The sequence below is a fragment of the Marinobacter daepoensis DSM 16072 genome (assembly GCF_000421165.1).
In the GTDB taxonomy this organism is placed as follows: Bacteria; Pseudomonadota; Gammaproteobacteria; order Pseudomonadales; family Oleiphilaceae; genus Marinobacter; species Marinobacter daepoensis.
Window position 1 is genome coordinate 1 of the sequence record NZ_ATWI01000008.1, and the last position, 57671, is coordinate 57671.

The following is a 57671-nucleotide window of genomic DNA, read 5'->3' on the forward strand; positions in this document are numbered from 1 at the left end:
ACAATCGAAAAAACAGGAATCCAGAAACGAAAAAAGCCCCTGAAATCAGGGGCTTTTCTCTTGCAAGGTGGTGGAGACGGCGGGAATTGAACCCGCGTCCGCCAGCACTAGGCCTTGAGGTCTACATGCTTAGTGTCCTTCTATTGATTTAACCTCAAGCGACCCGAAGGTCAGGGTGCAGGAGGCGAGCTCTTTAATCTTAGCCGGACACCAGTGAGCGCTAGTGAGCGGAGCATCCTATAAGCGATGACGTCCTGGGATGTTGCTACTGAGTTATAGGCGCCTCAGCCAGGACGACTGGAACGGCTTACGCCGCCAGTGCGTAGTTTTCGTCGTTTGCGACTATTACGTTGCAGCTTTGGATTTACGAGATTCGCTGCCATCTCGGCATGCACCCAAGGGTTCGTCACCGGCGTCGAAGCCAAGTCGTCCCCTTGTAGGTTCAGTATATGTGGCCGGATTGTCAGACTTCAAGGGTTCTTTTTGTAACTGCGTTATGAATTGTACCTACCGTGGCTGTTTTGGTGGTCACGAGGCGCGGCGGTAAGCGACGTCTGGAGCGTGGGCAAGTGCTGCCTGGTGCAGGGCCTCGAAGCTTTCCCGAAAATACGCCATCACAGCGTCGGGGTTGGCTTGTATCCCTTTGTCCACCGTCATGCCGAACTGGACCGTACCTGCGTAGCTGAAAATGCTCATGCCAATGCCGATGCTGCCGCTCTGGGGCACCCAGAACATGGGCTGAACCAGTTTGCTGCCTGCCAGGTAAACCGCATGGCGGGGGCCTGGTACGTTGGTGAGTACCGCTGAGGCCTTTCGGCTCAGCATGTCTAAAGCACGTCTTTCAAGAATGTCGGGGCCCCGCCCGAACAGGTCCAGCAGGCTGTAGGTTACCTGGGCCTGGTAGGAGCGTTTGAGCCGGTTCATGTTCTCCTGAATCTGGCGAAAGCACATGATTGGGTCGCGGACTTCAATGGGCAAGCACACCAGCACCAGTCCGAACTGGTTACCCAGAGTTTCAATGGGCTGGTCCAGGGGGCGGAGATTAAAGGGCACCGCCACCCGGATGCCGCAGTCCGGAATGGGTTGGTCCCGCTCGGTGAAGTGGCGGCTCAGGGCGCCGGTGGCGGCGCAAAGCAAGACGTCGTTGACGGTGCCCCCCAGTAATCGGGCACACTGTTTTACGGCATCCAGCGCCAGCGGTTCTGCCCAGGCCACTTGTTTTCGGCCTTGCAGAGGGCCTTTCAGGCTGGTTTTCGGTTCAAAAGGAGCCAGCCCGAGTTTCGCCAGGTCCATTATGATGCCGCCTGCGGTGCTGACCAGCTTGAGCGGGTAATCCGGCTCTTTGCGAATGGAGTCTATGAACAGGTTGGCCTGTTCCCAGGCTGCATGTGTGCTGTCTGTCAGGCGATTCAGGAAACGGCTGGCCACGCCCTTTTCGGTATTTTTGACGGCTTTGGGCTGGGAGATTCGGTTGAGTTTAGGTTCCGGTGTTCTGTCGGTCAGGGAAAGCAGTACCCGGACCAGGGAAATGCCATCCGCAATACAGTGGTGGATCCGGATCAGCAGGGCGCAACCACCCTCGTAATTGTCGATGTAGTGGATTTGCCAAAGTGGCCGCCGAAAGTCGAGGGCGGTGCTGTTGAAATCGCTGGTCAGTGCCTGGAGTTCTGCTTTATCGGCGCTTCCTGGCAGGGCGATGGTGTGCAGGTGGTTGTCGAGATCGAAAAGCGGGTCGTCCTCCCAGTAAACGCGGTCGCCGGTGTCGACAACGCGTTGCCGAAAGCGCCGAAACCTGAGAAAACGCTCCTCCAGGGTGCGTTGGAGCCGCGTCAGGGGGATGGGGTTCTCGAAAACCAGCACCGCGGAAATCATCATGGGGTTTTCCGCGGTATCCATACGTAACCAGGAGCGATCGACCGACGACATGGTCGTCCGTTTGGATGACATAAGCCCTCCCTTTGCTTGGTGCCAGAGTCCGGGCCTCAGGAACTGCCGTTGGGGCCAGTTAATGGGATGTCAAAGTATAGGAGTCTTTTCCTGAACCGCAAAGGGGAGGCTGATGCACTGGCGTGTTCCGGTCAGGTGTTCGCTTCGCGCATAATCCGCTGCTTTTGCCGGTTCCAGTCACGTTCTTTCTCGGTGGCTCGTTTGTCGAAGAGCTTCTTACCTTTCACCAGCGCAATCTCGCATTTCACCCGGTTCTTCTTCCAGTAAAGGGCGAGGGGGATGCACGTATAACCGGCCTGGTTTACCTGGCCGACAATTTTGGCGATCTCCTTGGCATGCAACAGGAGTTTTCGGGTGCGGGTGGGGTCCGCAATGACATGCGTCGACGCGGTGTTCAGCGGCGTGATGTGAGAACCCAGCAACCAGGCTTCGCCGTCTTTCAGGAGAACATAGGCATCAACCAACTGGGCCTTGCCGGCGCGCAGCGATTTCACTTCCCAGCCGAGCAGGGCAAGGCCGGCTTCAAAGCGCTCCTCGATATGATATTCGTGCTTCGCCTTTTTGTTCAGGGCGATGGTGTTGCTGGTTGGGGCGTTTGCTTTCTTCTTGCTCATGAATCCTGTCCGGGATCGGAAGAATGACGGAGCTGGCATCTTCACTTTGGCCAGCAAATCGCGCATTGTAGCGCAGGAGTGCAATAAGGGTCACGGATTCGCCACCCGTTGCTGGTTTTGAGTCGTTCCTGGCCTCCGGCATCGGCTACAATGGCGCGCTTATCACGGCCAGGGGACGTCATGCTGCGTAAGTACCAGACTTCAATAGGGTCCTTTACCCGAAAATCCACGTTTTTCTGGGCTTCTGTGGGCGCCACGGTCGGGCTTGCCAACCTGTGGCAGTTTCCCTATCTGGCGAGCAAGTACGGGGGGGGCTTGTTTATCCTGCTGTACCTGGCTTGTTTGCTTGTGGTCACTTTGCCGCTGATGGTGACAGAGGCCGTTATCGGGCGCCACGCCCGCCATGGGATCGTTCTGGCGATGGATGGCCTGGTCAAAAATGCCGGGTGTTCGCCATTCTGGCGGCTGGCAGGGCCTCTGAGTATCCTTGCCGCGTTTGCTGTGCTGTCTTTTACGGCCGTTTTTGGTGGTATCGTTCTGGCCTACATCTTTTTTGGTGCCGCCGATCGCTTTGCGGGGGCGTCAACGACGTCGGCTGCGGCCGTTCTCTCTGAGTTGGTTTCTGACCCGGGCCATTACCGGGAGTTTATGGCCTGGCATGTGTTTTTCCTGATTCTGGTGGTGGCGGTATCGGCCCGAGGGGTGGTGAAGGGGCTTGAGCGTTCTATGCGGCTTGTGGTGCCCTGCACCTTGCTGCTGATGTTGCTGTTATTTGTGTTTTCGGCAATGCGGGGCAGCTTGCAGTCGGGCATTGAGCATGTATTGGTCATGCGCCCCGGGCAGGTCACGGGCGATAGCCTCAAGGCCGCTTTCTTCCACGCGTTCTATACCTTGGGGCTAGGGATGGGCGTGTGGGCGATCTTTGGGGCTTACTCCACGGGCCATACCCGGTTGAAACGCTCGATTCTGGCCGTTGTGTTGATGGATACGCTGGTGGCTATTGTCGCTGGTCTGATGATGTTCTCCATTGCGGCCGACGGCAACAGTCTGGACGGTGAGCGCGGCTTCAGTCTGCTGTTTGTGTCGCTGCCGGTTACTCTGTCGGGTTTGCCGTACAGCCAGGTGATCCTGGCGTCGGTTTTCCTTTTGGTGGTGTTGATTGTCTGGGCTACCGCTCTGTCTTTGCTGGAACCGGTTGTGGGCTGGTTCCGGGAGTGGACTGGGGCACCCCGGGCCTGGTCGGCCGTGATTGTGGGAGTAGCCGTCTGGTTTGCCGGGCTCGCCTCGCTGTTTTCCTTCAATGTGTGGGCGGATTATCGGCTGGGCGGGGCAACGGTTTTTCGTTGGCTGGAGCTGGGGTCGGGCGGAGTGGTGATTCCGGTTGTCGCTATCCTGATCGCAACCTTTGCGGGTTGGTGTGTGACTCGTCGGTATGCGGCGATGCTCCTTGGGAATGCCCCGGCGCTGTTCCGGAAAATCTGGTTCTGGGTCATGCGGTTGGTGCTGCCGGTGGTGGCGGCCTGGATTGGCATCCAGTACACCCTGTTCTCGTTAGGTAACCTTTGTGATAATGGCAGCGCTGCCATCTGGTGTCAGGAAGCGCCGGTGGTTGAGGTCCCACCTGCCGAAGGGGGGAGCGAAGTGTTTGGTGAGGGGGCGAATGATGAGATGCCCCTGGACGCTGCTGAGGACTTGGTGGTGCCGGCCGGGCATGGGCTATTGGAGTCGGATGAAAAGGCCCCCAAACAGAGCGATATCCTTTATCATAGTGTCTGAACGGTCCGGCAGGGCTGCAATGACGTCTGAAACGCAGGAATCCCGCTTTACATGGCACATCAGATCGATAAGACCGCGTTGGTCATGCACTCGGCGGAGCGTATGTTCCACCTGGTCAACGATATCGCCCGCTATCCCGAGTTTCTGCCCTGGTGTACCGGGGCGGAAGTGCACGAACAGAACGATGCCGAGATCATGGCATCACTGGATATTGCCAAAGGCGGTGTCCGTCACAGGTTGACCACGCGAAATCAGCTGTTGATGCCGGAAAGCATCGAGATGAAGCTGGTTGATGGCCCGCTCCGGAATCTGACCGGGCGCTGGCATTTCCGGGCACTGGACGCAAACGCCTGCAAAGTCATACTGACTCTTGAATTCGAGTTTTCCGGTTCGCTGTCCAGAATCACCTTTGGCCCGGTGTTCAACCAAGCGGCCAACACCATGGTTGATGCCTTCTGTCGACGGGCGGACCAGGTGTATCAGGGAGGGTTGGTGTAATGGAAGTCGAGGTGGCATATGCCCGCCCTGATAAACAGCAGATTGTGACTGTCGTTGTGCCGGAGGGAACGACGGCGCTCGAGGCTGTCAGGCTTTCGACGATCAGTGAAATCTTCCCGGAGGTCGACCCCGAAAACATTGATATGGGTGTGTTCGGGAAGGTGGTGAAGCGCCCGGCGGAACATGTGCTTCGGGATGGGGATCGGGTAGAGCTCTATCGCCCGCTCAAGATTGATCCCAAGCAGGCGAGGCTGAACCGGGCCAAGAAAAAAGGCTGAAGGTCAGTAGGCGGGAGTCTCTTCCAGCAACTGAGCCTCGTAGTGGCTCAGCCGGTCATTCTCGTAGTAGACAACGATACGTTGTTCTTCAATGTCGTTGCCGCGACGCTGAAAGGTGAAGATGTAGTATTCCCTGGACGGGTCAACCGGGTTCAGCAGCAACGGTGTGCCAAGGAGCGCGTGCACCTGGTTTCTGGGCATGCCTTCCGACAGCTCCTTCAGTTCCTCATCCGTCACGATGTTGCCTTGCTGGACGTTGATTTTGTAGACGCCCGGGAATGTGCAGCCGGACAACGATAAAATGCTAATAAGAACGATAGCGGGGAGCTTTTGCATCGCCGGGGGAAATCCTCTATCTTGAATTCGCCTGCATCAAGCAGGTGTGAAACGGGTCATCCGTCGTACTGCGGCTTCATCATACCGGAAGCCGTGAGGCACACCAAAGAGCGAATGGTAACATGTCATCTGAAAACGCCGAATTACGAAAAGTCGGTCTGAAGGTTACCCTGCCAAGGGTCAAGATCTTCAATATCCTGGAAAACGCCAAAGAGCATCATCTGAGTGCCGAAGACGTTTATAAGAAACTGCTGGATCAAGGCGATGACGTGGGGCTGGCAACCGTGTATCGGGTTCTGACTCAGTTCGAAACGGCAGGCCTGGTGTTACGTCACAATTTCGAAGGCGGTCATGCGGTTTTTGAGATGGCCGGAGACGATCATCACGATCATATGGTCTGCACGCAGACGGGTGAAGTCGTTGAATTTGTAGACGAAGTCATCGAGGAGCGTCAGAAGAAAATTGCCGCAGAACACGGTTACGAGATTGTTGATCACAGCCTGATCCTCTACGTGAAACCGTTGAAGTCCGACAAGAAGTAAAAAAAGGGCCAGCGATGCGCTGGCCCAACAGCTCTCTGAAGCGAGAGGGGGTTAGTGGTGTGTTGCCTGGCCCTTAACAAACATTTCGCGGGCATGCGCTATGGTCTGTTCTGTCATATCGACGCCGCCAAGCATCCTCGCGACCTCGCTGATCCGGCCCTGATCGTCCAGTCGTTCAATGCGTGAATAGGTTGAATCCTTTTCTGTAAATTTGCTGACAAACAGGTGCTGATGGCACTGGGCTGCGACCTGAGGCAGGTGTGTCACGCACAGAACCTGTCCGTTTTCTCCCAGAGACCGAAGCAGGCGCCCAACCACTTCCGCAGTCCCCCCGCCAATCCCGACATCGACTTCGTCGAAGACCAGTGTTGGTGTTGTTGAGGTCTGCGCCACAACCACCTGTATGGCAAGGCTGATGCGTGACAATTCGCCTCCGGAAGCCACTTTTGCGAGTGATCGGGCGGGTTGCCCCGGGTTGGCGCTCACCAGAAACTCCACCTCTTCCAGGCCATGGGGGGAGGGAGTCTCGTCGTGGTTGCGGCTCAGGTGGCTGACAAATTGCACTGAAGGCATGTTCAGTTGCGTCAGCTCGCGGGCAATTCGCTGGTCCAGCTCCACCGCAGCTGTCCGGCGTTTCTCGGACAGGTCATTCGCCAGCGTATTAAACGTCGCCCGGTGGCTTTCCAGTTCGGCTTCCAGTTGTTCGAGGCTGCCTTCTCCTCCGTCCAGGTCTGCCAGCTCCTGGCTCAGGTGTCGGTGCAGTTCAAACAGCTCTTCGGGGGGGATGCGGTGCTTTCTCGCCATCTGGTAGATGGCGCTGAGTCGTTCTTCGACCTCCGTCAGCCTGGCTGGGTCGGCTTCATAGTCGTCCACAAAACGACGCAGGTTGTCTCCGGCTTCTGAAACCTGTATCTGCGCTTCGTTCAGCATCTGGATTGTGTCGGCCAGCGCCGGCACCTCTGATGGCAGCTGCTCCAGTTGCTGTAAGGCCTGACGGATCAGGTCGACAGCAGATGCATCGTTTTCCGTGCACAGCAGGGCGGCCTGGTGGCTGTTGTGTAAAATAGCATCGGCCTGGCTGAGCTGGGCCTGTTCTGCTTCCAGGCTTTCCTGCTCATCTTCGGCCAGCGCCAGTCTGTCGAGTTCTTCAACCTGATATCGTAAGAGCTGCAGCCGGGCTTCGGTTTCGTCAGCGTTTTGCTGGCGCTGCCGGAGTTTATGTCGGGTGTCGTTCCAGGCTTTCCAGGCGGAGCGTGTTTCTTCCGCCAGGGTTTCGGCGCCAGCGAATTCGTCCAGCAATTTTCGGTGAGTTTCCTTGCGAAGCAGCGACTGGTGCTGGTGCTGACTGTGGATGTCCATCAGTTGTGTGCCTAGCTCTTTCAGCTGAGACAGAGGGCAGGGCTGGCCGTTGATGAAAGCTTTGGATCGCCCGTCCTTGCTGATGGTTCGGCGCAGTATGCAGTCGTCCTTGTCGTCCAGCTCATGGTGTTCCAGCCAGGATTGGGCGTCTGGAATACGGGAAATGTCAAAGCTGGCTGTTATATCGGCACGCTTGGCTCCGTGGCGAACAGCGCCGGCATCCGCCCGGCCGCCCATCACCAGCCCCAGCGCATCCAGAACAATGGACTTGCCCGCGCCGGTTTCACCCGTCAGGGCGGTCATGCCCGGGCTGAATTGCAGTTCAACGCGTTCCGCAATGGCGTAGTTCGATACCGTGAGCTGTGTGAGCATGCCGCAACCTCCGCTCATTCATGAGCCTTTGAAATTCTGCACTGTGTTTTCATACAGGTGCTGTGAATATATACAGGGTTTTGGGTCTTTGCAAATTCGATTGGGGCAAATCGGTAAAGAATGTGTGGGTAATGGTTGAAACATGTGAAGCGAGCCCCATATCGGTTCGCAAAGTGATGTTTTCCTGCTTTCTGGACGAGTGGGAGTTGTCTTTTCTGCAGGCCCGTGCGGCCGTGAGAACGATATCAGGAGTGGTCATGAGTGCTGACGATAAGCGTAGTGAACAGGTAGAAGAACGCAACGAGGCGGCAGAGACTGCAGCAGAGCAGCAGGCTGGCGCGGCGGAGCAGGTCGCTGAAGAGGGTTCTGAGCTGGAGTCTCTGCAGCAGAAATTGCAGGAATATCAGGAGCAGGCCCTGCGAGCGCAGGCCGAGATGCAGAATGTGCGCCGGCGAGCCGAGATTGATGTTGAGAAGGCGCATAAATTTGCCCTTGAGAAGTTTGTGAAAGAGCTGTTGCCAGTGGCTGACAGTTTGGAAAAAGCGGTAGAAAGCACAGAAGGGCATGAGGAAGCTGGTGAGCTGGTTGCTTCCATTCGGGAAGGGGTGGAAATGACCCTTACTCTGTTCATGAACAGCCTGAAGAAGTTCAGCGTTGAGCAGGTCAATCCGGTGGGTGAGCCGTTCGATCCTCAGCAGCACGAGGCGATGTCCATGGTGCCGGCGCCCGGCGCAGAGCCGAACAGCGTGGTTGCGGTGGTGCAGAAAGGTTATTTGCTGAACGGACGGGTGGTCCGGCCGGCCATGGTTGTCGTGGCAAAAGCGGAAGATGCGCCAAAAATCGATGAGCAGGCTTGAAAATTCGAGCAAAGCGCCAATATAGCGATTAAACAGCAAAGGCCGGAGTAGTCCATTCTCCGGGACCGTATTCAGAAAGATTTGGAGTGAATCAATGAGCAAAATTATCGGTATTGACCTGGGAACCACCAACTCCTGTGTAGCTATCATGGATGGCGACAAGGTCAAAGTAATTGAGAATGCCGAAGGCGATCGCACCACGCCGTCCATCATTGCCTATACAGACGATGGCGAAACACTGGTTGGCCAGTCTGCCAAGCGTCAGGCGGTTACCAACCCGGAGAACACCCTTTACGCCATCAAGCGTTTGATCGGTCGTCGTTTCGAAGACGATGTCGTTCAGAAAGACATCAAGATGGTGCCTTATAAGATTGCCAAGGCAGATAACGGGGATGCCTGGGTTGAAGTGAAAGGACAGAAAATGGCAGCGCCGCAGGTGTCTGCCGAAGTCCTGAAGAAGATGAAGAAGACTGCGGAAGACTATCTGGGTGAAAAGGTAACCGAAGCGGTCATTACCGTCCCGGCTTACTTCAACGACAGCCAGCGTCAGGCGACCAAAGATGCGGGCCGGATTGCCGGTCTGGAAGTGAAGCGTATCATCAACGAGCCGACGGCAGCTGCCCTGGCCTATGGTCTGGACAAAAAGAGCGGTGATCGCACGGTGGCCGTTTATGACCTGGGTGGTGGTACTTTCGATCTGTCGATCATCGAGATCGCCGATGTGGACGGTGAGCACCAGTTCGAGGTTCTGGCTACCAACGGTGACACGTTCCTGGGTGGTGAAGACTTTGACCTGAAGGTGATTGAGTACCTAGCGGACCAGTTCAAGAAAGACAGTGGCATTGATCTGCGTGGCGATTCCCTGGCGATGCAGCGTCTGAAAGAAGCTGCCGAGAAAGCCAAGATCGAGCTGTCCAGCAGTCAGCAGACTGACGTAAACCTGCCGTACATCACGGCCGATGCGTCAGGCCCTAAGCACATGAACGTGAAACTGACCCGCGCCAAGCTGGAATCTCTGGTGGAAGGCCTGGTTCAGCGCAGCCTGGAACCCTGTAAGGTGGCGTTGCAGGATGCGGGCATGAGCGCTGGCGAGATTGATGAGGTAATCCTGGTTGGTGGTCAGACCCGTATGCCGCTGGTACAGGAGAAAGTTAAAGAATTCTTCGGTAAAGAGCCGCGTAAGGATGTGAACCCGGACGAAGCTGTCGCGATGGGTGCCGCTATTCAGGGTGCAGTTCTGTCCGGGGATGTTAAAGACGTATTGCTGCTGGATGTGACTCCGCTGACTCTTGGTATTGAGACCATGGGCGGTGTGGCCACGCCTTTGATTGAGAAGAACACCACCATCCCGACCAAGAAGTCGCAGACGTTCTCCACAGCAGAAGACAGTCAGACAGCGGTGACCATTCACGTGGTTCAGGGTGAGCGTAAACAGGCGGCGCAGAACAAGTCGCTGGGCCGTTTTGACCTGGCCGATATCCCGCCGGCGCCGCGTGGCGTGCCTCAGATCGAAGTAACCTTCGATATTGATGCCAACGGTATCCTGAATGTGTCTGCGAAAGACAAGGCAACGGGTAAAGAGCAGTCTATCGTGATCAAGGCCTCGTCTGGTCTGAACGATGACGAGATCGATAAGATGGTGCGTGATGCCGAGGCCAACGCCGAGGAAGATCGGAAGTTTGAAGAGTTGGTTCAGGCTCGTAACCAGGGCGATGCCATGGTGCATGCTGTGCGCAAAACTCTGAGTGAGGCCGGAGATAAGGTTTCTGAGGGTGAGAAGGAGTCTATTGAAGCGGCCATCAAGGATCTGGAGGCGGCGCTTGAGGGTTCCGATAAGGAGGCCATTGAGGCGAAGACTCAGAAGCTCACGGAAGTTTCGTCTGAGCTGGCTCAGAAGATGTATGCGGACCAGTCTGATCAGGCCCAGCAGGCGGGTGGTCAGGAAGAAGGTCAGGCCCGGAGTGCTGACGACGCCGTCGATGCTGAGTTTGAGGAAGTCAAAGACGACGACAAGAAGTAATTCCGAAGTACATCAAGTGGTTGGGAAAACGCGGGCAGTGCTCGCGTTTTCCTTGTTATAAAAACAGGGTTTTGAAGCATGGCCAAGCGCGATTATTACGAAGTACTCGGGGTCTCCCGGGATGCGGACGAGAAGGAAATAAAGCGGGCGTACCGAAAGCTCGCGATGAAGTACCATCCAGACCGTAACCCGGACGATAAGGATGCCGAGAACAAATTTAAAGAGGCCAGCGAGGCCTACGAAATCCTGGCGGATACCAGTAAGCGTGCGGCCTATGACCAGTTCGGTCATGCGGGTGTGGATGGTCAGGCCGGAGGCGGCTTTGGTGGTGGCGGGGCCAGCTTCTCCGATATTTTCGGTGATGTTTTCGGAGACATTTTCGGGGGCGGTGGTGGTCGCGGCCGCTCTACCCGGGGGGCCGACCTGCGCTACACTCTGGAGCTGGATCTTGAGGAAGCGGTAAAGGGTAAGACCGTCAAGATTAACATTCCGGGGCACAAAGAATGTGATGCCTGCGACGGCAGTGGGGCGGAAAAAGGTTCAAGCCCGGAGACCTGTGGAACCTGCCAGGGGATGGGGCAGGTTCGTATGCAGCAAGGGTTCTTCACCGTTCAGCAGGCATGCCCGACGTGCCGGGGCTCGGGGCAGATCATTAAGAATCCGTGTAAGGTCTGCCATGGTCAGGGGCGTGTGCGTCAGGAAAAAACGCTGTCGGTTAAGGTTCCGCCTGGGGTTGATACCGGTGATCGTATCCGTCTCTCTGGCGAGGGCGAGATGGGGGTCGATGGCGGGCCTCCGGGGGATCTGTATGTCCAGGTAGCCGTTCGGGAGCATTCCATCTTCACGCGTGACGGCCGGAACCTATACTGTGAGGTGCCCATTAGCATTGTCGATGCCGCATTGGGAGGCGAGCTGGAAGTGCCGACGCTGGATGGTCGGGTCAAGCTCAAGATTCCGCCTGAGACCCAGACTGGCAAGCTGTTCCGTTTGCGTAACAAAGGGGTCAGCCCGGTACGCGGTGGTCCGGCCGGTGATCTTCTGTGCCGGGTGACGGTGGAAACGCCGGTGAACCTTACCAAGCGCCAGAAAGAGCTGATGGAAGAGTTTCAGCAAACCCTGGATGGTAACAACGGAACTCATCATGCCCCCAAGAAAACCTCGTGGTTTGAGGGTGTGAAAAGCTTCTTCGACGAAATGAAATTCTGAGGGTTGAGCGGATGAGGGTAGCAATCATTGGCGCCGCCGGGCGTATGGGTAAAGTGCTGATCGAAGCAGTTGATGGTACGGAGGGGCTTGAGCTGGGCGCGGCGGTTGTTGAGCCGGATAGCACCCTGGTTGGAGCGGATGCCGGGGAAATGACGGGTATAGGCAAAACCGGCGTCAGGATGTCGGGTAGCCTGGAGGATGTGAAGGAAGCCTTCGACGTGCTCATCGACTTTACTTTTCCGGACCTCACGTTGGAGAACGCCCGCTTCTGCAGCGAGAATGGCAAGATGATTGTCATCGGCACCACTGGTATGAGTGATGCAGAAAAGCAGCAGCTCGCTCTGTTTGCCGAAAAAACCCCGGTGGTTTTTGCGCCGAATATGAGTGTGGGTGTTAACGTCGTGCTCAATCTCCTGCGTACCGCTGCAGCGGCTTTGGGAGATGACTACGATGTTGAAATCATTGAGGCTCACCATCGCCATAAAAAAGATGCGCCGTCTGGTACCGCTCTGCGTATGGGTGAGGTGGTCGCCGATGCTCTGGGGCGTGACCTGAAGGAATGCGCGGTCTATGGGCGGGAAGGTTTTACCGGTGAGCGCACTCGTAAGGAGATCGGCTTCGAAACCATTCGCGCCGGAGATGTGGTGGGGGATCATACGGTCCTGTTTGCCACCGAAGGTGAGCGTATTGAAGTTACCCATAAAGCGAGCAGTCGGATGACCTTCGCGAAAGGGGCTATGCGAGCGGCACTTTGGCTCGAGGGCAGGGGTGCCGGGCTATACGACATGCAGGACGTTCTGAGCCTGAAGGCCTGAGCGGCAGGTGGTGTCTCGCGATTCAGCTCGGGTTATGTAGCCAGGGCAATTCGGCGTGGACAAAAAGTGTCAAAATCGCTTACAATATGGCGATTTGACTGCACCAAGCGTACCTTTGAAAAGTTTATAAGAAAGCGGGACCGGGTTTTTACCCTGTCTCGCTTTTTTGCAACCTGAATATGCGCTTGCGTTCCTGTTCGTGACGAACTTACGCCACTCGATGAGGATACAAGCCTTGAGCACACCAGCAATCCTTGCACTCGCAGACGGAAGCCTCTTCTACGGCACCGCCATCGGCGCAGATGGAGAAACCAGCGGTGAGGTGGTGTTTAACACTGCCATGACCGGATATCAGGAAATCCTGACAGACCCGTCCTACTCCCGCCAGATCGTCACCTTGACGTATCCGCATATTGGCAACACCGGTGTTAATGAAGAAGACGTGGAATCTGACCGCATTCATGCTGCGGGTCTGATTATCCGGGACCTTCCCCTGCTCGCCAGCAGCTGGCGAAACAAGGGCAACCTCGACGATTACCTGCGAAGCAATAACATTGTTGGCATTGCTGACATCGATACCCGGCGCCTGACGCGGATTCTCCGGGATAAAGGCTCCCAGAATGGTGCCATCGTTGCAGGAGAGAACGCGACCGCTGAACGCGCGCTGGAACTCGCCAACGCCTTCCCTGGCCTTAAAGGCATGGATCTCGCCAAAGAGGTGACCTGTGATAAGGCCTATCCGTGGAGTCAGACCGAGTGGGATCTGGCCGGTGGGTATGGTGAGCGCACCGACGGTCGGTTCAAGGTTGTGGCCTGGGACTACGGCGTGAAGTACAACATTTTGCGCATGCTTGCGGCCCGTGGGTGTGACATCACAGTTGTGCCAGCGCAGACTCCGGCGGCTGACGTGCTGGCGATGAATCCGGATGGCATCTTCCTGTCGAATGGACCGGGCGATCCGGAACCCTGCGATTACGCGATCAAGGCCATTCAGGAGGTTTTGGAAACCGAAATCCCGGTGTTCGGTATTTGTCTGGGGCACCAGTTGCTGGCCCTGGCCAGCGGCGCCAAGACCGTGAAAATGGGGCACGGCCATCATGGTGCGAACCATCCGGTGCAGGATATCGCTGCCGGCACGGTGATGATCACCAGCCAGAACCACGGGTTTGCGGTTGACGAGTCAACTCTGCCGGCCAATGTGGAGGCCACCCATAAATCCCTGTTTGACGGCACGCTGCAAGGCATCCGCCGCACTGATAAGCCGGCCTACAGTTTCCAGGGGCACCCGGAAGCCAGTCCGGGGCCGCATGACGTGGTGCCGTTGTTCGACGAGTTCATCCGGTTGATGGAGGCTCGATCTGCCTGAGGGCAAGGCCATCTGAGATGACTCACTGGCGCTGGATACCGCGCTGAAAGAATTCAAAAGTTGCTGACAGGTTTACCGAGACATGCCAAAACGTACCGATATTAAAAGCATCCTGATCCTGGGCGCTGGTCCCATTGTGATCGGGCAGGCGTGCGAATTCGACTACTCCGGAGCTCAGGCCTGCAAGGCGCTGCGCGAAGAGGGTTACCGGGTCATCCTGGTGAACTCGAACCCGGCTACCATCATGACCGATCCCGCCATGGCTGATGCAACCTACATCGAGCCAATTACCTGGAAAACGGTCGAGAAAATCATCGAAAAGGAAAAGCCGGACGCTCTGTTGCCGACCATGGGTGGCCAGACGGCGCTGAACTGTGCGCTGGATTTGGAAAAACACGGCGTGCTGGAAAAGCACGGTGTTGAAATGATCGGCGCCAATGCCGATACCATCGACAAGGCCGAAGACCGTAACCGCTTCGACAAGGCGATGAAGAAAATTGGCCTGGAGTGCCCGCGGGCCGCGATCGCCCACACCATGGAAGAAGCCTGGAAAATTTCCGAAGATATCGGCTTTCCCTGCATCATTCGTCCGTCCTTCACCATGGGCGGCTCCGGAGGCGGTATTGCCTACAACCGGGACGAATTCGAGGAAATCTGTACCCGGGGGCTGGACCTCTCTCCCACCAATGAGTTGCTGATCGATGAATCCCTGATTGGCTGGAAAGAGTACGAGATGGAGGTTGTTCGCGACAAGAATGACAACTGCATCATCGTCTGTTCCATCGAGAACTTTGATGCCATGGGCGTGCACACGGGTGATTCAATCACCGTAGCTCCCGCCCAGACACTCACCGATAAGGAATACCAGATCATGCGGAACGCCTCGCTGGCGGTGCTGCGTGAGATCGGTGTGGAGACGGGTGGCTCAAACGTTCAGTTTGGTATTAATCCTGACACCGGGCGGATGGTTGTCATTGAGATGAACCCGCGGGTATCCCGTTCTTCCGCGCTGGCTTCCAAGGCAACTGGTTTCCCGATTGCCAAGGTGGCGGCCAAGCTGGCGGTGGGGTACACCCTTGATGAGCTGCATAATGAAATCACTGGTGGCGTGACGCCAGCTTCGTTCGAGCCAAGTATTGACTATGTGGTGACCAAGGTTCCCCGCTTTACCTTCGAGAAATTCCCGCAGGCTGATGCTCGTTTGACGACTCAGATGAAGTCAGTGGGCGAAGTGATGGCGATTGGCCGGACCTTCCAGGAGTCTGTGCAGAAAGCCCTCCGTGGTCTGGAGGTGGGCTCAGAAGGGTTTGATGAAAAGCTTGAGGAGCTGGATTCCGAGAACTCTCGCGAGACCCTGATTCAGGAACTGAACGTGCCGGGCGCTGAGCGCATCTGGTACATCGGGGATGCTTTCCGGGCTGGTATGAGTGTCGAGGAAGTGTTCCGGCATACCAAGGTTGACCCCTGGTATCTGGTGCAGATCGAAGATCTTGTCCGGGAAGAAGAGGCACTGAAGTCGTCTAGCAAAGCGGATATTAACCAGACATCGCTGTTTCGCCTCAAGCGTAAGGGCTTTTCGGATGCGCGCATTGCCAAGCTGCTGGGGATCTCTGAGGTCAGCCTGCGCAAGCTGCGTCATGACCTGGGTATTCGTCCCGTCTATAAGCGGGTAGATACTTGCGCGGCGGAGTTTGCGTCCGATACTGCCTATATGTACTCCACCTATGAGGAGGAGTGTGAGGCTGAACCGTCGGATCGCGAAAAAATCGTGGTGATTGGCGGCGGTCCGAACCGTATTGGTCAGGGTATTGAATTTGATTACTGCTGTGTGCACGCGGCCCTGGCCATGCGCGAAGATGGCTACGAAACCATCATGATCAACTGTAACCCAGAGACGGTGTCTACCGATTTCGACACCTCTGACCGGCTGTACTTTGAGTCGATCACTCTGGAAGATGTGCTGGAAATTATTCACCTTGAGAAGCCGAAGGGTGTCATTGTTCAGTACGGTGGTCAGACCCCGCTTAAGCTGGCTCGCGGCCTCGAAGCGGCGGGTGTGCCGATCATTGGGACCAGTCCTGATGCGATTGATCGCGCGGAGGACCGTGAGCGGTTCCAGCAGATGATTCAGCGTCTGGGCCTCAAGCAGCCTGAAAACGCAACGGTTCGCAGTCACGAGGAAGGTATTCTTGCGGCTCGTGAAATCGGTTATCCGCTGGTGGTGCGCCCCTCCTACGTGTTGGGTGGCCGGGCCATGGAGATTGTCTACGATGAGACCGAGCTGGTGCGTTACATGCGCAATGCCGTGTTGGTCTCAAACGACAGCCCGGTGCTGCTCGACCACTTCCTGAATGCTGCCATTGAGGTCGATATTGATGCCATTTGTGATGGTACCGATGTCGTTATTGGCGGAATCATGCAGCATATTGAGCAGGCTGGTGTTCACTCTGGCGATTCCGCCTGTTCACTGCCCCCTTACAGTCTGAGCAAAGACGTTCAGGATGGGATGCGAGAGGCTGTGAAGAAAATGGCCATCGAGCTCGAGGTGGTTGGCCTGATGAACGTGCAGCTGGCGTATCAGGACAACGAGATCTACGTGATCGAGGTGAATCCGCGTGCTTCTCGTACCGTGCCGTTTGTCTCCAAGGCCATTGGCATGTCCCTGGCGGCCGTTGCGGCCCGGGTTATGTCGGGCAAGAGTCTGAAAGAGCTGAATTTCACCCAGGAAATCGTGCCGACTTACTACGCGGTGAAAGAGTCTGTATTCCCGTTCAATAAGTTCCCGTCGGTAGATCCGATTCTTGGGCCTGAAATGAAATCCACCGGTGAGGTGATGGGGCTGGGTGACAGCTTTGACGAAGCGTTTGCCAAGGCCTCTCTGGCGATTGGTGAGCGCTTGCCGGCGAAAGGTGTTGCCTTCATGTCGGTCCGCGACGTGGACAAGCCGGGAGCTGCCCGTGTGGCGAGGGATCTGGTGGATGCCGGTTTCCGGATTATTGCCACCACAGGTACTGCCAAGGCGCTGGAAGCCGAAGGCATTAAGGTTGATCAGGTGAACAAGGTGCGGGAAGGGCGTCCTCACATTGTCGACGCCATCAAGAATGGCCAGGTTCAACTGATCATTAACACAACGGAAGGTCGCAAAGCTATTTCTGACTCGGCGCAGATTCGCCAGTCAGCTTTGCAAACAAAGGTTACTTACACAACAACATTGGCGGGTGGCGAAGCCTTCTGCCGGGCCATCAAGTTTGGCCCGGAGCGCACGGTTCGTCGCCTCCAGGAACTTCACGCAGGAAAGTAAGGCTATGGCTGACAGAGTACCGATGACCAAGGCGGGTGAAGCCCGTTTGCGCGAGGAGCTGAAAAAGCTGAAGTCCGAAGATCGGCCCCGGGTAATTGCGTCTATCGCGGAAGCCCGGGAGCACGGTGATCTTAAGGAGAATGCGGAGTATCACGCTGCCCGTGAGCAGCAGAGCTTTATCGAAGGTCGCATTCAGGAGATCGAAGGAAAACTTTCGGTGGCTCAGGTGATTGATGTCACGACCATGGAAAATACCGGTAAGGTGATTTTTGGTACCACCGTGCATCTGATTAATATGGAGACCGACGAAGAGGTGGCCTACCAGATCGTGGGCGAGGATGAGGCAGACATTAAAGCTGGCAAGCTGTCGGTGTCTTCGCCCATTGCCCGGGCTCTGATTGGCAAGAATGAAGGTGATGTGGTGGCAATTCGCATTCCTTCAGGGACCGTGGAGTACGAGATTTCTGAAGTTGAATACATCTGACCCTGTTAAGGGTCGCTGATGTAAAAAGCCGGCTCTGGGTGACCAGGCCGGCTTTTTTGTGTCGCCTGCTTATTGGTTGCGAAGCAGGTTGGACAACTTCGGGTTGGGCTTTTTGGCGCGGCGCAGGATCACGGCAATCTTGCCAATGGTCTGCACCAGTTCTGCGCCTGACACCTCGCAGAGTGCCTGGATGGCTTCCTGGCGGGCTTCGCGGTCCTGGCTGGCGATTTTGATTTTAATGAGCTCGTGGTCGTTCAGGGCGCGATCAAGCTCTTCCTGAAGTCCCTCAGACAGGCCTTTATCGCCAACAATGATGACAGGCTTCAGGTTGTGGGCGATCGCCCGGTACGCCCGGCGCTGTTCCGGTGAAAGGCTCATGATGTAATCTCTTAATAGGTGCGATTAACAAAAGGTCAGCGGCGAACCCGCTGGCAACGACGTATAATCGGGCGATTGTAACAGATCGCGCCTCGCTACAAATGGCCGTAATCACTTACAGGGGTGTTGTAATTCTGGACAGGGCATCCCATATAGGTAGTATCTCGGTCCTCTGAGTAGGCTCCGTTTCTGGTTTACGGGCGTACAATTAGTGTAAGGTGTCGGAAAAGGGCTGGCAGCTCCGGAGCCTCAGCCCTGCAATTCACAGGTGATGATCCTTGAACGATATGGCTAAAAATCTGGTTCTCTGGCTAATTATAGCCGCGGTTCTGCTGATGGTGTTTCAGAACTTTTCTCCCACCACCAGCGGGCAACAAGTCAATTATTCCCAGTTCGTCGAGATGGTCCAGCAGGGTCAGGTGCGGCAAGTGACCATTGATGGTCTGCAGGTACAGGGTGTCCGCAACGACGGCTCTCAGTTCCAGAGCATCCGGCCTCAGGTATCCGACAACAAGCTGATGGACGATCTGCTGGCCAATAAGGTTGAGGTGATCGGCAAGGAGCCTGAGCGCCAGAGCTTGTGGACCCAGTTGTTGGTGGCGGCGTTTCCGATTCTGATCATCATCGCTTTGTTTGTGTTTTTTATGCGGCAGATGCAAGGCGGCGGAGGCGGCAAAGGCCCCATGTCGTTTGGCAAGAGCAAAGCCCGCCTGATGAGCGAGGACCAGATCAAAACCACATTTGCTGACGTGGCCGGTGTGGATGAGGCTAAAGAAGACGTTAAAGAACTCGTAGACTTCCTGCGGGACCCGAGCAAGTTCCAGCGCCTGGGTGGGCGCATTCCCCGTGGCGTTTTGATGGTGGGTCCTCCGGGGACGGGTAAAACCCTGCTGGCCAAGGCTATTGCGGGTGAGGCCAAGGTGCCGTTTTTCTCAATCTCGGGCTCCGATTTTGTTGAGATGTTCGTAGGTGTCGGGGCTTCTCGTGTTCGGGATATGTTTGAGCAGGCCAAGAAGCAAAGCCCGTGCATTATTTTTATCGACGAGATTGATGCGGTCGGTCGCCATCGTGGGGCCGGTATGGGCGGCGGGCATGATGAGCGTGAGCAGACGCTGAACCAGCTGCTCGTGGAAATGGACGGTTTCGAGGGCAACGAAGGTGTTATCGTTATTGCTGCCACCAACCGTCCGGACGTCCTTGATCCGGCGTTGTTGCGTCCCGGTCGTTTTGACCGGCAGGTGGTCGTCAGCCTGCCAGACATCATTGGTCGGGAGCAGATCCTGAAGGTTCACATGAAGAAGGTGCCGCTGGCGGATGGGATTGATCCGGCAGTGATCGCGCGGGGCACGCCGGGCTTCTCCGGTGCCGACCTGGCCAACCTGGTGAATGAGGCGGCTCTGTTCGCGGCCCGTCGTAACCAGCGGCTGGTTTCCATGGAAGAGCTTGAGCTGGCCAAAGACAAGATCATGATGGGTGCCGAGCGCAAGTCCATGGTGATGAGTGAAAAGGAGAAGCGCAACACGGCTTACCATGAGTCCGGTCATGCAATTGTCGGGCGCCTGGTGCCGGAGCATGACCCGGTCTATAAAGTAAGTATCATTCCGCGGGGGCGGGCGCTGGGCGTCACGATGTTCCTTCCTGAGGAAGACAAGTACAGTCATTCAAAACGCTATCTGACCAGCTCTATCTGCAGCCTCTTTGGTGGACGTATTGCCGAGGAATTGACGCTGGGCTTTGATGGAGTGACCACGGGCGCGTCCAATGATATTGAGCGTGCCACCAGCCTGGCCCGGAACATGGTCACGCGCTGGGGACTGTCTGAGAAGCTGGGCCCTCTTCAGTACGATACTGACAGCGAAGAGCCGTTCCTGGGACGGTCTGCTGGGCAATCGCACACGGTGTATTCGCCAGAGACCGCTCAGAGGATTGATGAAGAAGTTCGAAATATCATTGATGAGTGCTATGAGATAGCCCGGAAAATTCTGATTGATAACCGGGATAAGCTCGACATGATGGCGGAAGCCCTGATGAAGTACGAAACAATTGATCGTTATCAGATCGATGACATCATGGCGGGTAAAGAGCCCCGGCCCCCAAAGAACTGGGGTGACAGTGGCCCGGCGGGTGGGGTGAAGGCTGAGGAGCCAGAGTCTGCGCCGGAATCCCGTGGTTCGGACAGCGGGCGTGAGCCTGGTGTCGGGCGGCCCGCCGGGGAGCACTAAGGCGCTCCTGGCTTCTGGATGAAAACAAACGCCGCCCGGAGACCCGGGCGGCGTTTGTTTTTGTTTCTCCGAAAAACCTCTGGGACACGTGTTATGAACATGAGCTTTGCCGGTCGTGAGCTGGACCTGTCTGTGTGTCGTGTGATGGGGATTCTGAATGTCACGCCGGATTCCTTTTCTGATGGTGGCCGGTTTAACTCCCGGGAGTCAGCCCTCCTGCGAGCTCGTCAGATGGTGAGTGACGGGGCCTCTTTTATCGATGTAGGTGGTGAGTCGACTCGCCCAGGTGCGGCTCCTGTGTCGACGCAGGAGGAGGTGGATCGCGTGTGCCCGGTGGTTGAGGCGATCGCTGGCGAGTTGGACGTTGTGATTTCCGTTGATACCAGTAATCCGGTGGTCATGGCGGAGACTGTCAGGCTGGGGGCCGGGCTGATCAACGATGTTCGGGGGCTTCAGCGAGAAGGGGCGCCGGAGGCAGCGGCGAATGCCGCAGTGCCTGTATGTCTGATGCATAGTCAGGGTGAGCCAGACACCATGCAGAACGATCCGCGTTATCGGAATGTGCGCAAAGACGTCAGTTCATTCCTGTCGGAGCGCATGCGGGTGGTGGAGAGTGCCGGAGTGCGGCCTGAAAACATCATTCTGGATCCGGGCTTTGGATTTGGTAAAAGCGTGGAACATAATTTCCGGTTGCTTGCAGGGCTGGAGCAGATGCACCTGTTGGGGCATCCGCTGCTTGTGGGTGTCTCAAGAAAATCCATGCTGGGGGCAGTAACCGGGCGGGATGTGAATGAAAGGTTGCCCGCCAGTCTGGCGGCCGCGACAATATCGGCCATGAAAGGAGCGAGCATCCTCAGGGTGCACGATGTTCAGGAAACAATGGATGCTGTCCGGATCGTGACGGCAATGAGGGAGGCAATCTGATGACCCAGCGCAAATATTTTGGAACCGACGGCATTCGGGGGCGGGTTGGTGACCGGCCGATCACCCCGGAGTTTATGTTGCATCTGGGTTGGGCTGCCGGGCAGGCTTTCAAGCGGGAGGGGCAGCGTAACAGCGTCCTGATTGGAAAAGATACACGGTTATCCGGGTATATGTTTGAGTCTGCACTTGAGGCCGGATTGGCGGCGGCGGGGGTCGACGTTAAACTCCTGGGCCCCATGCCGACGCCAGCGATTGCCTATCTGACCCGGACCTTCCGGGCGTCGGCAGGCATTGTAATCAGTGCTTCCCATAATCCGCACCATGATAATGGTATCAAGTTTTTCTCTCCTGCCGGTACCAAGCTGGATGATGCGCTGGAGGCTGAAATCGAGCGTTGGCTGGAGCAGCCGATTCAGGTCTGTGAGCCTGAGGAGTTGGGTAAGGCGACCAGAATTGACGATGCGCCTGGCCGCTATGTTGAGTTTTGCAAAAGTACCGTACCGAACGAGTTCACACTGGACGGTATGCATCTGGTGTTGGATTGCGCCCATGGGGCGACCTACCATGTGGCGCCGAAAGTTTTTCGTGAGCTTGGAGCAAAGGTATCGGTTATTGGGGCTGAGCCTGATGGTCTGAACATCAACCTGAATGTTGGTTCTACCCATCTGGATGCTCTTAAGCAGGCCGTTGAGGGCAAGGGTGCGGATCTGGGGATTGCCTTTGATGGTGACGGTGACCGAGTGCTGATGGTGGACCGGGATGGCTCCGAAGTCGATGGCGATGAGTTGTTGTACATTCTGGCGTCTCAGCGGCAGGCTGAAGGTCGGCTCAAGGGTGGTGTGGTTGGAACCCTGATGACAAATCTGGGTGTTGAGTTGGCGTTGCGTGAGCTTGGCGTGGACTTCGAGCGTGCAAAAGTGGGTGACCGTTATGTCATGGAGCGCCTGCTGGCAAATAACTGGGTCATCGGTGGTGAGGGCTCGGGGCATATGGTCATTCGTGATTGCACGACCACCGGGGATGGGATTGTCTCTGCCTTGCAAGTTTTGCTGGCGGTCCGGCAGGCCGGGAAAACCATGGGCGAGCTGCGGTCGGGGATGAGCAAGTTGCCTCAGAAAATGATCAATGTCCGGGTTGCCGAGCGTTTTGATCCTTTAGGCCGGGCTGACATTGTTGAGGCGGTGGCGCGCGCGGAAGCGAGCCTTGGGGATGCTGGCCGGATTTTGCTTCGGGCTTCTGGCACAGAGCCTCTGATCCGGGTCATGGCTGAAGGCCGGAACGCCGATGATATTGTCCGGGTGGCTGAAGAACTGGCGCAGGTTGTTGAGCGTTCAGCGTCCTGAATATCAGGGGCGGTTGTACAGAGTGAACGACTGCTGTATAGTTCCGCCTCCCTTTTGATCGGGACTGTCGAGGACAGAGATGCGACGCAGAATTGTTGCCGGAAACTGGAAAATGAACGGGTCGAAAGACCTGGTGAAACAGCTGGTCGGCGCCATTCGCGAGCAGGCCGGCAGTGTTGGTGGAGAGATCGAGGTGGTGGTTATTCCTCCCGCGATCTATCTAAGCCAGGTCGGTGAGCTGGGGGCTGGCTCCGTTATTACAGGTGTTCAGAACGTGTCGCAGTGGCAGGCTGGCGCCTATACCGGAGAGATTTCAGCCGACATGGCCCGCGATATGGGGTGTGGCTACGTTCTGGTGGGCCATTCTGAGCGTCGTCAGATGTTCGGCGAGACCAGTAAAGTGGCGGCTGACAAAGTATCACGAGTATTGTCGAGTGGGCTTGTGGCTGTGCTTTGTGTCGGCGAGACGCTCGACGAACGTGAAGCTGGCCAGGCTGAGGCTGTTGTCGCGGAACAGGTGCGCCAGGGGTTGGCCGGAGTTTCTGCTGAGCAGTGGTCAAATGTTGTGGTGGCGTATGAGCCTGTCTGGGCCATCGGAACGGGTAAAACTGCCACCGCCAGCGACGCGCAGGCGATGCATTCCGAGATCCGTAAGGTGCTTAATAGCATGAAAGCACCCGCGAATGAGATTTCGGTACTTTACGGCGGCAGTGTAAAAGCGGATAATGCGGCCGCTCTGTTTGCAGAGCCGGATATTGATGGCGGTCTGATCGGGGGAGCTTCCCTGAAGGCCGAAGAGTTTATCAGCATTTGCCGGTCTTTCCCGGCGAGTGTCTAAACCGAAACGTTTACGAGAGTCTGTATGGATTGGTTGGAAACACTGGTAGTCGTTGTTCACGTCGTGATCGCCGTGGCGCTGGTGGGCCTGGTTCTGATCCAGCAGGGTAAGGGCGCAGATGCCGGAGCTGCTTTTGGTGGTGGCGCCTCTCAGACTGTATTCGGTAGTCAGGGAAGTGGAAGCTTTCTGACGCGGATGACCACCTTTATGGCGGTGATCTTTTTTGTGACAAGTTTTTCGCTGGCCATTTTTGCCAAGCAGCGTGCTGAAGTTGCAGGCGATGCTGGTATTCCGGTTGTTCAGGAGTCGTCTGACATCGGTGCCGGGGCAGAACAGGTGCCGTCAATTGATGGCGCTTCAGGCAGCGAGTCTGAGGGCGGGGATGTGCTCCCCGAACTCGAGTAAAGAATGATGCCCGGGTGGTGAAACTGGTAGACACGCTATCTTGAGGGGGTAGTGGCGAAAGCCGTGCCGGTTCGAGTCCGGCCCCGGGCACCATATTTAAAAAGACGGCTTGGCAAAACCAGGCCGTTTTTTTTGGTCAGTCCTTGACCAGTTCGCGTGGCATCACTATACTCCCGCGGATATTGAAGCCTGCGAGTATCGAGGCTTCCAGGCAGGCCAGGTGTCTGTCGGCCGAGCGCTTGAAAGGGTTGGCGCTTTGCGAATTCTTGCAACAAAAGGCCCCATGTTTCGGGGCTTTTTGATTAAGGGGCCTGGCGCGAAGGGCCCTGGTGCATAAAAGGGCTGATTAACAGCCCTTTTTTTGTTTTTGTACCCTGAAAATTCCGAAACGGAGGCGGCGACACTTGTCAGCCAAACTGAAACAACTGGAAGACATCTTACGCCCGGTGGTCGAAGGTCTGGGTTATGAGTTCTGGGGGATTGAGTACCTCTCTCAGGGGCACCATTCCAAGCTCCGGGTGTTTATCGACGATGCCGAGAGCGGCATCAATATTGACGATTGCGAGAAAGTCAGTCGTCAGATCAGCAGCGTGATGGATGTGGAAGACCCTATCCAGACAGAGTACACGCTGGAGGTTTCATCCCCGGGGATGGATCGCCCCCTGTTCCGTCTGGAGCAGTATGAGGCTTTTGCCGGTCATAAAGTGCAGATCAAGCTGCGCATGGCGTTTGAGGGGCGACGCAAATTCCAGGGTCTGATCAAGGGTGTGGAGGGTGATGAGGTTGTGGTTGTGGTCGATGATCACGAGTATCTGCTGCCCTTCGACAGTATTGAGAAAGCCAACATAATGCCGGTGTTCGAGTGACACGTTCGAATAAAATTTTAGATGTATTGTTTATTTTGAGGGCAGGGCAATCCCATGAGTAAAGAGATCTTGCTGGTAGTGGAATCCGTCTCGAACGAAAAAGGTGTCGAGAAGGATGTGATTTTCGAGGCGATTGAACTCGCGCTCGCGACCGCTGCCAAGAAACGTTATGAGGACGAAGAAGCGGATATCCGGGTTGCCATTGATCGCCGCACCGGAGAATACGAATCGTTCCGCCGTTGGCTGGTGGTCGATAACGATGCCGTGCCGGCACTGGGTACGGAGTTGACCCTGCAGGAAGCGGAAGAGATCGATACAAATCTTAAGCCAGGCGATATGTACGAAGAGAAAGTCGAATCTGTGGCGTTCGGGCGCATCGGTGCCCAAGCCGCCAAGCAGATCATTTTTCAGAAAGTACGGGAAGCTGAGCGCACCAAGATCGTAGACAGTTATCGTGATCGAATTGGCGAACTGGTCTCCGGTACCGTTAAAAAAGTCACCCGGGACAACGTAATCGTGGATCTGGGGGGGAACGCCGAAGCGTTGCTCCCACGTGAGCACCTGATTCCTCGTGAAACATTCCGGATGGGTGATCGTGTTCGTGCTCTGCTGCTGGAAATCCGGACGGATCATCGTGGGCCACAGCTGATTCTCAGCCGGACTGACGCTCAGATGCTGATTGAACTGTTCCGTATCGAAGTACCTGAGATTGCGGAAGATCTGATTGAAATTCGTGGTGCAGCCCGAGACCCGGGTTCACGTGCCAAAATTGCGGTGAAAACCAACGATCGCCGTATCGATCCGGTGGGTGCCTGCGTTGGAATGCGGGGTTCCCGTGTTCAGGCGGTATCCAATGAACTCGGCGGTGAGCGAGTGGATATCGTACTGTATGACGATAACCCGGCCCAGTTGGTGATCAACGCGATGGCACCGGCAGAAGTCGCGTCCATCGTGATGGACGAAGATCGTCATACTATGGATGTGGCGGTTGCCGAAGACAATCTGGCCCAGGCCATTGGCCGGAATGGCCAGAACGTTCGCCTGGCGACAGAGCTGACGGGGTGGACGCTGAATGTAATGACCGAGGAGGAGGCCGGAGAGCGCCAGGAGCAGGAACACAATCGCCTGCTGGAGCACTTCACCGCCCACCTTGATGTCGATGAAGAATTTGCCAGTGTTCTGATCGAGGAAGGTTTCACCTCTATTGAAGAGGTGGCCTATGTGCCGATGGAAGAAATGCTGGCAATTGAGGGCTTTGACGAGGAAACCGTCACTGAATTGCGCCGTCGTGCGAAAGACGTGTTGCTGAACCAGGCGCTGGCCAGTGAAGAAGCCCTGGAGGGTGCAGAGCCCGAAGAAGATCTTCTCAACATGGATGGCATGGACCGTGCCCTGGCGTTCAAGCTGGCAGGTATGGGGGTGCGCACGATGGAAGATCTGGCGGAGCAGTCGATTGACGAACTGCTTGAAATTGAAGGTATGGATGAAGAGCGTGCGGGTCAGTTGATTATGACGGCACGTGCCCCCTGGTTTGAAGACCAGGCCTGATTCGGGAGAGGAGGACCAGTATGGCTGAAGTAACGGTAAAACAACTGGCCGCAGATGTAGGCGCTCCCGTGGATCGTTTGCTGAAGCAGATTGTCGAAGCGGGTCTCAGTGCCCGAGGTGAAGATGATGCTGTAACCAGCGATGAGAAGCAGCAGTTGCTGGCCTATCTGAGAAAGAACCATGGTGAGGCTGAGGCCGAGCCACGGAAAATTACGCTCAAGCGTAAGACCACGACCACTTTGAAGGCTGGTAAGGCCAAGACGGTTAATGTGGAAGTGCGTAAGCGCCGCACGTACATCAAGCGTGCAGAGCTGCAACCTGAGCCGGAAGCTGAAGCGCCCAAGCCAGAAGAGCTTGTCGAAGCCCCGGTGGCCGAGCAGGCCCCGGTTGAGGACACGCCGACGGTTGAAGCAGAGGTTGTCCAGGCTGAGGCCGTTGAGGCTGAAGCACCCGCAGAACCGGAAACCGAGGTGAAAGCCGCTCCGGAAGTTGCGTCTGACAGTGAAGAGGCCGCAGTTGAGCCGGAGGACATTCCCATGCCTCCGCCCGAGGATGAAGGTCGGGATCGCAAGCCCAAGAAGAAGAAAGAGAAGGTGCGTGAGCGCGGCGATGATATCGAAGAAGGCAAGCCTAAGAAGAAGCAGGCAGGCCACCGCGGCCCTCGCAGCCGTCCGGTAGAAGAGCCTCTGGTGATTTCAGAGGATGAGGAAGAGAGCCTTCCTCGCAAGCAGCTGCGGGCCAAAAAGAAACCGAAAGAAAAGCGTCACGCTTTCGAGAGGCCCACAAAGCCCATGGTCAGAGAAGTACAGATTCCAGAAACGATCACCGTTGGTGATCTCGCCCAGCGCATGGCTGTAAAAGCTGCTGATGTGATTAAAACGCTGATGGGTATGGGGGTGATGGCAACCATCAACCAAGCCCTGGATCAGGAAACAGCCGTCCTGGTGACCGAGGAATTAGGTCACAAACCCAGAGCGGTCAGCGAAGATGCCTATGAAGAAGAAGTGCTGAGCGAAATTACCAGCGAGCACGAAGGCAAGGAGAAGATCAAGCGGGCGCCGGTCGTCAGCGTGATGGGGCACGTAGATCACGGTAAAACCTCTCTCCTGGATTACATTCGTCGCGCCAAGGTGGCGGCCGGTGAATCGGGCGGTATTACCCAGCATATCGGGGCCTACCATGTAGAGACGGATCACGGCATGGTGTCCTTCCTGGATACGCCGGGCCACGCGGCCTTCACGGCCATGCGAGCTCGCGGTGCTCAGTGCACGGACATCGTTATCCTTGTGGTGGCTTCCGACGACGGCGTGATGCCGCAAACCAAAGAAGCCATTGATCATGCCCGTTCCGCGGGTGTGCCCATCGTGGTGGCCATCACCAAGATGGACAAAGAATCTGCCGATCCCGATCGCATCAAGAACGAACTGGCTGCGCTGGAAGTTATCCCCGAAGACTGGGGCGGTGATATTCAGTTTGTGCCGATTTCCGCCCACACCGGTGCGGGCATTGACGATTTGTTGGAAGCGGTCCTTCTGCAGGCTGAGATTCTTGAGCTGGAAGCGTCTCCGGATGCAGCAGCCAAAGGTGTGGTTGTTGAATCGAGCCTGGAGCGCGGCCGTGGTTCGGTGGCTACCGTACTGGTTCAGAACGGTACTCTGCGCCAGGGCGATATGGTCGTTGCCGGGTCGTTCTTCGGTAAGGTGCGGGCCATGACTGACGAGGCTGGCCGACAGGTGAGAGAGGCAGGCCCTTCCATTCCTGTGGAAATCCTGGGGCTGAACGGTACCCCGGATGCCGGTGATGAGTTCTTTGCGGTCGCCGACGAGAAAAAGGCTAAAGAACTGGCCGAATTCCGTCAGACCCGCGAGCGTGAACTGCGGTTGCAGCGTCAGCAGGCGGCCAAGCTGGAGAACCTGTTCGAAAACATGGGCAAAGACGAGGTCAAGACCCTCAATGTTGTGCTCAAGACCGACGTGCGCGGTTCCTTGGAGGCCATTACCAAGGCCCTGCAGGACCTGGGTAACGACGAGGTTCAGGTGAAGATTGTTTCGTCCGGTGTTGGTGGTATTGCCGAAACGGACGTCAGTCTTGCCATGGCTACCAGTGCGGTCATTTTTGGCTTTAACGTGCGGGCGGATACCGCCTCCAAGCGTTTGGTTGAGCAGGAAGGTCTGGATCTGCGCTACTACAGCATCATCTACAACCTGATTGATGATGTGAAAGCAGCCCTGACCGGTATGCTGAAACCTGAATTCCGCGAGGACATTGTGGGTATCGCCGATGTGCGTGACGTGTTCCGTTCGCCGAAGTTCGGCCAGGTGGCCGGCTGTATGGTGACTGAGGGAACCGTATACCGTAACAAGCCGATTCGCGTACTGAGGGACAACGTGGTCATCTTTGAGGGCGAGCTGGAATCCCTGCGCCGCTTCAAGGACGACGTCGCGGAAGTCCGTAACGGTATGGAATGTGGTATCGGTGTTAAGGGCTACGATGTGAAAGTGGGCGACCAGATCGAAGTCTTCGATCGCGTCCGGGTTGAACGTCAGCTCGAATCCACGGGGGCCTGATGGCACGGGAATACAGTCGCGTAGATCGCATTGGCGATCAGATGCAGCGTGAGCTGGCGCAGCTGATCCAGCGCGAGGTGAAAGATCCTCGCGTTGGTATGGTTACGGTGAACGACGTTAAGGTCAGCCGTGACCTCGGCTACGCCGATATTTATATTTCGTTGTTGTCGACCGAGGAGCTCACAGAAGAGTCTCCGGAGGTTCAGGACTCTCTGGCGGTGCTGGACAAGGCATCCGGCTTCTTGCGTGGTCAGGTGGGCCGTGCGATGAAGCTGCGTGTCGTCCCCCATTTGCGCTTTCATTTTGACAAGCTGCTGGGGCAAAGCCGAAAAATGGATCGCCTGATCCGGGAAGCGGTGGGTGAAAAGCCTGCGGTGCCTCCCCGTGATGACAACGACGACCCTGTTTCCGACAACCCGGAGCGTGACGCTTGAGTCGAAGACGTAAAGGTCGTGATGTAAACGGCATTCTTGTTATCGATAAGCCCCAGGGCGTGACGTCAAACGGCATCCTGCAGCAGGTTAAACGGCTGTACGGGGCCGCAAAGGCGGGTCATACCGGGGCACTGGATCCGCTGGCTACCGGTGTGTTGCCGCTGTGTTTTGGTGAGGCAACCAAGTTCTCGCAAACCATGTTGGATAGCGATAAGGCCTACATCACCACTGCACGCCTGGGTATCCGGACGGAAACCGGTGACAGTGAAGGTGCTGTGGTCGAGGAAAAAGCGGTCCCTGCGTTGACTGAAGCCGAGGTGGAGTCAGTACTGACGACGTTTCGTGGTGACATTCAGCAGGTCCCCTCCATGTACTCGGCTCTGAAGCATAAAGGGCGCCCGCTGTATGAGTATGCCCGCGAAGGGATTGAGGTGGAGCGTCCGGCCCGCCCTGTCACCATCTACGAGCTGACATTGCTGGCCGTTCGGGATCAGGAGCTGGACCTCGCTGTTACCTGCACAAAAGGTACGTATATTCGCTCATTGGTTGAAGACATCGGCGAAGCGCTTGGCTGCGGTGCTCATGTCAGTGCGTTGCGGCGCACACTGGCCGCTGGCTACACGCTGGCAAATGTGCACGATGTCAAAGACCTGGAGGCCATGCGGGAGCGGGGTGAAAGTCTGGATGGTCTTTTGCTGCCGCCAGAAACCGCGCTGACGATGTTCCCGGAGTATCGGTTGTCGGGTTCGTCGCTGGTATCGATCTTGAACGGACAACCGGTTAGAATACCGGGCCAGTCGTTCGAGGGTTTTGTGCGCCTATATGGCAACCATTCCTTCGTAGGGCTGGCAGAGGCGTTACCGGACGGAGAGGAAACCAAACTGGTTCCCCGCCGACTGGTCAAGAACAGCGGGCGGTAAGAAAACCGTAGGCTGTTTAGCCGGGCTGTAGAGATGCGCGGTTTGGCTGAATGAATATGCATCGCAAACAATGAGGTGAGATATGGCACTGTCTGCCAGTGAGAAAGCACAGATCGTTAAAGATTTTCAGCAAGGTGATGCTGATACCGGTTCCCCTGAGGTTCAGGTAGCTCTGCTGAGCGCCAACATCAACAAGCTGCAGGATCACTTCAAGGCCAACAAGCAGGATCATCATTCCCGCCGTGGCCTGATCCGGATGGTAAACCAGCGTCGTAAGCTGCTGGACTACCTCAAGCGCAAGAACGCTGACCGTTACCTGGATCTGATCCAGCGTCTGGGTCTGCGTCGCTAATCCGGTTTTAGCGACCTGAAGACTGAGCCCGGGGTTCCCGGGCTCGGCCTTGTTTTCTCTCCCCGCTCCCTGGCTTGCTCCTTCCGAACAAGCGGGAAGCGTATTTGCTGCAGTTGCTTTGTCTGTGAAACCGAAGGATTTTCCCTGTCACACTGGAAAGCCGATATTGATAGCAGGTTGTTGAAAAGCCCGGGCTGCCCGGGGTTTTGCAACAGCCTGTTAGCTTTCAGACGGGTTGCCTTTCGGTTCACTGATCAGACTGCTGCAGTTGTTGGAAAACGGCGAATGAATGGGTCATTTGTCGGAATCTGTAACCGCTGAAAATGCAGGAGTTTATTGTGGATCTGCAACCACGTATCAAGACATTTGAAATGGGTGGGGAAACCTTTACCCTGGAAACCGGCCGCGTTGCCCGTCAGGCAACAGGTGCGGTATTGGTCAGCTCAGGCGATACTTCTGTTCTGGGCACGGTTGTTGGTGCGAAAGAGCCGAAGCCGGGGCAGGGTTTTTTCCCGCTGACCGTGAACTATCAGGAAAAGACATACGCCGCTGGTAAAATTCCCGGAGGCTTCTTCAAGCGTGAAGGTCGCCCGTCTGAGAAAGAGACGCTGACCTCCCGCCTGATCGACCGTCCAATCCGTCCGCTGTTCCCCACTGGCTACATGAACGAAGTTCAGGTTGTCCTGACCGTTATGTCTGCCAGCAAGAACCACGATCCGGATATCGCGGCTATGATCGCGGCCTCTGCGGCCCTGGCTATTTCCGGTATTCCGTTTGACGGCCCGATTGGCGCCGCTCGTGTGGGCTACACCAACGACAAGGGTTACTTCCTGAACCCGACCTTCGAAGAGCTGAGTAGCTCGCTGTTGGATATGGTGGTGGCAGGTACCGACGATGCGGTTCTGATGGTTGAGTCGGAAGCCAAAGGCCTGACTGAAGATCAGATGCTGGGTGCGGTTCTGTTTGGTCATCAGGAAATGCAGACCGCGATTACAGCCATCAAGGAGTTTGCGGCTGAGAATGGCAAGCCCCGTTGGGAGTGGCAGCCTGAAGCTGAGAACACCGAGTTACTGAATGCACTTCAGTCTGAGTTCGGTGGCGCGGTTGAAGAAGCTTATGCAATCCGTGACAAGATGGCCCGCTACGAGCGCCTGGGCGAGATCAAGTCTGCGGCTGTTGAAAAACTGGCCGGAGAGGACGAGGGCCAGCCGTCCGAAGACGAAGTGAAGAAGTACTTCGGCAAGGTTGAGAAGTCCGTGGTTCGTCAGCAGGTTATTGAAGGCAAGCCGCGTATTGATGGTCGTGACAACAAGACCGTTCGTCCGATCAAAGTAGAAGTCGGCGTTCTGCCGTCTGTGCATGGCTCTGCGTTGTTCACCCGCGGTGAAACCCAGGCCATTGTAACAGCCACTCTGGGTACCACCCGTGACGTGCAGATCATCGATGCGCTGGAAGGTGAGCGTAAAGATCCGTTCCTGTTCCACTACAACTTCCCTCCGTACTCCGTAGGCGAAGCGGGCCGCATGGGCTCCCCGGGCCGTCGTGAAATCGGTCATGGTCGTCTGGCGAAGCGTGGTGTTGCCGCGGTTATGCCGACCATCGAAGAGTTCCCGTATGCTATCCGTGCGGTGTCCGAGATCACTGAGTCCAACGGTTCCAGCTCCATGGCTTCCGTGTGTGGTTCTTCACTGGCGCTGATGGATGCCGGCGTGCCCCTGAAGGCACCGGTTGCCGGTATCGCCATGGGTCTGGTCAAGGAAGGCGATAAGTTCGCGGTTCTGACCGACATCCTGGGTGATGAAGACCATCTGGGCGACATGGACTTCAAGGTTGCGGGTACTAAAGAGGGCGTGACTGCCCTGCAGATGGATATCAAGATCCAGGGCATCACCGACGAGATCATGGAAATCGCTCTGGAGCAGGCCAACGCTGCACGTCTGCACATCCTTGAAGAGATGAACAAAGTGATTGCTGAGCCGCGTGCTGAGCTGTCTGAGCGTGCTCCTAGCATCACCACCATCAAGATCCATCCGGATAAGATCCGTGACGTCATTGGTAAGGGCGGTGCTACCATCCGTGGTATCTGCGATGAGACCGGTGCCTCCATCGATCTGGACGACGACGGCAATGTGAAAATCTACGCCGATAATGCCGCAGCTGCTCAGGCAGCGGTGAATCGCGTGAAGGAGATTACGGCTGAAATCGAAGTGGGTGCCATTTACAAGGGGCGCGTTGAGCGCATTGTGGACTTTGGTGCCTTTGTGAACATCCTGCCCGGCAAGGATGGTCTGGTGCACATTTCCCAGATCTCTGAGCGCCGTATCGAGAACGTAACTGACGAGCTGAGCGAAGGTCAGGAAGTTCTGGTCAAGGTTCTGGATGTGGACAACCGTGGTCGCGTCAAGCTGTCCATGAAGGAAGTCAAAGAAGGCGAGCAGCCGACTGACTTCGCTGACTAAGAACATTCTTGGTTAGAAAAACCCGCCCGGCTTCAAGCCTGGCGGGTTTTTTCGTTTATGGGCCTTGTAGTTTTAGTGCCTGCAGCGGTTGTGGGAAGCCTTTCCAAAAGACGCTACGAGCACATCCATGTGCGCTTCTTTCGGGCCGTCCATGGCCCTCAAGACTTTTGGAAAGGCTTCCCACAACCGCTGCGCTAGACCTTGTGCTTGCCTCTATAGGCCTTTTTCCATGAATTCCAGTACTGCCTCCCTGTACGCCGGAATCACAAACGTCGCCGCGTGGGGTGTATCGGTCTGCAAGAACTCCTTGGGCTGATCCGCTGCGTCATACAGCCTGACACCGTGCTGAAATGGAATGATGCCATCCCGAACGCTGTGGATAACCATCACCGGCACCGGTGAGAGGCCAGCGATGTGGTCTGTGCCTTCGTAGTCATCCGGGATGGTCCAGCTCAGAGGATACTGGAACGGCCAGGTGAGCCAGAACAGGTCAAGCTTTTCCCGGGCGATGTAGCGGAAACCGGAAAAGGTGCCATCCAGGATGACGCCATTGAGAGGGGGGTGTTCGTTACGCTGTGTCCATTCACTGGTGAGTGTGACACCCAGAGCGCCACCAAGGCTCTGGCCGAGCAGGTAGAGTGGGCGGTTCTGGGTGTATTCCTGATCAACCAGCCAGCGCAGGCCGGTCTCTACGTCGTGCAGGGCGCCTTCTATATCGGGCGCGCCAGTGGACTGGCCGTAGCCCCGGTAGTCGATGGTGAATACGTTATAGCCCTGTTCTGGCAGCCATGCAACGTTGAGGATATGGGCACTGACGTTCTGAGCGTTACCGTGCAAATAGTAAACCGAGCCTTTAGCAGGCTCCTCGGTGAGGGCCGGGAGCCACCAGCCGTGGAGGGTTTCGCCATCGGAGGTCTCAAGGTGGACGTCCTCGTACTCCAGATTGAGGCGATCCGGAGTGATGTAGACCGCGTTGTCGGGGTAGAAGAACACACTGCTGCAGCCAAGCTGCAACAGTGTGATCAGGATCAGCGTCAGGGAGGTGGCGGTCCGTCGATTCAGAAGTAGGCGTGCAGGCCGGCTTGCCATGTGCTTTGGTACCTGTCGAAGTGATCTTCCCGGGAGAATTTGGTGAATAGGCTGAACTCCCGCCCGATGTGCCAGTTTCCTTCCAGATACAGTTGGTCCTGACGGTGTTGGCTACTGACGATCCATGCTTTGGTTTTGGCGCCAGCCAGCAGGCTGAACCGGTTGTTTTGATGCAGCAGGCCCAGGTCGGCGCCCGGAGCTGCGTCATAGCCCCGGCGTAAATCGTCGTCGATTTCCAGGTCAGCGGTTGCGATGGCAAAAGCCTGGGTGTTGTCGCCAAGCCGCCAGCTGCCGCCGGCGCCGCCTTCCAGATAGGGAGTCAAGACCCGGTCGGTCCCGGTATCGGTCCTTCGGCCGCCAAAACCAACCTGCCAGGAAATAGGTGCGAAGAACGGATTTCTTGGGCTCAGAGAGCGGATTTCCACGCCGGTTATACGTTCAACCTGAAGCTCGTTGTTGCTGTGATAAAGGCGGGCATCGAGTCGGAGAAATTGCAGTTGGGCTCCACCTCGATAACCTTCCGGAGGATCCAGTACGTCGTGATAAGCGGGCCTGAGCGTGAGTTGAGTAAATTCGCTGCCCGCCAGTTGGCCTGTCCCCAGGCTTACCCGGAAAGTGTCGTGGCCCTGATCATCGCGAACCTGGGGTTCTGGCACGTCTGGAAGCGCCTCTGCGTTGTCGATCTGGCTGCGGGCTACCAGCAACTGATGTGATAGTGGGGCTGCGTGCTCTCGGGGCCAAGCCTCGGCTTCGCTCTGGTATCGGACATAGTCGTAGGTGGCATCAAACAGTTGTGCCTGTTCATTGTTTGAGAGGTTGCGCACTTCCGGCGCGTCCACGGTCAGGTAGCCATTGGCTATCGCGGCGGCAATGGTCTGATGCTCTGCCGGCAGACTGTCGAGGCTGTGGGCAACCGAGGTGGCTGCTGAGGGGCGGTAGTTCACGCTTTCAACCAGGCCTGCATCGCGGACCCAGCGCACGGTGTCGGAGGGTATTGCATGGGTGCTGACTTCGTCCAGCAGGCTTGTGCCGGGGCGTGCGGCGTCGATCAGCGCCAGTAACCGGTAGGCGCAGTTTTCGTCAAAGAAGTAATAATCGAAGTTCTTATCCTGGATTTCCCAGGTGTGGGCAATCAGGGTATCGACTTCCTGTTGGTCGAGATTCAGGGTGTATTCCCATAGATCCCTGTGTTCGATGTCGTTATAGAGCCGGATCATCTCATAGTAGGGCTTGATAGAGGTGATGCCGGGGTAGCCCCCGAAGATGCCCCGGTAGGCGAAGAGTAACTCGTTGTCGTGCTCAGCGGCATCGGCAGCGTACGAAATAGTGTTTGCCAGCAACAGGTCGGCTTCGTCGTCGTCCTGAGGGGGGTCGAGGCGAAGGAACGTATGACCGAACATGGAAGACGGACTGTTCAGGTAGGAGGCTGCAAACACCAGCGTGACGTTTTCTGTATTCAGGGTTCCGGACCATTCCTCGAACGCCGGGCAGTTGACCGGGGTGTCTGGCAGATCCAGTTGTTCCCTCAGCCAGGCATCCCGTGCCGGGAAACGGCAGCGGGCGTGCTCATCGCCGCCTCCAGGCTGCTGTATGGCTTTCAGCGTGGCGTCCAGCTCAGCTTTGGGTGAGGTTTTGCCGCTTTGGCTCAGGAAAAACCCGGGGTCGTCAGCCTGGCTGGTGTAACTCTCTCCAAGAGTATCCTGATGGTAGTGGCCAAGCGTGAGCCAGGTTGGGTGTTGGTGCAGGTTCTCGGGCAGTGTCAGAACTTCTGTCTGTGCCCAGGCCGTAGTACTGCATGCAAGCCACAGAATGGCCTGCCCGGAGCGAAGGGTAAAGCCCATGGGATTGGTGTATCCGGATTGGTTGCTCAGAAGTTTGTGCGCCGTCCCTGGCGCAGATCCATTCCGTTACAATCGGCGATCAGGCCGCAACGTACTTGCTGAGGGCGTCATTTTGCTCCAGCAGGGCAACGATCGCGTCTACCGCTTCACCAGAGGTGGTGTCTGCGTTCGGGAAAATGGTTGCAAAGTTGTTTTGCAGGGTCTGACGGAAGGTATCACGGTCCGCGTCTTCTACACCCAGCAGAACCGCCAGGGTGTCCAGGTTCTCACCTGAGCCGCGGGACATGTCGCGTGCAACCTTGTCGATGTTGCTGTCCATGTACATGGCCATGGATTGAACGGATTGGTTAGTCTGGCAGCCCAAGGTGCCAGTGGTCATGCCGAATGTCTGGTTACCGAAGGTTCCGTTGGTGGTGGCGGCCAGTACGTGCGGAGCAATACCAGACTGCCCCTTCCAGATCATTGCGCCAACACCACAGCCGGGCTGGGCGAATGCCATGGAGGAAGCACCAAGAAGAATTGCGCCTGCGATCAGTTTTTTCATTATCCACTCCTTTATGGGATTTTTGCTTTGTCGCATACCCTGCAGCTTTTCGATTCCGCGGCTGCAAGACAACGGCCAGTGTCTGGTTTGGGTTAGAGACCGTCTGACCAAGTATAGATCAAAACCTAAAATCGCAAGTTAATCCAGTGTTAAGGAATTGTGTCGATTGATTTCAGGGAAGTGAACGTGTGTTCATATTCAAAAAAGAGCTATTGGATGTTTTTTAGTCTCATATTGTTATATGAGACTCATTTCAGTATAGTGCGCGCGGCCATGAAGGCCGCGTAACAACATATGGAGAGTTTGTTTTGAAGAAAGCGCTTATTGCATCAACACTCGTTCTGGCCGGTGCTATGTCCGGTTGTACTTCACTTAACGTGAGCTCCAGCTCCATGCCTGTGACTGCTCCTCTGCAGACAGACGTGAAGGCTGACGTTGAAGTAGGCGAGAAAATTTCCGGCACGGCTTCCGTTACCAAGATTCTGTTCTTCACCATCGGCGGTGACAAGCAGTTCTCTGACGGTGTTTCTTACGGCGGATCTGCCGGCGGTGGCCTGCCTTTTGGCGACCCGGTTGGTAAAGCCAAGTCTGCCGCTGCGTACAAGGCTATTGAGTCCTCTGGCGCTGACATCATTGTAGCTCCGCGTTACACCGTTGAGACCGAAGACTTCGTTGTGTTCGGTACCATCAACGTAACCGTTGAAGGCTACAAAGGCACCATCAAAAGCATCAAGTAAGCTTTTGTGAGCCTGTCAAAAAAGCCGGATGGCAACGCGCCCTCCGGCTTTTTTGTTATCTGGCAACTCAGCCGCCAAGATAGGCTTCTCTGACCTCAGGGTTTGCCAGCAGGTTCTTGCCGGTATCGTGCAGGCGAATACGGCCGGTCTCCAGAACGTAGCCCCGGTCTGCCAGGCTCAGAGCCTGATGAGCGTTTTGCTCTACCAGGAACACCGTAATTCCTTCCTCTCGCAACTGGCCAATAATCTCGAAGATCTGCTGAATGATAATGGGCGCCAGTCCCAGTGAAGGCTCATCCAGAATGATCATTCTGGGTTTGCTCATCAGGGCGCGGCCGATGGCGAGCATTTGCTGCTCCCCGCCTGACATGGTGCCTGCGCGTTGATGTTCACGTTCTTTCAGTCTTGGGAACAGCTCGTACACGTGATCCTGGCTTTTGCGGATTTCCGGTTTGGTGTTGAAGAAACCGCCCATGTGCAGGTTCTCCTCTACCGTCAGTCCGGGAAACACCCGGCGTCCTTCCGGCACGATGGCGATGCCGGATCGCATGATGTTGGAGGTGGCTTCATTGGTGATGTCCCGCCCCTCCAGAATGACCCGGCCAGAACTGGCCTTCGGGCTGCCGCAAACGGTCATCAGCAGGGTGGTTTTGCCGGCGCCGTTGGCGCCGATCAGAGAAACGATTTCACCTTTGTTCACTTCCACCGAAACGCCGTGCAGGGCCTCGATCTTGCCATAGTGGGTATGTACGTCTTCCAGTGCCAGCATGGTGTCTCCTCAGGCCTCGCCCAGATAAGCTTTGATCACATCGTCGTTCTGGCGAACTTCGTCCGGCGTTCCCGATGCCAGTGGGCGCCCCTGATTGATCACGGTGATCCGGTCGGAAATATCCATAACCAGGCTCATGTCGTGTTCGATCAGCAGAACAGAGACGTTGTAGTCTTCTTTCAGGCTGACAATTAGTTGATTGAGGTCCTTGGTTTCGGCTGGGTTCAAGCCTGCCGCGGGCTCATCCAGCATCAGCAGTTTCGGTTCTGTCACCATGCAGCGTGCGATCTCCAGCCGACGCTGTTGTCCGTATGCCAGGTTCCCGGCTTCCCGGTTAGCAAGCTCCAGAAGGCCGACCCGGTCGAGCCAGTAGGAAGCCCGGTCCAGAGACTTGCGTTCCCGTTCACGGAAGTCGGGGGTCTTGATCAGACCGGAGAGCAGGTTCGTATTGAGGTGGCGGTGTTGTGCTACCAGAAGGTTCTCCACCACGCTCATTTGCCCGAACAGGCGAACATGCTGAAAGGTACGGACCATACCGAGCCGTGAGATCTTGTAGTCGGGCTTGCCCTGAACTTCTCCGCCTTCGAACAAAATTTTTCCGCCCGTGGGCTTATAGAACCCGCTGATGCAGTTGAAGACGGTGGTTTTACCGGCCCCGTTGGGGCCGATGATGGAAACAATCTCATGTTCCTGCACATCCAGGCTGACCTGGTCGACTGCCAGCAGGCCGCCGAAGCGCATGGACAGATTCTGTACATCCAGCATGCCTGTCACTCCTGCTTTTTGAGTTCAATGTGTACACGGCGCATGGGCATCAGGCCTTGCGGGCGCCATACCATCATCAGCACCATGGCGGCACCGAACACCAGCATGCGGTAATCGGAGAACTCGCGGGCCAGTTCCGGCAAGATGGTCACGGCGATGGCGGCCAGTACCACGCCTAACTGCGAGCCCATCCCGCCGAGAACCACGATGGCCAGAATGATGGCGGATTCCAGGAACACGAAAGACTCGGGGCTGATAAAGCCCTGCTTGGAGGCAAACACGGTACCGGCAAAGCCGGCAAAGAAGGCGCCAATAGTGAAGGCGGAGAGTTTGACCGCCGTTCGGCTGAGCCCCAGTGAGCGGGCAGCTATCTCATCTTCGCGAAGTGCCTCCCACGCACGGCCAACGGGCATGCGCATGAAGCGGCGAATGATCAGCGCGGTAATGATGGCCAGCACCAGGGCGATCAGATAGAGAAAAATGACTTTGTGCTCGCCGCTGTAGGCAATACCAAAGGTTTCGTGGAACGAGGTGTTGCCCTCTTCGCGAACCCGGCGCCCGAATTCCATGCCGAACAGGGTCGGGTCGGGAATGCCGCCGATTCCATTGGGACCGCCGGTCAGAGCGGTCCAGTTGTTGAGCAGAATCCGGATGATTTCCCCGAAGCCCAGCGTCACAATGGCCAGATAATCACCCCGGAGTCGCAGCACTGGAAATCCCAGTACCAGACCGAACAGAGCGGCCAGACAGGCGCCGAGAGGCAATGCCATCCAGAAGGAAAAACCGGCGTACTGTGAGAGCAGGGCAAAGGTATAGGCGCCGACGGCGTAAAAGGCCACATAGCCCAGGTCCAGCAGGCCAGCCAGGCCGACAACCACATTCAGCCCCAGAGCCAGCATGATGTAGATCAGTACAAGCGTTGCCAGGTCAACCGACCCTCGGGAGACGAAGAACGGCCAGAACAACGCGAGTACCACGATGCCGGTGAGGACCCAGGATTCGATTCTGGCCCGCTTGTTCTCTGCCATCGGCTCTTTTCGGGGTTGCGGGAGGGGATTCGGGAGGCTTCGCAGGGCGCTCATGATCCGGTCCCGGAATAACTGGAACAGGAACACGATAACGGCGGCCAGCAGGACCATCCCAATGGTGCTGGTTGTAGCGCCGGTCAGTGTGATGTTGATGCCCTGAATTTCCAGGTTAAAACCGATGATCGGGTACGAAATGATCAGGGTGACAAGGGCACAGAAGAGGGCGTGTTTCAGGTTGTTGGCAGCCATCAGATCTTCTCAACCTCCGGTTTGCCCAGCAGTCCGGTGGGTTTGAACAGCAGGATCAGAATAAGCAGGCTGAACGACACGACGTCTTTGTATTCTCCGCTCAGATAACCCGAGGTCATGCTCTCGGCGACGCCCAGAATGAGGCCGCCCAGCATGGCGCCGGGAATACTTCCGATTCCGCCAAGTACGGCGGCGGTAAACGCTTTGAGGCCGGCGATGAAGCCAAAAAGTGGATCTACAGAACCGTAGTACATCCCCAGAAGCAGGCCTGCCACCGCGGCCAGAGAGGCTCCGATAACAAACGTGGCTGATATGATGCGGTTGGTGTCGATTCCCAGCAGGTTTGCCATGCCCAGATCCTGGGAGACCGCCCGGCAGGCCCGTCCAATCCGCGATCTGGAGATAAACAGGGACAGCGCTGTCATGCAGATCAGGGTGGTGATGAAAATGGTGATCTGAATGTACGAAATGGACATCGGGAAGGTGTCTTCAGACCCGAACTGGAAGCCACCCTCAATCAGCGCCGGAAAGCCGATGTTTCGAGAGCCTTGTGCCAGGTGAACGTAGTTTTGAAGGAAAATGGACATCCCGATGGCGGATATCAGGGGGATCAGGCGATGTCGCCCACGTACCGGCCGATAGGCAACCCGTTCGACGGCCCAGCCCATCGAACTGGAAACCAGAACGGCGCAGATCAGCGCGACAATCAGGACCAGGGGGAGCCAGGTAATGCCAAGCGTTGCCAGCCCGGTGATGGCGATCAGAGCGGTGTACGCGCCGATCATATAGACTTCACCATGGGCAAAGTTAATCATGCCGATGATGCCGTAAACCATGGTGTAACCAATGGCGATCAGGGCGTAGGTGCTCCCGATCGTCAGCCCGTTAATGAGCTGTTGGAAAAAATACAGGAGATCTTGCATGTTTGTGGAACTCCGAAAGCCTGCTCCCTCGCCTGCGTGCAACTGTCCGGTGTCGCCGGGATGGTTGCCATCAGGGTCTGCAGGAGGCCAGAAAAACACCTTCTCCCGGATCGCGGTGAGAAGGTGTTCTCGTTGTTACCGTTACCTAACGAGGTTGGCTCAGTTAACCGGAGTCTTGCTGCCGTCCGAGTGCCATTCGTACACCACAAACTCGAACGACGTCATGTCGCCGGCCTGATCGTACTGGACAGTCCCGATGGGCGTCTGGAAGCTGCCGGAACGAAGGGTCTGGGCAACGTCATACGGGTCTTTGGAATCGGCCTGTGCGATGCCTTCAGCAATCAGCTGAACGGCGGCGTAGGAGGTCAGTACGAAGGGCCCGGAAGGGTCCTCACCTTTGGCGTCAAAGGCGGCAATCAGTTCTTTGTTCTCTTCTTTCTGGTCGAAACTCGGGGGCAGAGTAACCAGCAGGCCTTCAGCGGCTTCGCCGGCAATGGTGTTGATGTCTTTGTTGCCAACCCCTTCAGGCCCCATGAACTTTGCGTCGACATCGGACTGGCGCGCCTGACGCAGGATCAGGCCCAGCTCGGGGTGATAGCCTCCGAAATAGACGTAGTCCACGTCGGCCTGTTTGATTTTGGTGACAAGCGAGGAGAAGTCCTTGTCACCGGCGGTAATGCCTTCAAACATGGCAATTTCAATGCCGCTGTCCTTCAGGGTGTCGCGCACGGCGGTGGCAATGCCTTCACCATACTGCTGTTTGTCGTGAACAATCGCTACACGCTCTGGTTTCTGGCTGGCAATGTAGCTGCCGGCCACCGGGCCTTGCATGCTGTCCAGGCCGATGGTGCGGAATACCAGTTCATAGCCCCGGTTAGTAATCTCCGGGCTGGTGGAGGCCGGAGTGATCATCAGAATGCCTTCATCTTCGTAGATGTCTGAGGCGGGTTGGGTGGAGCTGGAGCACAGATGCCCCACGACATAGCGGACTCCCTCATTCACCAGTCGGTTGGCGACGGTCACGGCCTGCTTCGGGTCACACACATCATCGACCTCGACGGCGACGACCTCTTCTCCGTTCACGCCGCCAGCCGCATTGATGCGCTCAATGGCCATGTGGGCGCCGGAGAATTGCATGTCTCCGTACTGTGCAACGGGGCCGGTCATTGGGCCGGCGATACCAATCTTGATTTCAGCGGCGGCCTGGCCGGCAGCCAACAGGGCAACGGACGCGCCAACAGCGGTAGCGAGCTTTGTTATGGAGGTTTTCATCGTGTTTTTCCTGTCTGTGTCAGGGTTATTCTTATGTTCTCAGAGACTTAAACAAACACCACAGTCTGTTGCTTGTCAAGCGAATCAGGCCACGAAGTATGCTCTGGAACACGGCGCAACTAAAAGACAGTCTTTAGCAAGCGCCGTGCCGTTCTGAGCCTGTTCACGCATCCGTGCTGTCATCGTTTGTCTGAAAGACAACGTTCCTGAAACTTTCATGATCGTGCAGATGTTCGAAGCTGGGGTCAACCGACGCGTCATCCCGGTAGGCTTCAGCAATGTCGATGGCTTTTTCCAAGTCTCTGACGGCGTCTTCCCAGCGCCCGATCTCGGCGTAGGCGCACGCGAGCTGGTAGTGCGCATGGCCGTTGTCCGGGGCCAGCTTGAGCGCGCGCTGGCAAAGGCTGATTGCCCAAAGTGGCTCCTGCATTTCGAGGACAGCGTCGGCCTTGTAGCTGAGAGCTTCGACATCATCCGGTCGTAAGTCGAGAATCTGGTCGTAGGCGGCAATCTTGTTCTGCTGGGAGGTTTCCTGGCTTGCCTTCAGCCAGAGCGCGTGCACCTCGTTGGTGCGCTCGATTTCAGCCTGATTCTGGTGGATGATTTCGGACTTCTGTTGCAGCTGCTCCTCAATGGCTTTGAGGCGCTGTTCATACACCACCACCAGTTCATTTACGCGTTTCTCTGCCAGGCTGGTCAGCTGATTTCGCATGTCCCGGATGGAGTTCCAGCCGATCACCACGAGGATGGAGGTGGCACCGGCAATCAGATAGAAAAAGTACGTCACGGTATCCGTGGCATAAGACATGGTTTTGTCCGCCACCGACAATTCTTTATCTACCACTTTCTCGATCAGTTCAGCTCGTGTATTTTGCATTTCTTGCCGCAAGGCCTTGGTCTCTTCCAGCAGATACAGTTCCACGAACGGTGTATACATGGGTTTCTCGAGGGTCTTGGTGCTTTCCTCCAGATCTTCCGCGGTCAGTTCTTCGTCGGGGCCGAGTTGCTGCTGGGCTTGTACGTGGACTGTGAAAGCAAGGGCGAGGGCGAACGCGAGGTAATTCCTGATCATTAACCGGGGTCCGTTTGTCAGTGAATGAGAGCGAGAGCCTGACCTTAGCATAGTGCCCGGCAGAAATATTGCTGCAGCAAGGCCGCCTGATTGTCCGTGCGACTGGATCACCTCCTAGGTAAAACTGCCCACTTGCATTTCAGGATATAAAGACCTCTAATAATTAGTGGTATAAATATTGGTCTTTGATCTCTTCCGGGGGGCGGAGTTGAACAGTTACGAGCAGGTGTTGGTGGCATTGCGCCGGGTCATCCGGGCGACGGATCTTCATTCCAAACGACTCAGCAAACATGCTGGTTTGACAGGCCCGCAGCTGTTGATCATGCGTACCATCCGGGATCTTGGGGAAGTCACCATTGGAACCATTGCTGAGAATGTGAGCCTGAGTCAGGCCACGGTGACCACGATTCTGGATCGGCTGGAACACCGCAAGCTGGTATACCGGGTTCGCAGTACCCGGGACAAGCGGAAAGTACACGCCCATCTTACAGAAGAAGGTGCGGAGCTTCTGGCGCGTGCCCCGAACCCGCTTCAGGAAGATTTTATCCAGAAATTCCAGAGTCTGGCCGAGTGGGAGCAGACGATGATTCTGGCTTCGTTGCAACGGGTAGCCCATATGATGGATGCGGACGACATTGATGCGTCTCCGGTCCTCACCGTAGGCTCTGTGCTGAAAGATGATGGCTGGAAAGAAAAGGGTTGACGGGGAAGGGCGAGGCGAGTTTTCAGAGGCACCCGGGCTGGGTGCCTCTTTGGTTTCAGAGATTAGTGAACGCTTGAGCCCCGCTTGGGTTTGTTGCCAAAGCAAACCTGAAACACGTCGTTATAGTGTTTGGCAAAGTTCACGGAAATCCCCTCTTTCAGGTAATTCGGAAGTTCTTCATAGTCCCCCCGGTTCGCTTCTGGCAGGATCAGATTGCTGATCTTTTGTCGGCGGGCGGCGATGACCTTCTCCCGGATGCCTCCAACAGGAAGTACCTGGCCGGTGAGAGTCAGCTCCCCCGTCATCGCCAGATTCTGCTGTGGCGCTTCCTTGCGGGCGATGGAGAGCAGGGCCGTTGCCATGGTTATGCCGGCACTCGGTCCGTCTTTGGGGGTTGCGCCTTCCGGGACGTGCAAGTGTACAAAAGACTTGTCGAAGAAGGCCGGGTCACCCTTGAATCGTTTCAGGTTGGACGATACAAAACTGTACGCGATCTCTGCGGACTCTTTCATTACGTCCCCGAGCTGCCCGGTTAGTCGGAACCCGCGCTGGCTGCTGTGAATGCGTGACGCTTCAATGCTGAGCGTTGCTCCACCCATCGCGGTCCAGGCAAGTCCGGTAACGACGCCGATGCCTTTCAGGGATTTCTCCTTCCTGAAGGCCGGCTGCCCCAGGTAGTTTGGCAGGTCGCTGACGCCGACCCGAACTGGCTCGCCGGGATGTTCCAGCAGTCTGACAATGCCTTTGCGAATGATTTTATGCAGCAGTTTTTCCAGGTTGCGGACGCCGGCTTCTCTGGCATACCCCTCGATCACCTGGCGTAGGGCGGCGTCGGTGATGTTCAGCTGTTTTTTCAGCAGACCGGCCCGCTTGAGCAGGCGGGGAACCAGGTGGTGTTTGGCGATTGCCAGTTTTTCCTCGCCGATGTAACCAGACAGGCGAATCACATCCATTCGGTCCAGAAGTGGTCTGGGGATGGTGTCCAGCTGGTTGGCCGTGCAGATAAAAAGCACTTTTGACAGATCCATCCGGACATCCAGATAGTGATCCAGAAACTCGCGGTTCTGCTCAGGGTCCAGAGTTTCCAGCAAAGCTGAGGCGGGGTCGCCCTGATACGAAGTGCCGATCTTGTCGATCTCATCCAGCATGATGACCGGGTTGGCCACTTTGCTGTCTTTCAGGGCCTGCACGAACTTCCCGGGCATGGCTCCAATGTAGGTTCGGCGGTGGCCTTTGATTTCGGCTTCGTCGCGCATGCCGCCGACGCTGAAACGATAGAACTCACGCCCCAGTGCATCGGCGACAGAGCGGCCGATGGATGTTTTGCCGACGCCCGGTGGGCCGACCAGCAAGAGTATGGAACCACTCACTTCGCCTTTGAACGAGCCTTCGGCCAGGAATTCGATGATGCGGTCTTTCACGTCATCCAGCCCGTCGTGATCACGATCCAGAATGGTTCTGGCCTGTGCCAGGTCGAAGTGATCCTCGGAATGCACGCCCCAGGGAACCTGGGTAATCCAGTCCAGGTAATTGCGGGTGACGCCATACTCTGGCGAGCCCTGTTCAAGAATCTGCAGCTTTTGGACTTCATCCCTGAAGCGCTCCAGAACGGCTTCCGGCGGGTTGAGTTTCGCCATGCGCTCCTCAAACCGCTCCACGTCGGCGGTTTTGTCGTCTTTGGCGATGCCCAGTTCCCGTTGAATGACTTTCAGTTGTTCGCGCAGGAAAAACTCGCGCTGGTGTTTCTGAACCTTTTCGTTGACCTCGTCGTTGATCTCGGACTGCAGGCGAGCGACTTCCTGCTCCTTGCGCATCAGCAACAGAACCTTTTCCATGCGCCGGAGCAGGGGCACGGTGTCGAGTACATCCTGTAGTTCTGGCCCGGGAGCGCTGGTCATTGAGGCGCCAAAGTCGGCAAGGGGGGAGCTGTCGTCAGGGCCAAAGCGTGACAGGTATTGCTTCACCTCCTCGCCATAAAGCGGGTTGGTGCGTAACAGTTCCTTGATAGCGCTGATGATGGCCAGTGTGTAGGCCTTGAGTTCATCGGCGGGCTCTTCCGGCTCCTCCGGATACTCCACTTCGACCAGGTATGGGGGGCGACGACGCAGCCACTGGACGATTCTGAATCGTTGAAGGCCCTGGGCAATAAACTGGACCTTGCCGCTGTCATTCTGCGCATGGTGCACGCGCACGGCGCAGCCCACGCTCTCCAGGTCATCGCTGTCGGGAATACCGTCGTCGGCCTGCGGGTTCTCCACAAAGCAGATGCCGAGCATCCGGTGGTCGGTTTCGCCAACTCGTTTGAGGGTTTCCTGCCACGGGTCCTGATTCACCATCACAGGCTGAACCTGGGCCGGGAAAAATGGTCGGTTGGAAACGGGGAGAACGTATAGCCGTTGTGGTCTGGTCTGCTGGGGCAGCGCCAGGCTTTTGCTGTTTTCGTCTTTGCCGATGTACTCGGTCACGTCTTCTTCAAATTCTTCCAGGGAGTCCTTACGGTTCTCGTCATTCATGCCGGAGCGCTCTCAAGGAGTGAGTGTTTATGATCCTATGTAGCGGCAACTCTGCGTATTTCAAGCTGGCTTGATTTTTCCTGGGCCGGCTCCATATCTGCAGGTAATTTCATTCATTTGTTTCAGGTTCCCGACTCATGAGCAACTCGCCCTACGTTTTCGATGCCACTGCAGACAACTTTCAGCAGAAAGTGATGGATGCCTCAATGACGACGCCGATACTGGTGGATGTCTGGGCGGATTGGTGTGCCCCCTGCAAGCAGTTGATGCCGATTTTGGAGAAGCTGGCGGAGGAGTATCAGGGAAACTTTGAGCTGGCCAAGGTGAACGCCGACCAGCAGCAGGAGCTGACCGCTTCTTTGGGGGTTCGGAGTCTGCCCACGGTGATTCTGGTCAAGAAGGGTCAGGCGGTGGATGGTTTTAACGGAGCGCTGCCGGAAAGTGAGATTCGGCAGGTCCTGGATAAGCACGTGGAGGCTCCGGCGGAGGACCCGTATGAGAAGGCTCAGGCCTTGTGGGAGTCTGGAGATGTAGACAGTGCTCTGGTGATTCTCACCGAGTTGAATCAGAAAGACCCGGAAAATTTGGATGTGTTGATTGATCTGGCTCAGCTGAAAGCGGAACAAGGAGATCTTGAGACTGCAGAGCAGGTGCTTAACAGTCTGCCGCCGGAAGAAAAAATGCAGCATAAGGCCAAGCAACTGGCGGCCCGGGTCAAGTTTATGAAGCAGTCCGGTGAATTGCCGCCCATGGCGGAGCTTGAGGCCCGGTTGGCTGAAAACTCTCAGGACCCGGAGGCGCTTCATCAGCTGTCGCTTCATAAGGTGTTGAGGGATGAAAATGCCGAAGCCATGGAGTTGCTGCTCCGTTTAATGCAGGCGGATAGTACCTACAAGGAGGGGGTGGCCCGGACGACGCTGGTAGAACTGTTTGAAAAGCTGGGCAGTGGCAATCCAGATGTGCGCACATACCGACGCAAGCTGTACACGCTCATGCATTAATGGTTTCCGGAGCAGGAAAGGAGGGGGCGGCCGCTCCTTTCCTGTTGCAAAGGCGCGGTCTTAGCCGTTGCCTTTCTTCATCTGCTCGAATTCATCCTCGAAAAAGAATTTCTCTTCTCCCAGGGCGGGCTCCAGCTCGTGTAGCCAGGTAGCCGTTTCACTGTACTTGGCAAAGAACGGGCGCTGTACCCAGTCTGGGTTGCGACCTTGCAGGAAGCGCAACACGAACACTTTCTCGCCATTGATTTCGGTAATGCCCTGAATCTCCACTTTGCCGGGGCCTGCGCTCATGCTGGGGCCGCGGGCCGTGCGGGCCAGGCCGCTGACCTGCTTCATGGCTTCCCGGTAGATGTGGTAGGTCTCTGCCAGTGGGACCTCAAAGTAGTTCTTGGCGCCGGTATCCCGTTCCACAAACATGTAGTAGGGGATGATGCCGAGCTTCACTTCTCTCTTCCAGAGTCTGGCCCAGTCGTCGGCGTTGTCGTTCACGTGTTTGATCAGAGGCCCCTGGGCCCGGATCTCGGCTCCCGTTGCCCGAATGCGGCGGATGGCCTCTTCAGCGATATCGGTGGTGATTTCCTGCCAGTGATTGTAGTGGGCCATGATGGCTACGTGTTTGCCGCCCTCAACCAGCTTGGCAAACAGTTCGATCAGTTCATCTGCGTCTTTGTCGGTCACGAACCGGTACGGCCAGAAGGTCAGCGCCTTGGTTCCGATGCGGATGGTTTGGATATGATCGAACTCTGGCTGCAGCAGCGGTTCCAGGTACTGCACCAGGTTTTTGGTTTTCATTACCATCGGGTCGCCGCCGGTGACCAGCAGGTCGGTCACTTCGGTGTGCTCCTGCAGATAGCCGTGCAGTTTTTCGGCCTCGGTGCTGGCCATCTTCAGGTCTTTGTCGCCAACAAACTGCGCCCAGCGGAAGCAGAAGGTGCAATAGGAGTGGCAGGTCTGGCCCTGAGCCGGGAAGAACAGAACGGTTTCCCGGTACTTGTGCTGAATGCCGTCCAGAACTTCACCGTCCAGTTCCGGCATGTTCATTTCCATCTGCCCGGCAGGGTGCGGGTTCAGTGCGTCGCGGATTTCCTTGGCGACGGCCTGAATTTCTTTTTTGTCTGCGCCGTCCCGGTGAAGCTGGGCCATACGTTCGTAATGTTCGTCCTTGAGCATACCTTTCTGAGGGAAGACCAACTGGTAAATCGGATCGTTGGGGACTTTGTTCCAATCGATCAGTTCGTTGATCACATACTCATTGACCCGGAACGGCAATACGCTGGCCACCACCCTCATTTCAAACAGGGTTTCCTCAGGGAGAGTCTGGATTGCCTCAATTTTGTCGAGTTGGCGGTCGGTGAATACCTTGAACCGGCGTTCCTCGAATTCCTGTACCGGGATCTGGTTAGGAACGGTGACGATAGAGTTCATAGGTCGCCCTCTGTTGTAGGTCAAAGACAAAAGAGAGGACTGACCTCCCTTGCTGGTTAAAAAACGGGCGGCAAGTATACATAAAACGAAATTTGTTTTCAGGTCTAATTAATGAGTGGTGGTGGTTGGGGTTTTGTCTCATGAAATGGCCAATAAAATCAGGGTAAAAGCAGAGAAAAAGCATGAAGTTGGGTGGGCAGGAGGTTGTCGATGCTTAGTGTGTCAATGGAAATGGTGGTCCTCAGGAAGATCAGACCTTGGTCTGAGGTCGGTTGTTTGGTGAGCAAAATGGCGACATTATTACGTAAGTAATATAAACAAACGGCAAGATTCAGGCTTTCAAACGGCTGTTTGTTTGTTTTTCAGGGGTGTTTTGTAGTAAAAGAACGAAAGTTTTCGGGTTTGTCGGTTGCAAACGTGGCAGGCGCGTTTTCCGGGCGACGGTTCCGGGTGAAAAGCCGCAGGGCCGCGCGGTTGCCGACAGGAAAAATGAGAAAGCTGTTCTATGCTTGAGAGAGGTCAAGCACCCGGATCAGCCTTTCTTACAAGCTGACGTTTCTACAAGAAATACTGCATACCATCGCAGCTTATGACTTCGCACCGTTTGAGGCCGCTGATCGTGGCCGGCGTTGCACTTTTGATGCCAAGGGGAGGGTTTGATGTACCAGGATGATGATCCCATTGAAACCAGTGAATGGCTGGATGCGCTGGAATCTCTGATCGAGAACGAAGGCGTAGACCGGGCAAAATATATTCTTGAACGGCTTTCCGAGCGCGCCAGTCGCGACGGCACTGAGCTGCCGTACTCCATCACCACGCCGTTCCGCAACACAATACCGGTCACTCAGGAATCCCGGATGCCGGGCGACCTGTTCATGGAGCGTCGCATCCGCTCGCTGATCCGCTGGAACGCCATGGCCATGGTTGTGCGGGCAAATAAACGCCCGGGAGATCTGGGGGGGCATATTTCGACCTTCTCATCAGCAGCCACTTTGTATGATGTGGGCTTCAACTATTTCTTTCACGGTGGTGGTGAAGAGCGGGCTTCGGATCTGGTGTATTTCCAGGGTCACGCGTCGCCGGGGATTTATGCGCGCTCCTTTCTGGAAGGACGTTTTAGCGAAGAGCAGCTGGACAAGTACCGCGAAGAAGTTGACGGTGAAGGTTTGTCCTCCTATCCGCACCCCTGGTTGATGCCGGATTACTGGCAGTTTCCAACCGTTTCCATGGGTCTGGGGCCAATCCAGTCCATTTATCAGGCCCACGTCATGAAGTACCTGCACAGCCGGGAACTGATCGATATGGATGGCCGTAAGGTGTGGGCGTTTGTCGGGGATGGCGAGTGTGATGAGCCGGAAACCCTGGGGTCTATCTCCAAGGCCGGCCGTGAAAAGCTGGATAACCTGATCTGGGTGGTGAACTGCAACCTGCAGCGACTGGATGGCCCGGTGCGGGGTAATGGCAAGATCGTACAGGAGCTGGAAGGGGTCTTCCGTGGTGCTGGCTGGAATGTGATCAAGGTCGTCTGGGGCCGGATGTGGGACCCACTGTTCGACAGAGACGAAGATGGCGTGATGCAACGGGCCATGGATGAACTCTGTGACGGTGAACTGCAAAACCTGACCTTTAAAGGGCCCGCCTATACCCGCAAAGAGTTCTTCGGCAAACACCCGGAGCTGGCCAAGCTGGCGGACAACCTGTCGGATGAAGATATCAGCAAACTCAACCGCGGAGGTCACGATCCGTACAAGGTGTACGCGGCGTATCACAAGGCGGCGAATCAGGCCAATGGCAAGCCGACGGTGATCCTGGCTCATACCATCAAAGGGTATGGTTTCGGGGCGGCAGGCGAAGCCCAGAACACCGCGCATTCCCTGAAGAAACTGGATATCGATACTCTGAAGGCTTTCCGGGACCGTTTCGGTGTGCCCCTGAAAGACGAAGAGCTTGAAGAGGTACCGTACTACCGGCCGGCCCCCGACAGCCCGGAGCTGGTGTACATGAAGAAGCGCCGGCAGGAGCTGGGTGGCTTCTACCCCAAGCGCAATAAGGATTGCCAGCCGCTGCAGATTCCTGAGCTGGATATTTTCAAGCAGGTGCTGGAAGGCTCCGACGGTCGTGCGATATCCACCACGATGGCATTTGTCCGCATTCTGAGTGCGCTGGTAAAAGACAAGCGCATTGGAAAACGCGTGGTGCCGATTGTCCCGGATGAAGCCCGTACGTTCGGGATGGAAGGCATGTTCCGTCAGTTGGGGATCTACACCGCCGAGGGGCAAAAGTACGTTCCCCAGGACCGTGACCAGATCATGTACTACCGGGAGGACAAAAAAGGGCAGATCCTTCAGGAAGGCATCAATGAAGCCGGTGCCATGTCGACCTGGATGGCGGCCGCAACCTCCTACAGCAGCAACAGCTTCCCGCTGATTCCGTTCTATGTGTTCTACTCCATGTTCGGTTTCCAGCGCGTTGGCGATCTGGCCTGGGCCTCTGGTGACATGCAGGCGCGGGGCTTCCTGATTGGCGGGACTGCCGGGCGCACCACCCTGAATGGGGAAGGTTTGCAGCATCAGGACGGGCACAGCCACATTCTCGCCAACACCATTCCGAACTGTAAGGCTTACGACCCGGCCTACGGGTATGAGATGGCGGTGGTGATTCGTCAGGGTATGAAAGAGATGTTCGAAGACAATCAGAACGTCTTCTACTACCTGACGATTGAGAACGAAAATTACGAGCAGCCAGCGATGCCGAAAGACTGTGAGGACGGCATCATCAAGGGGATGTACAAGTTTGAATCGGTGGAAACCAAAGGCCGGAAGAAGAGCCCGCGGGTTCAGCTGCTCGGGTCTGGTGCCATCATGAATGAAGTCCGGGCGGCCGCTCAGATGCTGAAGGAAGACTGGGAGGTGGCGTCTGATGTCTGGAGTGTGACCAGCTTCAACGAACTGGCCCGCGATGGTCAGCATGTGGAGCGCTGGAATCACCTGCATCCGGATGACAAGCCGCGCAAAGCCCATGTTACGCAGTGCCTGGAGAAGGCTCAGGGGCCGGTCGTGTCGTCTACGGATTACATCAAGCTGCATTCCGAGCAGTTGCGGGCCTTCATTCCGAAGACCTTCATGACGCTGGGCACCGATGGTTTTGGCCGCAGTGACACCCGTGAGAAGCTTCGGAACTTCTTCGAGGTTGATCGCTATTACGTGGTTGTGACGGCCCTGGCGGCTCTGGCTCAGGATGGTGAGATCAAGCAGGAGCAGGTTCTCGAAGCTATGCGCAAGTACGGAATCGATCGCAACAAACCGAACCCGGTGCTGAGCTAAGGAGACCGCTATGAGTGAACAGGAAATCAAGGTTCCCGATCTCGGCGGCGCTGATGAAGTCGAGGTCATTGAAATCATCGTCAGTGAAGGCGATTCGGTTGAAGAAGAAGATCCGATTCTGACGGTAGAATCGGACAAAGCCTCGGTAGAGCTGCCGGCCTCAACCGCTGGCAAGATCACCAGAATCACCGTGAAGGTGGGTGACAAGGTGAAAGAGGGCGACGTGATCGGCCTGCTGGTCGCCAGTGATGGCGCTGGTGGTTCGGGAGATGCCGGGGATGACGAGCCGGCGGAAAAGGATGGAGAAAAAGCAGACGAGCAATCTGAAGCAGCTCCGGAAGACGCCCCGCCCGCCCCGAAGAAGAAAAAGTCTGGTGGCGCTCGCACTGAGGTGGTGAAGGTGCCGTCGCTGGATGGTTTTGATGATGTGCCGGTGATTGAAATCAACGTGTCTGAAGGCGATTCCGTGGGCGAGGAAGATCCTCTGGTAACGGTGGAGTCGGATAAGGCCACTATGGAAATTCCGTCACCCTTCGCCGGCAAAATCGGCAAGATTCTGGTGAAGGAGGGCGACAAGCTTTCTGAAGGTTCTGATCTGCTGGAAATGACCATCGAAGACGACGGTGACGATGAGGAAGGCTCCGTAGATTCCAGTGACAGCGCCCGGGCAGAGAGCCCGGAAAGCAAGCCGGCGCCAAAAGAGCGCAAGCAGGAATCAGCACCTCAGCCACAAGGTTCAACCTACGAGCCGCCGTCACCGGGCACCAAGGTGCACGCCGGTCCGGCGGTGAGAAAGCTGGCCCGGGAGTTGGGGGCGGATCTCACCCGGGTGAAGGGCTCCGGGCCGAAGGGGCGGATCATTAAGGATGATGTGCACGCCTACGTGAAGAGCCAGCTGCAACAGGCCCAGCAGGGCGCGGGTGTGGCGACGGGGTCCGGTATTCCGGGCGTGAAGCTGCCGGACTTCAGCCAGTTTGGTGAAGTCGAGCGCGAAGGTATGTCCCGCATGATGGCGGCCACCGCCGCCAACATGCAGCGGAGCTGGCTGAACGTGCCCCACGTGACCCAGTTTGACGATGCCGACATCACTGAAATGGAGGACTTCCGTAAGGCCCAGAAAGCGGCCGGCGAAAAACGTGGGGTGAAAATGACTCCGCTGCCGTTCCTGCTCAAGGCCTGTGCCGCCGCGTTGGCGGAACTGCCCCAGTTCAACGTGTCTCTGGACATGGAACGCAAAGAGGTGGTGCGCAAGAAGTACATCCACATCGGTATTGCCGTTGATACTCCGCACGGGCTGATGGTGCCGGTGATCCGTGACGTCGACCAGAAGGGGTTGTGGGAGCTGGCGGCTGAGAGTGCCGAGCTGGCTCAGAAAGCGAGGGACAAGAAGCTGAAGCCGGCAGAAATGCAGGGCGCCTGCTTTACCATCACCAGCCTGGGGGGGATTGGCGGGACTGCCTTCACGCCGATCGTGAACACCCCGGAAGTTGCCATACTGGGGGTGTCCAAAGCGGCCATGAAGCCGGTGTGGGATGGCAAGGCGTTCCAGCCTCGGCTGATGCTGCCGCTGTCATTGTCTTACGACCATCGTGCGGTGAACGGTGCCGACGCGGCTCGTTTTACCAACCTGCTGACGCAGCTTCTGGGGGATATCCGAACCTTGTTGCTGTAAGGCTTGCTGGCGTGCCTGGTTGACCGGGCTGATGAAAAAAAGGGCTACCTGTACAGGTAGCCCTTTTGGTTTGGAGGATTAGTTCGCGAAGAACATGGAGTCGAAGTAGTTATGGAGTGCTTGCATGGCCGACACTTCGGCCGGTTGGGTCAGTTCAAACAACAGGTTCTGATCTTTGGCGCGTTTCATGGCGTTACCTCTCAGGGTTGCAGCGGTGATTGCGAGTTCTGTTTCGCAGGTACCAACGGGTACCTAGCATGAGGTGTGCCAACCACTGGGAGGCGCCGCCTCTGTGCTGGAATGGAGGTCTCCGGGCTGGGCCGGTGGCAGAGTGAGGGGGCGGTGTGAGCAGACATGGTGCCCATGCACCAGTCTGGAACGAAAAACCCCGGCCGGAGCCGGGGTAATTCTGAGTTAACGCCTGACAGGAAGGGTCAGAAGTTGTACTGCGCCGCAAACAGGATGCGGTTGGCATTACCATCCGTGCCATCGACGTTTTCACGCTTCAGGAACTGATACTCAACGCCCATCATGACGTTCTTGAGCGGTGTCCACTTGTAGTTGGCCATGACGGCCTGGTTGCTTTCGCTTTGATTAGCGACCGCAATGCCATCATCTTCCGCATCATCCCAGTCGACTTCGACCAGACCGTAACCAATGTTGATGCTGCGGCCATTGCCCAGGTTGAAGCCGGCGCCGATAGAGCCGCCGTAGCCGGAGATGGTTTCTACATCGCCGCTGCTATCCACATAAGCGCTGTCGGCACCGAAGTTATCACCGGAACGGTACAGGTAGCTGTTCGCCCCGTCGGTGTAGGAGAGGGTGCCCTGAATGGTGATCATGTCGGTCAGCGCCATCTTGGCGGCAACAAAAGTCGCAAAGCCGAACGCGCTTTCGTCGTCACTGCCATCGTCATAGCCTACCTGGTGTGCCAGAACGGCGGCGGAGTAGCTCATGCCACCGGCAGAGTCCTCAAGGCGGGCGGTAATCGCCGGCATGCTGTCTTTTGTATCGCTGTTGTTCACGATGCCGTTATTCGGCTCTTCCAGCGAGAACGACAGGGCGCCGGTGGTGTAGCGAGCCTGCGCAACCCGGCCCTGCAGACCGGCCAGACCAGGCAGTGAGTCGAAATCCAGAGTCGCGGTGTTGCCTACGAAACTGGTGAAGTTGGACCAGGTCTGCCCCATGAGGACACCCTTGTACTCACCGAACGCGTGGCGCAGGCGCAGGTTGCCGGGGCGGAAGTCGCCTTCTACGGTAACGTTAAGGCCTTCCGGGGAGGTGGTTTTGAAGCCCAGACGGCTCTGGACGGCATCGGCACCGAAGTGGCCCTCGGGGGCATCATCGTTTCCGGCGAGGCCATCGTAGGAGCCGGAGCGGGTGCTCAAAGACTGATCGCTGTCCACGTCGTAGGAGGCGTTCAGGCGAGCGTAGCCATAAACATTAACGTCGTAATCACCCGCGCTGAAGCTGACAGCGCCAGCCTGGCTGGCCATGCCCAGAACTGCAGCCGCCGCCGTCGCACGAATGGCCATTCTTAACTTGTTGCTTTGCATTGTTGTTGTCTCCACACATTTATTGTTGTTGGACCCACAAACAAAGTAGTTACGAATCAGTGACAATTCAAACAGATTTGATGATTATTTAGACGAATGTCTATAGGCCTTCGATTGAGGTGTGGTGGCATTCGGCGGTGTACTTTGGTCGCAGGAAAAAAGAGGACATTCAAACGCCTGGTCCTTTCTGAGCCGACCTGTAGCCAAGGTGCTGGCGCAGCAGTGCGAAGATTGTCTGTTTGTCGCCCGAAAGGTGCGGTTTGTCGGCCATTCTACAACCGGCTGTTCTTATGCCCCGAGTGGCGTATTATGGGATGGAATTCATCCAATCAGAGAGAGATCCATGAACAAAGAACCTGTCTCCCGCGAACTTTTTGACGAAGTCATGGTGCCCAACTACGCTCCCGGCAGCATTATCCCGGTGCGAGGTGAAGGCTCCCGCGTGTGGGATCAGGACGGACGTGAGTTCGTGGATCTGCAGGGCGGAATAGCGGTCACCAGTCTGGGGCATGCTCACCCGGGCCTGCTGGGCGCCCTGCAAGAGCAATCCGAGAAAATCTGGCATCTGTCGAACGTCATGACTAACGAGCCCGCGCTCCGGCTTGCCAAGACCCTGTGCGACCTGACCTTTGCTGAACGGGTTTTCTTCGCCAATTCCGGAGGCGAAGCCAACGAAGCGGCCTTCAAGCTGGCCCGTCGGTATGCCTGGGAGCACTATGGGCCGGAGAAGCACGAGATCATCTCGTTCAGGAACTCCTTCCACGGCCGTACCCTGTTTACCGTCAGTGTGGGTGGTCAGCCCAAATACCTCGAAGGCTTTGAGCCGGCCCCGGGTGGGATTCATCATGCGGAGTTCAATAACCTGGACTCTGTGAAGGCCCTGATCTCCAAAGAAAAAACCTGCGCTGTGGTGGTTGAGCCGGTTCAGGGTGAAGGCGGCGTCATGCCGGCAGACCCTGAATTCCTCACAGGGCTTCGACAGTTATGTGATGAGAACAATGCTTTGCTGGTTTTCGACGAAGTGCAAAGCGGCGTGGGGCGGACAGGTTATCTGTATGCCTACGAAATGTACGACGTGGTTCCGGACATTCTTTCCAGTGCCAAAGGGCTGGGTGGCGGGTTCCCTGTCGCGGCTATGCTTACGACGGCAAAAATTGCTGCGAGCCTGGGTGTGGGGACCCACGGCAGTACCTACGGTGGTAACGCTCTGGCCTGTGCTGTTGCACAGAAAGTGATTGATACCGTCAGCCAGCCGGACATTCTCAAGGGCGTGAAAGCCCGGTCTGACCGATTGCGTGAAGGCATGATGGACATTGGCGAGCGTTACGGGGTGTTCTCCGAAGTTCGTGGTGCTGGTCTACTCTTGGGGTGTGTTCTGACCGAACAATGGCAAGGTAGAGCCAAAGACTTTCTGAACGCGGGGCTGGATGAGGGCGTTATGGTGTTGGTGGCGGGAGCCAGTGTGGTTCGTCTGGCACCTTCGCTGATCATTCCGGAAACAGATATTGACGAGGCGTTGGCGCGATTTGAAGCGGCCGTGAAAACGTTGACGGCGTAAGTGGAGTTCAGATAACCAGGTAGGGCGGGCTTCCGGGAATTCTTGAAGCTCTGGACGGCTGGAAGCTCACCCCGCTCAGTCAGCGTTTTGCAAACTCCACTATGAGGAGCAGGCAATGTGGCGAGTCAGACCGGCCAAACTGGATGATCTGCAACCGATTCTGAACATTGGCGAGAACCGGTTGTCCTCGACTCTGCCCAAGACCCGGGATGCCCTGGCCAGGAAAATCGAGCAGGCCTGGGCATCTCTGAATCCTGTCCAGACAAGTCAGTCTCCGCGTCGGTTCCTGTTCGTACTTGAAAATACCGATACCGGTGAAATTGCCGGCACGGCCGGCATCGACAGCCGGGCCGGTAATGGTCAGCCGTTCTACAATTACCGTCGCGATCATCTGGTTCACGCCTCACATGAGCTGAACATTTCCCGCCGTGTCGAAATGCTCTTCCCCAGTCATGCCCTGACTGACCTGACGTTGTTGTGTTCGTTTACCCTGAAACAGGAACTCCGCAACACGGAGGTGTTTGAACTGCTCTCCCGGGCTCGGATGATGTTCATTGCCGGCCACCGGGAGTGGTTCACTAGCCGCACCGTGGTGGAGATCCAG

General features: G+C 56.5%; 47 protein-coding genes, 1 tRNA gene and 1 other RNA gene (1 of these 49 running past the window's edge). 31 read left to right on the forward strand and 18 right to left on the reverse strand.

What is annotated here, in order from left to right:
• Nucleotides 1-68 precede the first annotated feature (68 nt).
• The 3 genes from ssrA to smpB form a co-directional block, all read right to left on the reverse strand.
• Nucleotides 69-434: a transfer-messenger RNA gene (ssrA, locus tag K325_RS18330) on the reverse strand.
• A 94-nt stretch (nt 435-528) separates the two neighbouring features.
• Nucleotides 529-1947 (reverse strand): wax ester/triacylglycerol synthase family O-acyltransferase, encoded by a 1419-nt coding sequence (locus K325_RS0100535; protein WP_029652294.1) that lies wholly within the window; start codon nt 1945-1947, stop codon nt 529-531.
• A gap of 131 nt (nt 1948-2078) precedes the next feature.
• The gene (gene smpB, locus K325_RS0100540; protein ID WP_029652295.1) at nt 2079-2561 is read right to left on the reverse strand and encodes an SsrA-binding protein SmpB; all 483 of its coding nucleotides are present in this window, start codon (nt 2559-2561) and stop codon (nt 2079-2081) included.
• A 180-nt stretch (nt 2562-2741) separates the two neighbouring features.
• Between smpB and K325_RS0100545 the strand changes: the two genes are divergently transcribed.
• Genes K325_RS0100545 through K325_RS0100555 form a run of 3 tightly spaced genes read left to right on the forward strand, consistent with a single transcriptional unit; the run spans nt 2742 to nt 5113 of the window.
• Nucleotides 2742-4337, forward strand: coding sequence for a sodium-dependent transporter (locus K325_RS0100545; RefSeq protein WP_029652296.1), 1596 nt, complete (start codon nt 2742-2744; stop codon nt 4335-4337).
• A gap of 51 nt (nt 4338-4388) precedes the next feature.
• Nucleotides 4389-4835: a type II toxin-antitoxin system RatA family toxin gene (locus tag K325_RS0100550; RefSeq protein ID WP_029652297.1), complete on the forward strand. Its 447-nt coding sequence runs from the start codon at nt 4389-4391 to the stop codon at nt 4833-4835.
• On the forward strand, nt 4835-5113 hold the full coding sequence (locus K325_RS0100555) for an RnfH family protein (protein ID WP_029652298.1): 279 nt from the start codon (nt 4835-4837) through the stop codon (nt 5111-5113). Before K325_RS0100550 ends, K325_RS0100555 begins: the two co-directional genes overlap by 1 nt.
• Before the next feature lie 3 nt (nt 5114-5116).
• Here the strand turns inward: K325_RS0100555 and K325_RS0100560 are convergent, their stop codons facing one another.
• Complete coding sequence (locus tag K325_RS0100560; protein WP_029652299.1) at nt 5117-5449, reverse strand: outer membrane protein assembly factor BamE; 333 nt, start codon at nt 5447-5449, stop codon at nt 5117-5119.
• A gap of 122 nt (nt 5450-5571) precedes the next feature.
• On the opposite strand from K325_RS0100560, the gene fur reads away from it, so the two are divergent.
• Nucleotides 5572-5991 (forward strand): ferric iron uptake transcriptional regulator, encoded by a 420-nt coding sequence (gene fur, locus K325_RS0100565; protein WP_029652300.1) that lies wholly within the window; start codon nt 5572-5574, stop codon nt 5989-5991.
• A gap of 51 nt (nt 5992-6042) precedes the next feature.
• Here the strand turns inward: fur and recN are convergent, their stop codons facing one another.
• Entirely contained in the window at nt 6043-7722 is a 1680-nt protein-coding gene (gene recN / locus K325_RS0100570) for a DNA repair protein RecN (RefSeq protein WP_029652301.1), read from the reverse strand.
• Nucleotides 7723-7979: 257 nt separating this feature from the next.
• On the opposite strand from recN, the gene grpE reads away from it, so the two are divergent.
• The 7 genes from grpE (at nt 7980) to greA (ending at nt 17771) form a co-directional block, all read left to right on the forward strand.
• Nucleotides 7980-8579 (forward strand): nucleotide exchange factor GrpE, encoded by a 600-nt coding sequence (gene grpE, locus K325_RS0100575; RefSeq protein ID WP_029652302.1) that lies wholly within the window; start codon nt 7980-7982, stop codon nt 8577-8579.
• Between the two features lie 94 nt (nt 8580-8673).
• Nucleotides 8674-10599, forward strand: coding sequence for a molecular chaperone DnaK (gene dnaK, locus K325_RS0100580; RefSeq protein WP_029652304.1), 1926 nt, complete (start codon nt 8674-8676; stop codon nt 10597-10599).
• Nucleotides 10600-10677: 78 nt separating this feature from the next.
• Nucleotides 10678-11805: a molecular chaperone DnaJ gene (gene dnaJ / locus K325_RS0100585; protein WP_029652305.1), complete on the forward strand. Its 1128-nt coding sequence runs from the start codon at nt 10678-10680 to the stop codon at nt 11803-11805.
• Nucleotides 11806-11816: 11 nt separating this feature from the next.
• Nucleotides 11817-12620, forward strand: a complete 804-nt coding sequence (gene dapB / locus K325_RS0100590; RefSeq protein ID WP_029652306.1) for a 4-hydroxy-tetrahydrodipicolinate reductase — start codon at nt 11817-11819, stop codon at nt 12618-12620.
• 235 nt (nt 12621-12855) lie between these two features.
• Nucleotides 12856-13986 carry a glutamine-hydrolyzing carbamoyl-phosphate synthase small subunit gene (carA, locus tag K325_RS0100595; RefSeq protein WP_029652307.1) on the forward strand — a complete coding sequence of 377 codons (1131 nt, stop codon included), beginning with the start codon at nt 12856-12858 and terminating at the stop codon, nt 13984-13986.
• Nucleotides 13987-14068: 82 nt separating this feature from the next.
• Nucleotides 14069-17287 (forward strand): carbamoyl-phosphate synthase large subunit, encoded by a 3219-nt coding sequence (gene carB / locus K325_RS0100600; RefSeq protein WP_029652308.1) that lies wholly within the window; start codon nt 14069-14071, stop codon nt 17285-17287.
• 4 nt (nt 17288-17291) lie between these two features.
• Nucleotides 17292-17771, forward strand: coding sequence for a transcription elongation factor GreA (greA, locus tag K325_RS0100605; RefSeq protein ID WP_084694136.1), 480 nt, complete (start codon nt 17292-17294; stop codon nt 17769-17771).
• Nucleotides 17772-17840: 69 nt separating this feature from the next.
• Here the strand turns inward: greA and yhbY are convergent, their stop codons facing one another.
• Complete coding sequence (yhbY, locus tag K325_RS0100610) at nt 17841-18149, reverse strand: ribosome assembly RNA-binding protein YhbY (RefSeq protein WP_029652310.1); 309 nt, start codon at nt 18147-18149, stop codon at nt 17841-17843.
• A 278-nt stretch (nt 18150-18427) separates the two neighbouring features.
• Between yhbY and ftsH the strand changes: the two genes are divergently transcribed.
• The 13 genes from ftsH to pnp all read left to right on the forward strand — a co-directional run bounded on the left by ftsH (nt 18428) and on the right by pnp (nt 33027).
• Entirely contained in the window at nt 18428-20371 is a 1944-nt protein-coding gene (gene ftsH, locus K325_RS0100615; protein WP_029652311.1) for an ATP-dependent zinc metalloprotease FtsH, read from the forward strand.
• 93 nt (nt 20372-20464) lie between these two features.
• Nucleotides 20465-21295 carry a dihydropteroate synthase gene (gene folP, locus K325_RS0100620; protein WP_029652312.1) on the forward strand — a complete coding sequence of 277 codons (831 nt, stop codon included), beginning with the start codon at nt 20465-20467 and terminating at the stop codon, nt 21293-21295.
• The gene (gene glmM, locus K325_RS0100625) at nt 21295-22638 is read left to right on the forward strand and encodes a phosphoglucosamine mutase (protein WP_029652313.1); all 1344 of its coding nucleotides are present in this window, start codon (nt 21295-21297) and stop codon (nt 22636-22638) included. Before folP ends, glmM begins: the two co-directional genes overlap by 1 nt.
• A 79-nt stretch (nt 22639-22717) precedes the next feature.
• The gene (gene tpiA / locus K325_RS0100630) at nt 22718-23476 is read left to right on the forward strand and encodes a triose-phosphate isomerase (RefSeq protein ID WP_029652314.1); all 759 of its coding nucleotides are present in this window, start codon (nt 22718-22720) and stop codon (nt 23474-23476) included.
• A gap of 24 nt (nt 23477-23500) precedes the next feature.
• Nucleotides 23501-23881, forward strand: a complete 381-nt coding sequence (gene secG / locus K325_RS0100635) for a preprotein translocase subunit SecG (RefSeq protein WP_029652315.1) — start codon at nt 23501-23503, stop codon at nt 23879-23881.
• Between the two features lie 8 nt (nt 23882-23889).
• A tRNA-Leu gene (locus tag K325_RS0100640) sits at nt 23890-23974 on the forward strand.
• A 311-nt stretch (nt 23975-24285) separates the two neighbouring features.
• Nucleotides 24286-24747, forward strand: coding sequence for a ribosome maturation factor RimP (gene rimP / locus K325_RS0100645; RefSeq protein WP_029652316.1), 462 nt, complete (start codon nt 24286-24288; stop codon nt 24745-24747).
• Between the two features lie 54 nt (nt 24748-24801).
• Nucleotides 24802-26295: a transcription termination factor NusA gene (gene nusA / locus K325_RS0100650; RefSeq protein WP_029652317.1), complete on the forward strand. Its 1494-nt coding sequence runs from the start codon at nt 24802-24804 to the stop codon at nt 26293-26295.
• 20 nt (nt 26296-26315) lie between these two features.
• Entirely contained in the window at nt 26316-28862 is a 2547-nt protein-coding gene (gene infB, locus K325_RS0100655) for a translation initiation factor IF-2 (RefSeq protein WP_029652318.1), read from the forward strand.
• A complete protein-coding gene (gene rbfA / locus K325_RS0100660) occupies nt 28862-29296 on the forward strand; it encodes a 30S ribosome-binding factor RbfA (RefSeq protein ID WP_029652319.1) in 435 nt (144 codons plus the stop codon). Before infB ends, rbfA begins: the two co-directional genes overlap by 1 nt.
• Nucleotides 29293-30216, forward strand: a complete 924-nt coding sequence (gene truB, locus K325_RS0100665; protein WP_029652320.1) for a tRNA pseudouridine(55) synthase TruB — start codon at nt 29293-29295, stop codon at nt 30214-30216. The genes rbfA and truB overlap by 4 nt, the downstream gene beginning before the upstream one ends.
• Nucleotides 30217-30298: 82 nt before the next feature.
• Nucleotides 30299-30568 carry a 30S ribosomal protein S15 gene (gene rpsO, locus K325_RS0100670; protein ID WP_029652321.1) on the forward strand — a complete coding sequence of 90 codons (270 nt, stop codon included), beginning with the start codon at nt 30299-30301 and terminating at the stop codon, nt 30566-30568.
• A gap of 344 nt (nt 30569-30912) precedes the next feature.
• Complete coding sequence (gene pnp / locus K325_RS0100675; protein WP_228128385.1) at nt 30913-33027, forward strand: polyribonucleotide nucleotidyltransferase; 2115 nt, start codon at nt 30913-30915, stop codon at nt 33025-33027.
• Nucleotides 33028-33240: 213 nt separating this feature from the next.
• Here pnp and K325_RS0100680 read toward each other — a convergent pair whose 3' ends face one another.
• From K325_RS0100680 to K325_RS0100690, 3 genes are all read right to left on the reverse strand, one after another.
• Nucleotides 33241-34116 carry an alpha/beta hydrolase gene (locus K325_RS0100680; protein WP_029652323.1) on the reverse strand — a complete coding sequence of 292 codons (876 nt, stop codon included), beginning with the start codon at nt 34114-34116 and terminating at the stop codon, nt 33241-33243.
• Complete coding sequence (locus K325_RS0100685) at nt 34086-35957, reverse strand: Lnb N-terminal periplasmic domain-containing protein (RefSeq protein WP_029652324.1); 1872 nt, start codon at nt 35955-35957, stop codon at nt 34086-34088. The genes K325_RS0100680 and K325_RS0100685 overlap by 31 nt, the downstream gene beginning before the upstream one ends.
• 79 nt (nt 35958-36036) lie before the next feature.
• The gene (locus tag K325_RS0100690; RefSeq protein WP_029652325.1) at nt 36037-36501 is read right to left on the reverse strand and encodes a DUF3015 domain-containing protein; all 465 of its coding nucleotides are present in this window, start codon (nt 36499-36501) and stop codon (nt 36037-36039) included.
• A 308-nt stretch (nt 36502-36809) separates the two neighbouring features.
• Between K325_RS0100690 and K325_RS0100695 the strand changes: the two genes are divergently transcribed.
• Nucleotides 36810-37238 (forward strand): hypothetical protein, encoded by a 429-nt coding sequence (locus tag K325_RS0100695; protein WP_029652326.1) that lies wholly within the window; start codon nt 36810-36812, stop codon nt 37236-37238.
• 67 nt (nt 37239-37305) lie between these two features.
• On the opposite strand, the gene K325_RS0100700 is transcribed toward K325_RS0100695, so the two are convergent.
• The 6 genes from K325_RS0100700 to K325_RS0100725 all read right to left on the reverse strand — a co-directional run bounded on the left by K325_RS0100700 (nt 37306) and on the right by K325_RS0100725 (nt 43316).
• Complete coding sequence (locus tag K325_RS0100700) at nt 37306-38007, reverse strand: ABC transporter ATP-binding protein (RefSeq protein ID WP_029652327.1); 702 nt, start codon at nt 38005-38007, stop codon at nt 37306-37308.
• 9 nt (nt 38008-38016) lie between these two features.
• Nucleotides 38017-38772: a high-affinity branched-chain amino acid ABC transporter ATP-binding protein LivG gene (livG, locus tag K325_RS0100705; RefSeq protein ID WP_029652328.1), complete on the reverse strand. Its 756-nt coding sequence runs from the start codon at nt 38770-38772 to the stop codon at nt 38017-38019.
• Between the two features lie 5 nt (nt 38773-38777).
• Complete coding sequence (locus tag K325_RS0100710) at nt 38778-40049, reverse strand: high-affinity branched-chain amino acid ABC transporter permease LivM (RefSeq protein ID WP_029652329.1); 1272 nt, start codon at nt 40047-40049, stop codon at nt 38778-38780.
• Entirely contained in the window at nt 40049-40972 is a 924-nt protein-coding gene (gene livH, locus K325_RS0100715) for a high-affinity branched-chain amino acid ABC transporter permease LivH (protein WP_029652330.1), read from the reverse strand. Before livH ends, K325_RS0100710 begins: the two co-directional genes overlap by 1 nt.
• Before the next feature lie 159 nt (nt 40973-41131).
• Complete coding sequence (locus tag K325_RS0100720; protein WP_029652331.1) at nt 41132-42244, reverse strand: branched-chain amino acid ABC transporter substrate-binding protein; 1113 nt, start codon at nt 42242-42244, stop codon at nt 41132-41134.
• 163 nt (nt 42245-42407) lie between these two features.
• Entirely contained in the window at nt 42408-43316 is a 909-nt protein-coding gene (locus tag K325_RS0100725; RefSeq protein WP_029652332.1) for a tetratricopeptide repeat protein, read from the reverse strand.
• A gap of 208 nt (nt 43317-43524) precedes the next feature.
• Between K325_RS0100725 and K325_RS0100730 the strand changes: the two genes are divergently transcribed.
• Nucleotides 43525-44019, forward strand: a complete 495-nt coding sequence (locus tag K325_RS0100730; RefSeq protein WP_029652333.1) for a MarR family winged helix-turn-helix transcriptional regulator — start codon at nt 43525-43527, stop codon at nt 44017-44019.
• Between the two features lie 62 nt (nt 44020-44081).
• On the opposite strand, the gene lon is transcribed toward K325_RS0100730, so the two are convergent.
• Entirely contained in the window at nt 44082-46532 is a 2451-nt protein-coding gene (gene lon / locus K325_RS0100735; protein ID WP_029652334.1) for an endopeptidase La, read from the reverse strand.
• A 137-nt stretch (nt 46533-46669) separates the two neighbouring features.
• Between lon and trxA the strand changes: the two genes are divergently transcribed.
• Entirely contained in the window at nt 46670-47533 is an 864-nt protein-coding gene (gene trxA / locus K325_RS0100740; protein WP_029652335.1) for a thioredoxin, read from the forward strand.
• Between the two features lie 60 nt (nt 47534-47593).
• Here the strand turns inward: trxA and K325_RS0100745 are convergent, their stop codons facing one another.
• Complete coding sequence (locus K325_RS0100745; protein ID WP_029652336.1) at nt 47594-48958, reverse strand: KamA family radical SAM protein; 1365 nt, start codon at nt 48956-48958, stop codon at nt 47594-47596.
• A 659-nt stretch (nt 48959-49617) separates the two neighbouring features.
• On the opposite strand from K325_RS0100745, the gene aceE reads away from it, so the two are divergent.
• Complete coding sequence (gene aceE / locus K325_RS0100755; RefSeq protein WP_029652337.1) at nt 49618-52281, forward strand: pyruvate dehydrogenase (acetyl-transferring), homodimeric type; 2664 nt, start codon at nt 49618-49620, stop codon at nt 52279-52281.
• Between the two features lie 10 nt (nt 52282-52291).
• Entirely contained in the window at nt 52292-53953 is a 1662-nt protein-coding gene (gene aceF, locus K325_RS0100760; protein ID WP_029652338.1) for a dihydrolipoyllysine-residue acetyltransferase, read from the forward strand.
• A 434-nt stretch (nt 53954-54387) separates the two neighbouring features.
• Here aceF and K325_RS0100770 read toward each other — a convergent pair whose 3' ends face one another.
• Nucleotides 54388-55509 (reverse strand): DcaP family trimeric outer membrane transporter, encoded by a 1122-nt coding sequence (locus K325_RS0100770; RefSeq protein ID WP_029652339.1) that lies wholly within the window; start codon nt 55507-55509, stop codon nt 54388-54390.
• A gap of 343 nt (nt 55510-55852) precedes the next feature.
• Here K325_RS0100770 and K325_RS0100775 point away from each other — a divergent pair, with 343 nt between their 5' ends.
• The gene (locus tag K325_RS0100775; protein WP_029652340.1) at nt 55853-57067 is read left to right on the forward strand and encodes an aspartate aminotransferase family protein; all 1215 of its coding nucleotides are present in this window, start codon (nt 55853-55855) and stop codon (nt 57065-57067) included.
• Nucleotides 57068-57182: 115 nt separating this feature from the next.
• A protein-coding gene (locus K325_RS0100780) for an arginine N-succinyltransferase (protein WP_029652341.1) crosses the window boundary here: on the forward strand, nt 57183-57671 show its beginning. 519 nt of this gene lie beyond the right edge of the window; the window shows 489 of its 1008 coding nt (coding positions 1-489); it begins with the start codon at nt 57183-57185; its stop codon lies off the right edge, out of view.

Excerpts from the sequence above, each read along its gene's own strand:
- livH (WP_029652330.1), bottom strand. The coding sequence starts at position 40,972 with ATGCAAGATCTCCTGTATTTTTTCCAACAGCTCATTAACGGGCTGACG.
- aceE (WP_029652337.1), top strand. The coding sequence starts at position 49,618 with ATGTACCAGGATGATGATCCCATTGAAACCAGTGAATGGCTGGATGCG.
- K325_RS0100720 (WP_029652331.1), bottom strand. The coding sequence starts at position 42,244 with ATGAAAACCTCCATAACAAAGCTCGCTACCGCTGTTGGCGCGTCCGTT.
- nusA (WP_029652317.1), top strand. The coding sequence starts at position 24,802 with ATGAGTAAAGAGATCTTGCTGGTAGTGGAATCCGTCTCGAACGAAAAA.
- livG (WP_029652328.1), bottom strand. The coding sequence starts at position 38,772 with ATGCTGGATGTACAGAATCTGTCCATGCGCTTCGGCGGCCTGCTGGCA.
- dapB (WP_029652306.1), top strand. The coding sequence starts at position 11,817 with ATGAGGGTAGCAATCATTGGCGCCGCCGGGCGTATGGGTAAAGTGCTG.
- dnaK (WP_029652304.1), top strand. The coding sequence starts at position 8,674 with ATGAGCAAAATTATCGGTATTGACCTGGGAACCACCAACTCCTGTGTA.
- recN (WP_029652301.1), bottom strand. The coding sequence starts at position 7,722 with ATGCTCACACAGCTCACGGTATCGAACTACGCCATTGCGGAACGCGTT.
- K325_RS0100690 (WP_029652325.1), bottom strand. The coding sequence starts at position 36,501 with ATGAAAAAACTGATCGCAGGCGCAATTCTTCTTGGTGCTTCCTCCATG.
- K325_RS0100700 (WP_029652327.1), bottom strand. The coding sequence starts at position 38,007 with ATGCTGGCACTGGAAGACGTACATACCCACTATGGCAAGATCGAGGCC.
- secG (WP_029652315.1), top strand. The coding sequence starts at position 23,501 with ATGGATTGGTTGGAAACACTGGTAGTCGTTGTTCACGTCGTGATCGCC.
- K325_RS0100555 (WP_029652298.1), top strand. The coding sequence starts at position 4,835 with ATGGAAGTCGAGGTGGCATATGCCCGCCCTGATAAACAGCAGATTGTG.
- grpE (WP_029652302.1), top strand. The coding sequence starts at position 7,980 with ATGAGTGCTGACGATAAGCGTAGTGAACAGGTAGAAGAACGCAACGAG.
- K325_RS0100685 (WP_029652324.1), bottom strand. The coding sequence starts at position 35,957 with ATGGGCTTTACCCTTCGCTCCGGGCAGGCCATTCTGTGGCTTGCATGC.
- infB (WP_029652318.1), top strand. The coding sequence starts at position 26,316 with ATGGCTGAAGTAACGGTAAAACAACTGGCCGCAGATGTAGGCGCTCCC.
- fur (WP_029652300.1), top strand. The coding sequence starts at position 5,572 with ATGTCATCTGAAAACGCCGAATTACGAAAAGTCGGTCTGAAGGTTACC.
- K325_RS0100770 (WP_029652339.1), bottom strand. The coding sequence starts at position 55,509 with ATGCAAAGCAACAAGTTAAGAATGGCCATTCGTGCGACGGCGGCGGCT.
- glmM (WP_029652313.1), top strand. The coding sequence starts at position 21,295 with ATGACCCAGCGCAAATATTTTGGAACCGACGGCATTCGGGGGCGGGTT.
- K325_RS0100725 (WP_029652332.1), bottom strand. The coding sequence starts at position 43,316 with ATGATCAGGAATTACCTCGCGTTCGCCCTCGCCCTTGCTTTCACAGTC.
- folP (WP_029652312.1), top strand. The coding sequence starts at position 20,465 with ATGAACATGAGCTTTGCCGGTCGTGAGCTGGACCTGTCTGTGTGTCGT.
- smpB (WP_029652295.1), bottom strand. The coding sequence starts at position 2,561 with ATGAGCAAGAAGAAAGCAAACGCCCCAACCAGCAACACCATCGCCCTG.
- K325_RS0100680 (WP_029652323.1), bottom strand. The coding sequence starts at position 34,116 with ATGGCAAGCCGGCCTGCACGCCTACTTCTGAATCGACGGACCGCCACC.
- rbfA (WP_029652319.1), top strand. The coding sequence starts at position 28,862 with ATGGCACGGGAATACAGTCGCGTAGATCGCATTGGCGATCAGATGCAG.
- greA (WP_084694136.1), top strand. The coding sequence starts at position 17,292 with ATGGCTGACAGAGTACCGATGACCAAGGCGGGTGAAGCCCGTTTGCGC.
- trxA (WP_029652335.1), top strand. The coding sequence starts at position 46,670 with ATGAGCAACTCGCCCTACGTTTTCGATGCCACTGCAGACAACTTTCAG.
- K325_RS0100775 (WP_029652340.1), top strand. The coding sequence starts at position 55,853 with ATGAACAAAGAACCTGTCTCCCGCGAACTTTTTGACGAAGTCATGGTG.
- K325_RS0100745 (WP_029652336.1), bottom strand. The coding sequence starts at position 48,958 with ATGAACTCTATCGTCACCGTTCCTAACCAGATCCCGGTACAGGAATTC.
- K325_RS0100560 (WP_029652299.1), bottom strand. The coding sequence starts at position 5,449 with ATGCAAAAGCTCCCCGCTATCGTTCTTATTAGCATTTTATCGTTGTCC.
- carB (WP_029652308.1), top strand. The coding sequence starts at position 14,069 with ATGCCAAAACGTACCGATATTAAAAGCATCCTGATCCTGGGCGCTGGT.
- aceF (WP_029652338.1), top strand. The coding sequence starts at position 52,292 with ATGAGTGAACAGGAAATCAAGGTTCCCGATCTCGGCGGCGCTGATGAA.
- lon (WP_029652334.1), bottom strand. The coding sequence starts at position 46,532 with ATGAATGACGAGAACCGTAAGGACTCCCTGGAAGAATTTGAAGAAGAC.
- dnaJ (WP_029652305.1), top strand. The coding sequence starts at position 10,678 with ATGGCCAAGCGCGATTATTACGAAGTACTCGGGGTCTCCCGGGATGCG.
- yhbY (WP_029652310.1), bottom strand. The coding sequence starts at position 18,149 with ATGAGCCTTTCACCGGAACAGCGCCGGGCGTACCGGGCGATCGCCCAC.
- K325_RS0100535 (WP_029652294.1), bottom strand. The coding sequence starts at position 1,947 with ATGTCATCCAAACGGACGACCATGTCGTCGGTCGATCGCTCCTGGTTA.
- K325_RS0100710 (WP_029652329.1), bottom strand. The coding sequence starts at position 40,049 with ATGGCTGCCAACAACCTGAAACACGCCCTCTTCTGTGCCCTTGTCACC.
- rpsO (WP_029652321.1), top strand. The coding sequence starts at position 30,299 with ATGGCACTGTCTGCCAGTGAGAAAGCACAGATCGTTAAAGATTTTCAG.
- K325_RS0100550 (WP_029652297.1), top strand. The coding sequence starts at position 4,389 with ATGGCACATCAGATCGATAAGACCGCGTTGGTCATGCACTCGGCGGAG.
- K325_RS0100545 (WP_029652296.1), top strand. The coding sequence starts at position 2,742 with ATGCTGCGTAAGTACCAGACTTCAATAGGGTCCTTTACCCGAAAATCC.
- tpiA (WP_029652314.1), top strand. The coding sequence starts at position 22,718 with ATGCGACGCAGAATTGTTGCCGGAAACTGGAAAATGAACGGGTCGAAA.